The organism is Nocardia yamanashiensis, from assembly GCF_021183565.1.
Lineage (GTDB): Bacteria > Actinomycetota > Actinomycetes > Mycobacteriales > Mycobacteriaceae > Nocardia > Nocardia yamanashiensis.
In genome coordinates, this window is the sequence record NZ_CP089226.1 from 7313550 (window position 1) to 7371220 (window position 57671).

A 57671-nucleotide genomic window follows, 5' to 3' on the forward strand; every position below is an offset into this window, starting at 1 on the left:
GTCCGGAGTCCAGTCGCCGGGATCGTTCAGCAGGGTGCGGACCGCGCCCTCACCGGCCGATACCCATAGCTCCACCAGAGCCGGCAGTTTGCGTTCGGCGTCCTCAGTGCCCCACGCCTTCAAGGTCGGGCGCAGGCGGCGGGTGCAGCGTTCGACGGCCAGCTTGCGGCCCTTGCCGAACGAATCCTGCACGGCCGGATCGGGATTGCCGTAGAGCAGTCGCCAGGTGTCGGGTCGGGCCGTGGTGGCGTGCAGCAGGGCACGGAAACCCTCGACGAAGACCTCTTCGTCAGCTTCCACGCGGCGACGGGGAAGGGCATCCAGCACGCCGCTGACCAGGTAGTCCTCTTCGCGGCGGATCAGGGCCTCGAGCAGCTCCACGCGATCGGCGAAACAGGCGTACACGACCGGGCGGGTGACCTTCATGCGATCAGCGACCGCCGCGATGGTGACCGCCGCGATGCCGTCCTCGACGGCGATCTGCAAAGCCGTGTCCAAAACCTGCGGGCGACGCCGCTCCGGCCCCAGATGCCGCGCGCGCTGGCGGGGTCGTACTGCCGAATCGGTGCCCATGCGCACCGACGATAGCAGCGCCGGGAAAGAACGGACGGGCAGGTCGGAGGTTGTAACAAGATCATTTCCTGCGGGTGTGTAGGAAAATGCTACGCTGCCGTATGAATTGCCCGGATGGAGGAAGACGGACCCCATGAGCGAGACCTTGTTCAATCCGAAGACGTGTGAGTTCTCGGAGTTCGACGCGGAGACGCGGCGGCTGCTGCGCGCCACCGTCGACTACTTCGAAGCGTTCGGCAAGGTGCGGTTGCTCGCCGACAGCCGGGACCGGGTCTGGTACTCCGACTTCCTGGATTTCGTGAAGCGGGAGCGGGTTTTCGCGACGTTTCTGACCCCGACCGCCCAGGCCAACGGTGATCCGAACAAGCGCTGGGACACCGCGCGCATCGCCATGATGAGCAAGATCCTCGGCTTCTACGGCATGCAGTACTGGTATGTCTGGCAGGTCACCATCCTGGGCCTCGGGCCGATCTGGCAGTCCGCCAACCAGGAAGCCAAGGCGCGTGCCGCCGGGCATCTGGAATCCGGCGAGATCTTCGCCTTCGGCCTGTCCGAGAAGGACCACGGCGCGGACATCTACTCCACCGACATGGTGCTCGAGCCCAAGGCGCGCGGCGGCTTCACCGCCACCGGCGGCAAGCACTACATCGGCAATGGCAATGACGCCGCCATGGTCTCGGTCTTCGGCCGCCGTGCCGACAAGCCGATCATCGACTCCTCGGACTTCCTGCGGAAGATGACCGACGAGGAGTACTCCGGCTACCTGTTCTTCGCCGCCGATTCCCGGCACAAGAACTACAAGCTGCGCAAGAACGTCGTCGACTCCCAGATGTACGTCGCCGCTTTCGATCTCGACAAATACCCGGTCGCCGAATCCGACATCCTGCACACCGGGCGCGCCGCCTTCGACGCCGCCATGAACACGGTGAACGTCGGCAAGTTCAATCTCGGCTTCGGCGCGGTCGGCGCGTGCGAGCACGCCATGTTCGAGGCCGTCACGCACGCGGAGAACCGAATCCTCTTCGGGCACAATGTGACCGAGTTCCCGCAAGTGCGGCAGCTGCTCGCCGACAGCTTCGCGCGGCTGATCGGCATGAAGCTCTACAGTGAGCGGGCCATCGACTACATGCGGTCGGCGCACGATGACGACCGGCGCTACCTGCTGTTCAACGCCATCGAGAAGATGTCGGTCACCCGGCACGGGCAAAAGCTGTACGAGGACCTGGCCGACGTCATCGCGGCGCGCGGGTTCGAGAACGACATGTACTTCCCGATGGCCATGGTCGGCATGTTCGGCCTGCCGCGCCTCGAGGGCACCGTGCACGTGAACATGGCGCTGTCGCTGAAGTTCATGCCCAACTACATGTTCCATCCCGCCGACGCGGGCCTGGCGGCGCTGAGCTACCTGCCCGGCGCGGGCGTCGCACCCAGGTCCGCGGTCAATGCCGTGTCCAAGGCGCTGAGCTGGACCAGCCGCCGCGCCGCCGGACCGGTCGGCAAGGCCGTGCCCAAGCTGAAGGCCGAATTCGCCCGTGCCGCACACGCTCCCGTGCGCACCCGCCGCGATGCCGCCGACGACGAATTCCTGTTCCGGCAGGGGCCGAGCAGCGGGCTGGGCAAGATCCGGTTCGCCGATTGGCGGCCGGTGTTCGAGCGGTTCGCGCACATCCCGAACGTGGCGGTGTTCCTGGAACAGGCTCTCGCGCTGCAAACCCTGCTCGCCGCGGCCACCCCGACCGCCGAACAGCAGCAGGACGTGGACTTCCTGTTCGGCCTCGGGGAACTGTTCACCACGCTGCCCTACGCGCAGTTGATCCTGGAGCAGGCGGAGATCGCCGGCGCCGACGAAGCGGTGCTGGATCAGCTCTTCGACCTGTTCGTGCGCGAGTTCTCCAAGCACGCGCTGACCCTGCACGCCAAGCCCACCGCGACCAAGGCGCAGCAGACCCGCGCCCTCGATCTGGTGCGCCGGCCGGTCGCCGACCGCGCCCGCTTCGACAAGGTAACGGCGCAGGTCAGGGCCCTCGCGGGCCAGTACGTCATGAACTCCTGACCCCTCCGTATCGCGGCGCGTCGTCCGGCGCGCCGCAATGCTACAGTCGCGAATGAAACCGGCGAATCGTTCGGACTGGACAACTGATTTGGTGAGGCCCGGGGTAACTCCCCGGGTACGCCCGAAATCGTTTCGGCACCCAGCCGCCGGCACGGGTGTGTGACATCGACGGCTCCCAGCCGTCCGCTGAAGACGCGGGGAGGCGGGGGAGTTACTGCAAAGGAGCAGCACGATGACGACAGCGACCTCGCGTCCGCAATTCGACGCACCCGCACGCACCATCCGGGAAATCGATTACGGCTTCTTCGGGCCGGATTCACCCACCTGGAAGGTCTGGACCGCGCCCACCGCATTGATCGGTTTCCAGCGCGCGGTCACCCTCGAGCATTTCGATCCGGACCTGACCGCCGCGGTCGCCGACGTGGGCGGCATCTACAGCGATCCCAAGGGCCGGCTCGACCACACCTTCGCCTATTTCCTGATCGCCGCCGTCGCGGACAGCCGCATGGCCGTCGAGGCGTCCGAGCACCTCATGCAGGTGCACGCCAAGGCCACCGGCATCGAGCCGATCAGCGGAAAGCGTTACAGCGCAAACAATCCCGACTCGCAGCTGTGGATCCACGTCACCGGCTGGCATTCGGTGCTCAAGTGCTACGAGATGTACGGGCCCGGCAAGCTGAGCCCGGCCGAGGAGAAGCAGTACTGGGCCGACTGCGTGACCGCCGCCGAACTGCAGACCTGCAAGCCGGCCGATGTGCCGACCTCGCGGGAGGAAGTGCGGCAGTACTTCGCGGACGTGCGGCCGCGGCTGTGCACCTCAGAGCGGGCGCATCGGGGCATGCACTATCTGCTGTTCACGCCGCGCGACAAGGGATTCCGGCTGTGGGCCGGTAGCCGGCTGGTGGCTCCGGCCGCCATCGCGACGCTGCCGAAGTGGATGCGCGAGACCGGCGGGTTCGAGCAGCCGCGGGCGCTGTCGGCCGCCTATCGTCCGGCCATGCGGCTGGCCACCAAGGCGCTGCACAACGATCAGCTGCTGTTGCAGGTCGCGCGGAACGCCGTCGGACCCATGACGGGACGGTTGCTGGCCGAGCACCTGAAGGCGGGCGTGCCGGTGAATCCGGTGACGATCTCCCCTGCGGAGGCCAAGAAACTGTACGGTCGCGCAGCCCGTTCGGCGGGGTGACCGTTTCGCGACCTCCGGGATTACGCCTGGTCGTAGGGAGCTTTCGGTGCTAAGCGAGTTCCCTACGGTTGCGTAACTCGCCCACGTTACGGCAGCCTTCGCTTGATCATCAAGACTTTCGTCGAGGAGGCCCATTCCCGTGTCCCACTACAAAGCGAACCTGCGTGACATCGAGTTCAACTTGTTCGAAGTTTTGGGAATCGGCGAGCTGCTGGATACGGACGCCTACGGCGACCTGGACAGCGAGACCGCCCGCGACATGCTCACCGAGGCAAAGCGTCTGGCGGAGGGCCCGATCGCGGAGTCCTTCGTCGAGGCCGACCGCCACCCGGTCGAGTTCATTCCGGACCAGCACACCATCACGGTCCCCGAAGGCCTGAAGAAGACGGTCGCGGCCGTCAACGAGGCCGGTTACTCGGGGCTCGGCATGTCCGAGGACATGGGCGGCGTGCCCGCGCCGAACGCGCTCATCTGGGGCATCCAGGAAATGATCGTGGCGGCCAACAACTCGGCGAGCTTCTTCAATATGGGCCCGCTCATGCACAAGGTCATCTTCGACGAGGGCACCGAGCAGCAGAAGAAGTGGGCGGCCTACGCCTGGGAGAACCGCTGGGGCGGCACCATGGTGCTGACCGAGCCGGACGCCGGTTCCGATGTCGGCATGGGCCGCACCAAGGCCATCCAGCAGGCCGACGGCACCTGGCACATCGAGGGCGTCAAGCGCTTCATCTCCGGCGGCGACGTCGGTGACACCGCCGACAACATCTTCCACCTGGTGCTGGCCCGCCCCGAGGGCGCGGGACCGGGCACCAAGGGGCTGTCGCTGTTCATCGTGCCGCGCTTCCACTTCGATCCCGAGACCATGGCCATCGGCGACAAGAACGGCGCGCTGGTCACCGGCGTCGAGCACAAGATGGGCATCAAGTCCTCGCCCACCTGTGAGATCACCTTCGGCGGCGACATCCCCGCCGTCGGATACCTGGTCGGTGACAAGCACAATGGCATCGCGCAGATGTTCAAGGTCATCGAGAACGCGCGGATGATGGTGGGCACCAAGGCCACCGGCGCGCTGTCTACCGGGTACCTGAACGCCCTGGAGTACGCCAAGCAGCGTGTGCAGGGCGCGGACCTGACCCAGATGACCGACAAGGCCGCGCCGCGCGTGACCATCACCCACCATCCGGATGTGCGTCGCTCGCTCGCCACCCAGAAGGGTTACGCCGAGGGGCTGCGCGCGCTGTACATGTACTGCGCCTCCTACCAGAACGCCGATGTGGCCGCGGCCAACTACGGTGTCGACGCCGAGCTGGCGGAGAAGGTCAACGACCTGCTGCTGCCGATCGTCAAGGGCTGCGGTTCGGATCGCGCGTACGAGAGCCTGACCGAATCGCTGCAGACCCTGGGCGGCTCGGGCTACCTGCAGGACTACCCGATCGAGCAGTACATCCGCGACTGCAAGATCGACTCGCTGTACGAGGGCACCACCGCCATCCAGGCGCAGGACTTCTTCTTCCGCAAGATCATTCGCGACAAGGGCGTGGCGCTGGCGCACGTCGCGGGTCTGGTGCAGAAGTTCGTGGACTCCGGGCCGGACCAGTTCAAGGTCGAGCGCGGACTGCTCGGCGCGGCGCTGGCCGACGTGCAGGCCATGGCGGCGGCGCTGACCGGATACCTGATGGCGTCGCAGCAGAACGTCGACGAGCTCTACAAGGTCGGCCTGGGTTCGGTCCGATTCCTGTACGCCACCGGCGATCTCATCATCGCGTGGCGGTTGCTGGAGCACGCCGTCATCGCGCAGGCGGCGCTGGACGCCGGCGCCGACGCCAAGGACGTCAACTTCTACACCGGCAAGGTGGCGGTGGCTTCCTGGTTCGCCAAGAACAAGCTGCCGCTCATCGCGGGCGTCCGCACTGTGGTCGAGAGCCTCGACAACGACATCATGAAGCTCGACGAAGCGGCCTTCTGACGAACCTCGCTTCGATCTCCCGGCCCCGCACCTTCGGTGCGGGGCCGGTGTTTTGGGTTGGGCCCGCACGAGGTGCGGGCCCAACCGAATCCGTTATGGCGTGTCGCATTCGCGTGTCTTCCGACGCGCCGACGTGACACGCAAGTTTCATTTCTGACCTGCCGAGTTGTGTCCGCCGTAGCGGGTACAACTACGGCATGGTCTTCCCGATTTCCTTCGGCTGGATCCAGGTGCTGCTCGCGGTGCTCGGCATCGTCGCGTTGGCGCTCTTGGTGACAGCGGTGTTCAAAGCGCGCAAGGTCGGCTGGCGGGTGCTCGCCGGGCGCGGCGCGGGTGCGGTCGGGCTGGTGCTCGTCGCCGTCGTGATCCTGTGGATCACGACCCTGCTGCAAACCTTCCTGGGCCTCACCGGGGAGATCAAAGCCGCCCACATCGTGGCGACTCCCGTTGCGGGACAAGAACATCTGATGGACGTCGACCTGACCCTCTACGGCGACAAAGAGCATGACGAACAGCACCTGAAATACCAGGTCGAAGGCGACATGTGGGTGCTACAGGCCAATATCGTGGAACTCGAGCCGTGGGTGAACGCCATGGGCTTCCACTCCGGCTACAAGGTCACCCGCATCTACGGCCAGCGCCTGGACGGCGTCGCCACCAAGCAGAACCACATCTTCCTCAACGGCGGCGACGGCGACTTCTTCCAGGACATGAAGAACGAGACCTGGTACACCAAGCCGTTCGTCCGCTCCGCCTACGGCAATGCCGTCATCGCCACCCCGGGCACCTACGACGTCTACATATCCCGCGACGCCATCAAAACCCGCCCGGTCTAGTCGGCCAGGTCGGCGAACACCGGGGCATGGTCGCTGGCGCCCTTGCCCTTTCGCTCCTCGCGGTCCACGTTCGAGTCGGTGACGCGGGCGGCGAGGGCGGGGGAGCCCAGGATGAAGTCGATGCGCATGCCTTCCTTGCGCGGGAAGCGCAGCTGGGTGTAGTCCCAGTAGGTGTAGACGCCGGGGCCGGGGTGGAAGGGGCGCATGACGTCGGAGAAACCGGCCTCGGTCATGGCTTCGAAGGCGTCGCGTTCCTGGTCGGAGACATGGGTTTTGCCGGCGAAGAATTCGGGGGACCAGACGTCCATGTCGGTGGGGGCGATGTTCCAGTCGCCGACGAGGGCGATCTGGGCGTGCGGGTCGCGGTCCAGCCATTCCGCGCCGTTCTTACGCAGGGCGGCAAGCCATTCCAGCTTGTAGGTGTAGTGCGGGTCGTCGAGGGCGCGGCCGTTCGGGACGTAGAGGCTCCAGACACGGACGCCGCCGCAGGTCGCGCCCAGGGCGCGGGCCTCCACGACGGGGGTGCTGATCAGGGACTCACCGGCGTTCTTGTCGAAGCCGGGCTGGTGCGGGAAGGCCAGTTCGACGTCTTCCATGCCGACGCGGGAGGCGATGGCCACGCCGTTCCACTGGCTGTGGCCGACGTGGGCGACCTCGTAGCCGGCCGCTTCGAAGGCCTCGAAGGGGAACTGCTCGTCCTTGCACTTGGTCTCCTGCATGGCGAGCACGTCGACATCCGACCGGTCCAGCCAGGAGATCACCCGATCCACGCGGGTGCGAATCGAATTCACGTTCCAGGTCGCGAGCCGCACAGGAAAACCTTTCAGCGATAAGGGGTTCGAAATCTAGTTCTCGGGGGCGGCGTAGCGGTAGGTGTGGTGTTCCAGGAAACCCATCTCCCGGTACAGGTCCAGCGCCGCGTCGTTGTCCGCCAGCACCTGCACATAGGCGTGGGTCGCGCCGCGCGCCTGCCCCCAGCGGATCAATTCCGCGCACACCAGCGAACCCAGCCCGTGGCGGCGATGCTCGGCGGCCACCGTCACACACGTCAAGCCTACCCAGCGCCGCCCGTCCGGGGCCGTGGTCACCGCCCCCCGGCCGATGGCCAGCGGTGACGGCACGCCCAGCGCGGCGAAACCGAGTTCGCCGTCCCGGACCGCGGTCAGCACCTCCACCAGGGGCGCGCCGCCCGCCGCGGAATCACCGCCGCGATGCCGGTGCATGGACAGCCAGGCGCCGTCCGGGGCGGGCGACACCCGCACCATCGAAGGGCCTTGCGGCAGCACCAGATTGTCGATGTCCACCGCCAGCACCTGGGTCTCGTGCCAGGTCTGCCAGCCCGGCGGCACCGGCACCAGCCGATCCGGCAGCAGCAGCCGCACCGGCAGCCCGTGCGCGGTGTACCACTCGCCGATCCGGTGCAGGGTATCGAGGGTCATATCCGCCGGGCCGTCCGAACCACCCAGCGGCACCGCCGAATTGGCGCGTCCGGTGTAGCCGGCGCCGGCGCGCAGCAGCCAGCCGTCGATCCAGGCGCGTTGCAGCCCGGGCCAGCCGTCGGCCGCCGCCGCCTCCAGCGAGCGGATCTCGCTGGTGCGAATCGGCCTGGGGCCCAGCGTCTTCCACGCCACCACCCGATCCCGGGCGACGGAGACCACCTGCCCGTCACCGGTGCGCACGGTGAGCGGGTCCAAGGCGATGAGTTCGCCGATCACGTCCGTCAGCGGCTGCGGATAGCCCTCGGGCAGGCGGTAGCGCACCACCACCCGTTTCCCCAGCTGCGGCTCGCGAGGCTCAGTCGTCATGCCCGAACGGATCCGGGACGGTGCCCGGCACCCAGCTCAAACCCGGCTTGCCCCAGCCATTGCGCTTGATGGCCTTCTTGGCGCCGCGGGCATTGCGCCCGACCAGTACGTCCACGTAGAGGAAACCGTCCAGGTGCCCGGTCTCGTGCTGCAGCATGCGCGCGAAGAAGCCGTTGCCCTCGATATCGACCGGCTCACCCTTTTCGTCCGTACCGGTGACCCGCGCCCAATCGGCACGGCCGGTGGGGAATTGCTCGCCGGGGACCGATAGACAGCCCTCTTCGTCGTCGTCCGGATCGGGCATGCCCTCCGGGATCGCGGAGGTCTCCAGCTTCGGATTCACCACGCAGCCGCGGCGGCGCACCATGCTGCCGTCCGGCTGTTCGTCGGGACAGTCGTAGACGAAGATGCGCGGCGCGAGCTCGTCCACATCCTTGATGATCACCTGATTGCCCGCCAGCCCGACGCCGTTGGCGGCGTCCATGGTGTCGAACATGTCCGCGATCAGCGTCGCCAGTTCCTCGGGAGTCTGCGTGACCGGAGTGGTCGGACGGTGCAGAACCGGGTCGCCGACAATGCGAATCGGGAGGATAGCCATGGTCAAGAGCCTAACGGGTGATGGTCGGGGACGGCCCGCAGGATGCTGTCGGTGCCGTCGGGCAGACTAGCGGCGCACACCGGACGGACGGCCGCGGGCCTCGACACGCCGGGCGGATTCGCAGAAACACGCCGAGCGGTACGCATCGGCAAGTCCGCGCCGCGTGGTTGAATGAGCGGCGGACGCAAGCACCACAATCGTCTGGTTCCAACTCGGCGAGGGAGCACTATGGACAGCGCAGCGGCACGGAACATTTCCGCAAGCGGGGACGGCGGCGCTTCCGCGAGCCAGGAACTCTCCGCGTCGATCACCGACGATATCGCCGCCGCCGGTCACGATCAGGCCGCCGAGCTCGATGGCGCACACGGCCTTTCCCGTCGTGAAATCGACATTCTCGACTTCGAGCGCAAATGGTGGAAGTACGCCGGCGCCAAAGAAGAAGCCATCCGCGAGCTTTTCGACCTCTCGGCCACCCGCTACTACCAGGTGCTCAATGCCGTCGTCGACAAGCCCGAGGCCCTCGCCGCCGACCCCATGCTGGTGAAGCGGCTGCGCCGGTTGCGCGCCAGCCGCCAGAAGACCCGCGCCGCACGGCGTCTCGGATTCCAGGTGTGAGTACTAGGCTCGACGCCGTGAGCAACCCGACTTCGCCGTCCGGCGGTCCGCCGCTGCGGGCACTCGCGATGGTTCTCATCGCCCTCGCCATCGTGTTCGCGGGAATCGGCGCGATGTCCCTGTCGAGTTCGGACTCCTCCGGCAGCACCGAAGCCGAGGCGAGCAGCACCACGACCACCGTCGCCAGCCCGACGGCCAGTGTCATTGTCGCGCCGCCGGTTACGACGGCGCCCGTCGCGCCCACCAGCTCGGCCGCCGCGACCACCACCCCGCCCAGCACCACCCTCGCGCCGACCACCCCCGCCGCGGGCGCGGTCGACAAGTCGCTGCCCGTACGGGTTTTCAACAACAGCTATGTCGCGGGGCTGGCCGGCAAGACCAGGGATCAATTGGTCGCCAGTGGGTACAACGTGACCGAGACCGGTAATTACGGCTCCGGGAACATCCCGAAAACCACTGTGTACTACAGCAACAGCTCAGCCAAGGAGAAGGCGCTGGCCATCGCCATCGCCAATGAACTCGGTGCCGGTGCGGAACCGCGTTTCGACGGAATCGCCGACTCACCCGCCGGTGTCATCGTCATCGTCACCAGCAACTGACCAGCCGAACCAACGGCCAGCCCCTGCACGAGTCATGCTGACGCCTCTGGCATCATCTTGACCGACTAGCAATCTGTCCAGGCAGCTTTACCCGTTAAACTCGGTACTCGTAAAGGAGTTCCTCGATGGCTTCGTCCATGACTCGTCGCCCGTCCTGGTGGACAGTGACCCCGGTGCTCGCGGTCGCGGTGCTCGGCCTGACGGCCTGCTCCAACAGCCAGGAATCGAGTGACGTCAAAGGGACGAACCCGGCAGTGTTCACCAGCTCCCCGGCCCCCGCGGGCACCAGCGGCGGCCACGGCTCCGAACACGGCGGCAGCTCGGCCCCCGCGGAAAACTCCTCCAGCGTCACGCTGAAGGACCCCGCCGGAGCCAGCGTCGGCACCGCCACCATCGCCCAGGTGGGCAATCACCTCGAGCTCACCGTCGAAGCCCACGGCCTCAAGCCCGGCTTCCACGGTCTGCACTTCCACCAGGTCGGTAAGTGCGAAGCGAACTCCACCGCGCCCTCCGGTGGCCCGGCCGGCGACTTCCTGTCCGCCGGTGGCCACTTCCAGGTCGGCGACCAGAACGCCAAGCCCGCCAGCGGCGATCTCACCTCGCTCGAGGTGCGCTCCGACGGCACGGCCAAGCTGGTCACCACCACCGACGCCGTCAAGCTGGACGACATCAAGGGCAAGGCCCTGATCGTCCACGCCAGCGCGGACAACTTCGGCAATATCCCCAGCCGCTACACGCAGCCCGGCGGAGCCACCGGCCCGGACGCCGACACCCAGGCGACCGGTGACGCTGGCAGCCGGGTCGCCTGCGGCGTCGTCTCCTAACCACAAGGTGAGCCATGGCCGGGGCAGGCATCAAGAAGGTCCCCTTCAACTCATCGCCTCGGCCCACGCTCGGCGTGGAATGGGAAGTGGCGCTGGTCGACAAGCAGACCCGCGACCTTTCCAATACGGCCGCAGCGGTTTTCGACGCCTGTAGTGAGCTGCGGTCCGCCCAGGGCGCACCGCTGCTCACCAAAGAACTGCTGAAGAACACCGTCGAGATCGTCTCCGGCGTGCACGACACCGTCGGCGAGGTCGTCGACGAACTGCACAGCACCATGGACACGGTGCGGCGCGCGGCGGATCCGCTCGGCGTCGATCTGTTCTGCGCGGGCACCCATCCGTTCGCGCAGTGGTCGAGCCAACAGCTCACGCGCAGTCCGCATTACGACGAACTCATCGAACGCACCCAGTGGTGGGGGCGGCAGATGCTGATCTGGGGCGTGCACGTGCACGTCGGGGTCTCGCATCCGGAGAAGGTCTTCCCGATCCTCAACAGCCTGCTCACCACCTACCCGCATCTGCTGGCGCTGTCCGCCTCCTCGCCCATGTGGGCGGGCGTGGACACCGGCTATGCCAGCAACCGTGCCTTGATGTTCCAGCAGCTGCCCACCGCCGGATTGCCCTTCCAGTTCGAAAACTGGACGCAATTCGAGGGATTCGTGCACGACCAGACGAAAACCGGTGTGTTCGAACAACTCGGCGGCATGCACTGGGATATTCGCCCGGCGCCCAAGTGGGGCACCATCGAGGTGCGCATCTGCGACGGAACCCCCACGCGCACAGAACTATCCGCGCTGGTCGCGCTCATTCACAGCCTGATCGTCGATCTGGACCGGCGGGTGGAGGCGGGGGAGACGCTGCCGACTCCGTTGCCGCCCTGGCATGTTCAGGAGAACAAGTGGCGCGCGGCCCGGTACGGGCTGGACGCCATCATCATCACCGATGCCGACAGCAACGAGCGGCTGGTCACCGACGACCTCGACGATCTGCTGAACCGGCTGGAACCGGTCGCCAAGAGCCTGGGCTGCGAGAACGAACTCGCGCTGGTCGCCGAGATCCCCAAGCGCGGCGCCTCCTATCAGCGGCAACGGCGGGTCGCCGCCGCCACCCAGGGCGATCTGGTGGCCGTGGTGGACTCGCTCGTCAAGGAGCTCGACCAGTAGCCGCCCGGTCGCACGGCGTCCGATTCCCGATGTGAGATTGCCTACCCGTCCGGCGTACGTCGTACCCGCTGGCCAGCGCGGACCCCGCCGCGACCGGGGGCTGTTCATCTCGGTCCGGAGGCCGTGTTCAACTACCCGGGCGGGTCGCGTTCACGTGACGTTTACTATGGCTGGATGTTGCTCGACGGTCCGCGTTCCCAATCAGTCGGCGAGGAACGCCGGAGTCTGGTGCCGTCGAAGCGCGTCCTGATCGCCGGCCTCCTGACCGGCGTGCCCGCATTGTTCATCGCGCTGCAGATCGTGGCCTCCCGCAATGGATTCCTCGGTCCGCTGGAAAGTCTGGCGGCCGATTTCGCCGGGACTCCCAAGTCGGTGACCGTGCCATGGGCCGGGCTCGGGCTGGCGCTCATCGGGCTCACCTGGAAGCGGCGGTTCTACGCCGTCGGGATCGCGCTCGGCATCGACATCGCCTATCAGATCGTGCGGACGCTCAGCGGCGGGCCGCTCGCGCTCGGCAATGGACCGGTCATGGTGCTCACCGGCATCGTGGTGCTGGCGCTGGTGCGATGGCAAGGGGTGGAGCGCAGCAACGCGCTGCACGCCGCGGCGCTGGGCATTCTGCTGGTGTTCGCCAACAAGGTCGCCGACGTGTGGCTGTACATCACCGTGCTGGCCGGGCCGCAGGTGCTCGACGAGCATGTGGTGCTGGTCGATCACGCGCTCGCCGACCCGTCCTGGATGATGGGGCAGCTGCTCGAATTCCTCGGGCCCGTGGTCACTTTCGTCCTGCACTGGGTGTACATCGAACTGCCGCTGGACGCGATGATCGTGGCGGTGTGGCAGTTGCGGCGGGTCGCCGCCGGGGGCGGGTGGCCGAGCCACTACCTGGTGCGAACCTTCCTGACCATCGGGCTGATCGGGCCGATCGTGTACGTCATCTTCCCGGTGGTGGGGCCGATCTTCGCCTACGGCAGCGAAGGGCATTCGTTCGCGCTGGGCGACTACTGGCCGAATCTGGTGCCGCCGCTGGATCTGACGCCCGGGGCCATTCCGTTCGACAAGGTCGCGCCGCGCAATTGCATGCCCTCGCTGCACACCGCGTGGGCGCTGTCGCTGTTCCTGCATTCACGGCGGGACGTGGTGACGGGGCTGGCCGCGCCGCGCTGGCTGCGATGGGGCGGGACGTTCTGGCTGATCGCCACCATTTCCGCGACGCTCGGGTTCGGGTACCACTACGGGGCGGATCTGATCGCGGGCGCGGTGCTGTGCCTGGCCATCGAATCGGCGCTGCGGATGCCCGAGCGCGGGTGGGACGCGGTGCGCATCCAACTGGTGGCGGGCGGCGCGGCATTGTTCGCGGCCATGCTGCTGTCCTACCAGTACCTGTCGGTGCAATTCGCCGAATACCCTGGTCCGGCGGGCATTCTGCTGGTCGGCGCCTTCGTGGCCTACGCGTACGCCTTCTACCGGACCTGGTTCGGGCCGGTGCCCGCCGAAGCTCCGGCCGAGGTCAGCGCTCGCGCCTGACCCCTCACGCGTCCTTGCTTGCGCCCGAGGCGGATTCGGAGTCCACCGGCGCATCCGGCAATGAGGAAGCGGTCGCGACTGGCGTGGCCGGGCGGTTCCGGCGCAGCGCCCACAACCCGACGATGCAGCCGACGGTGATCAGCACCGCCGTCCACGCCGGCGCCGACTCGTCCTGCGGCGCCACCGTGCACACCACCGCCTGGCTGGAATCCTGCATGGCGTAATGCCCGCGCGCCACATAATCGCGCAGGCCCAGCACCGCCGACGGAATGAAGATCACCATGGTGCCCAGCACCCGGTTCGGCACGTAATGCGGCCGCGCCGAAGTCATTCCGTACCCGGCCAGCCACACCAGCACCGCCGTGCTGCCGATCACCACGAAGGCGGCCTCGGAACTCGAGGTGACGGCGGTGAAGAGGGCCAGCGCCAGCAGCAGCATCAGGCAGAGCATGGGTGCGCCGTGCCGCGAGCCGTACCAGAGGCCGAGCACCGTCACCGCGACCGCCACCGGAATCGACCAGGCCGGAAGTTCCGCGGCCAGCGCCGAGGAGCCCACCGCGCTCAGCGCCACCGCGATCAGCACCAGCTCGCCGTCCCGGCCCGGCAGCAGCATGGCCGCGATCACGCCCGTCGCCACCGACGAGCCCACCGCCAGTCCGATACCGGCCAGTGAGTCCCCGTGCCGCGCCAGCCATTCCGCGCTCGCCACGGTCACCAGGATCAGCACCACACCCGCCAGGATCGGGGTCAGCGGCAGTTCGATGGACGGGCGCTCGGCCGGTTTGCGCTTGCGGTTCATCAAGGTGCCGATGGCGACCAGCACCAGCGCCACCTCGATCATCCACAGCGGCGGCATGTCCAGCAGCACGTCGTCCACCGGGAAGTCCTGGTTCAGCAGCCCGCCCACGTGCGGCAGCGGGTTCACCGACCCCAGCAGGACGCTGATCAGCACGCCGAGTGTCCATCCGTACGCGGGCAGCTTGTGATGCAGCACCGCCGCGCCCAGTGCGCCCAGCACCACGCCGCCCGCCAGCGAATCGATGAAGTTCATGGTGGACAGCCCGGCCATCGGCTGCGCGGTGTGCCCGACCAGATGATTGATCGTCAAAGCCGCCAGCCCGGCCAGCGTCGTCCCCCAGGCCGCTACGGTGCTGCCCAGGGTGGTGATCAGCACCGCGACGATCATGGCCGTCAGCACCCCGGCCCCGATGGCCCGCGGCAGCGAGTACGCCAGCAGATCCAATTGCAGCGCGGACGTTTCCGACGTCCACCCGAAATCGATCGGCATAGCCAGCGACAGTCCGGCAACAGTAGTCGCCAGCAACGCCGTGATGGTCTCGAGCGCGACCTGATACGACCTCACCTGGGTGAAACTACCGCCGCCAACCGTACTGACCGGTCCGACTCGCTGAACTGCAATGTTTGCTGGCTAACCCCATTCCGCACCCCGCCATCCATCTGGCCGAAATTCGCATGCCACCGCGTGGACCCCGGGGCCGATGCGACCACATCGGGTCATATCGACCTGATGGAAATGCGAGCGGCGACGCCGACCGTCGGGCGCGCCGATCGCCGATCGGGGGCGGTGTCGAAGCCCGGCGAACTCCGGTCTGTCCGGGCGGTTGTGAAAAGCGAGGGCCGGATTCACTCGGGCATGGGTGTACGACGACAGCGTGGGTCGTTCACCTCGGCCGGCGTGTCGTCCGTACGGCCGCCGTGGTCGGTGGGTGCGGGGTCAGCCGGCGGCGGAGCGCTGGGCGGCGAATTTGCGGAGGGATTCGACCTGGTCGGGGTCGAGGGAGGGGCGGACGGCGGAGCGGGCGGCGGTCATGTCGGCGGCGGTCACCGTGGCGGCGTCCACATTGCGGCGCATGGCGGTCAGGGCGGCTTCGCGGAGGAGGGCGGCGCAGTCGGCGGCGGAGTAGCCGTCCAGTTCGGCGGCCAGCTTCTTGAGGTTGACGCCTCGGGCCAGGGGCACGGATTTGGCGGCGGTGCGGAGGATTTCGGCGCGGGCGGCGGCGTCCGGCGGGGGCACGAAGACCAGGCGTTCGAGACGGCCGGGACGGGTGAGGGCGGGGTCGATGAGATCGGGGCGATTGGTGGCGCCGACGACCACCACGTCGCGGAGGGGTTCCACGCCGTCGAGTTCGGTGAGGAGGGCGGCCACGACACGGTCGGTGACGCCGGAGTCGGTGCTCTGGCCGCGGCGGGGAGCCAGGGCGTCGATTTCGTCGAGGAAAACGAGGGAAGGGGCGGAATCGCGGGCGCGCTGGAACAATTCGCGGACCGCGCGCTCGGAGGAGCCGACCCATTTGTCCATGAGTTCGGCGCCCTTGACGGCGTGCACGCTGAGTTGACCGGTACCGGCCAGCGCGCGCACCAGGAAGGTTTTGCCGCAGCCGGGCGGGCCGTAGAGCAGGACGCCGCGCGGCGGCTCGATGCCCAATCGCGCGAACGAGTCCGGATGCCGCAGCGGCCACAGCACCGCCTCGGTCAGCGCCTGTTTGGTCTCGGCCATATCGCCGACATCGTCGAGAGTCAGTGAGCCGATGGCCAATTCCTCCGACCCGGACCGCGACAACGGGCGGATCACCTCCAGCGCGCCGACCAGATCCTCCTGCCGCAGCATCGGCTCGGCATGCTCGCGGCTGGCCCGCGACGCCGCCCGCAAGGCCGCCTCGCGCACCAGCGCCGCCAGATCCGACACCACGAAACCGGGTGTGCGCGCGGCGATCTCGTCCAGTTTCAGGGCCTCCGCCGGGGCGCGCCGCACCAGCTGCTCCAGCAGGGCGGCCCGCACCCCGGCATTCGGCAGCGGCAGCGACACCTCGCGATCGCACAGATCCGGTGCACGCAGGCGCGGGTCGACCGCCGCCGGATTCGAGGTGGTGGCCAGCACCGCGACCGCCGGAGCCGCCACGGCCGCGCGCAATTGATCCAGGATGAGCGTGGCCACCGGTTCGGCCTCGGCGGGCAGCAAGGCGTCGATGTCGTTGATCAGCAGGACGCCGCCCGCCCCGGAACAGATATCCGAGACGGCCATGTTCACCTCGCGCAGCCGGGTGCCGCCCTCGGTCGCGCCCACCGTCGGCCCGTCCAGCTCCACCACTCGCCGCGATCCCGCGACCGCCCGCGCCAGCGTGGCCTTGCCGACCCCGGCCGGGCCGGTGATCAGCACGCCCAGGTGCGACGGAGCGCCGAGCGCCTTCAGCAGCTCCGGCTCGTTCAGCGCCAGATTCAGCCATTCGGTCAGCTTGGCCGCCTGTGCCTGCACGCCCGCCAGATCGGCCACCGCGACCGCCGACATCGGCGTGGGGGACAGCACCCCGGTGTTCCAGGCCCCGCCGCCGGCCGCCGAACCGTCGGCTCCGGGAATGCGCTCGGACCCGGGAAATTCGCCCGCGCCCGTTCCACCGGATCCGGGTACGCCAGGTCCTGTTCCGCCGAAACCTCCCGCGCCCGTTCCGCCGGATCCTGGTCCGCCCGGTCCTGTTCGGACGGATCCCGCTTCGCCGGGTCCCGTTCCGCCAGATCCTGATCCGCCCGGTCCTGTTCCGTCGGGTCCCATTCCGCTAGGCCCCTTTTCACCAGATCCTGGTCCGCTGGAACCCAGGTCTGCGCCCGACGGGCGACGGCCGGGGGAGGTGCTGTCCGCTGGAAGCCCCTGCCTGCCGATCCCGCCCCCGAACGCCGGTCGATCTGCGCGCGCCGCACCGGTACTGGTTCCGATCCCGTCCCCGAACATCGATCGTGGCCGATCCGTGCCCACCACCCCCGGGCCCCATGCCACCGCCGTATTGGGCTGCACGCTGACCGGTCCCGGCGTCGGATCGGTCGACGTCACCGTCAGCAGCTCCGAGGTCCACGCGATCCCGAACGTCCGCGAAAGCGCCTGCGTGGCAGCCGAAGTGCTGGTTCCCGGCCCCAGGTCCCGGGGCAGCAGCGATACCGTGTCCCCGACCGTCACCACCTTGCCGAGCAGCGCCTGCCGCAATGTCGCCTCCGGAATCGTCCCGGTGGCCATCGCCGACCCCGTCACCGAAATCCGCCGCGCCCCATAGACAGTCGCCGGCGACACCACCACCGACCCGTCTTCCTTCACCCCCGCATTCGACAGGGTCACGTCATCCAGCAACGCCACCCCCGCCGGCGTCCCGGCCGGTGCTTTCGCCACCACCGCGGCCGTCCTCCGCCCCCCGATCAAGGTGATCCCGTCCCACTCCCGCAACCCCAGCGCCGTCAGCGCCTCCGGATGCAGCCGCACCAGCCCCCGACGGGCATCAGCGGCCGAGGTGTTCAGTCGAGCGGTCAGCGCGAGTTCCGGCACCAGCCCATTCTGCCGCGCCCACCCCACCCACCGTCCGACCTCGCCCCAACCAGCCCCGAATCCACCCCTCCAGCCCCGCCCCGGACAGGCCCGCCGCCGACCAACCGCTGCTGACGGACTGCTGCTGATCGACCGCTGCTGACGGACTGCTGCTGATCGACCGCTGCTGACGGACTGCTGCTGATCGACCGCTGCTGACGGACTGCTGCTGATCGACCGCTGCTGACGGACTGCTGCTGATCGACCGCTGCTGACGGACTGCTGCTGATCGACCGCTGCTGACGGACTGCTGCTGATCGACCGCTGCTGACGGACTGCTGCTGATCGACCGCTGCTGACGGACTGCTGCTGATCGACCGCTGCTGACGGACTGCTGCTGATCGACCGCTGCTGACGGACTGCTGCTGATCGACCGCTGCTGACGGACTGCTGCTGATCGACCGCTGCTGACGGACTGCTGCTGACCGATCGCTGCTGACGGACTGCTGCTGACCGATCGCCGCTGACCGATCGCGGCTGACCGATCGCCGCTGTCCGCCTGCTGGCTGGCCGGAGCGGACCCTCCCCACAGCACGGTTGTTGCACCGCCACCGTTTCCGTAATCAGCCCCCGCGTCGTGCTGTCACGCGACCGTGGCACTTGCGCGACGGCCCCGTCATCCCAGCCCGCTTTCGGCGGGATCTCACCCGCCCCGAACGCATCTCGCCCGCGTCGCACATAGCGACGCGGGCGAGTTTTGTTCTGTTCAGCGGCGATTCAGACCTTGCTGCCGGGGCGGCGCAGGCGCAGGCGGGCGGTGGAGACGCGGGCCACGCGACCGGAGATGGGGCGCTGGCGGCGCTGGGCGCGGCGCTGAGCGCGGCGCTCGGCGGGCTTGTGGTGCCGGTTTCCGGGCGGGCCGCCACCCCCAGCGGGCCGAGTGGACCGCGAAGGGGATGTGGCCGAGGTAGAGCGCCACCAGCGCCATCATGAGGATGAGGGGGTAGGTGACGAGGAGCGCGGCGGCCAGGGCGACCAGGACCAGCAGGACGGGGGCGGTGCGCGGGGCGACCGAGACCGACTTGATGGCCAGCGTGGGCAGGGTGCTCACGCACAGCAGGCCGGTGAAGACGGTCCAGACGGAGACCGCCGCGACGCTGGTCCACCAACCCTCGTGGAACTGCTCGGACAGGGCGAGCGGGAGCAGGACGATCAGCGCGCCGGCCGGAGCCGGTACGCCGGTGAAGTACTCACGCTGCCAGTCGGGGCGCGAGTCGTCGTCCATGAGCGTGTTGAACCGGGCCAGCCGCAGCACCATGCACACCGCGAACATGAGCGCGATGATCCAGCCGAAGCTGTCCTGGTGCAGGAAGGTCACGTACAGCACCAGCGCCGGCGACACCCCGAAGGCGATGGCATCGGACAGTGAATCCAGTTCCGCGCCCATCTTGCTGGTGGCATCCAGCATGCGGGCGATGCGACCGTCCAGCATGTCGAAGATGGCGGCCGCGCCGATCAAGGCCAGCGAGAACCCGAGCTGGTTCTCCATGGCGAACTTGACCGCGGACAGCCCCGAGCACAGCCCGAGGATGGTGATCATGCTCGGCAGCAATCGGACGGTGCGATTGCGCCGCCGCTGCACCGGTACCGGCGCGAGTTGTTCCATCATGAATCCAGTTCGGCCAGCACCGTTTCCGCGCCGATGGTCCGCTGCCCCGGGGCGACCAGCAACTTGGTCCCGGCCGGGAAGTAGGTGTCCACGCGCGAGCCGAAGCGGATCAGGCCGTAGGTGTCGCCGATGGTCAGCTTGTCGCCGACCTTCGCCTCGCACACGATGCGGCGCGCCAGCAGCCCGGCGATCTGCACGACCGCGAACCGCTGGCCGCTGTCGGACTGGATCACCATCGAATTGCGCTCGTTGGCGTCCGACGCCTCGGGCAGATCGGCGGAGAGGAATTCGCCCTTCTTGTAGACGATCTCCTCCACGCTGCCGCTGATCGGCACCCGCTGCACGTGCACGTCCAGCACCGACAGGAAGATGCTCACCCGCGGCAACGGCAGCGTGCCCAGGCCGAGCTCGGCGGGCGGCACGGCCTGATCGACCAGGGCGACCTCACCGTCGGCGGGCGCGACGACCACGCCGGGCCGGTTCGGCGGCACCCGGTGCGGATGCCGGAAGAAGGTGGCGGTGGCCGCGGCGCCGAGCAGGCCCGCGCGGCGAATCCACTTGCGCCGGTAGCCGAGCGCGGCGACGGCCAGCGGCGCCGCGACGAACGGCAGGCCGGCCGGATGCAGCGGCGGTACGGCCTTGCGCACCAGGTCGGCGACATGGCCGAGCGCGGTGGTTTCGGGAGTGCCGGGCGGGGTGGGTCGGCGGGCCACTAGCTCCTCTTTCATGCGTGGATCGAATTGGTCAAGGACCGCGTCACACATTACGTGACAGTGGCGCAACCCTCGCGGTCTCGGCCTTCGAAGCGGTGGTGACCGGCGAGGCAATGGCCCCGGATTGTGAGAATCCGCACACGCATGGCAGGCTGTTTCGATTAATATGAGGGAGCCTCATGTCTGTGTCGCCAACGGGCTCGACCGGTGCGAAGCAGTGGGTGGGGACCCGATGAAGGTCACGTTCGACGCTGTACAGAGGTCTATAGGAGAAGCACCATGGCTGCTCGAATTGCCTCGATCAACGGGGTAGAGCACACCGCAGTACTCGGGCTCGGCGTCTACCGGCCCGCCCGTGTGGTCACCAATGATGAGGTCGCGGGACCCATCGATTCCAGCGACGAATGGATTCGCACCCGTTCGGGTATTCGCACCCGCCGGTTCGCCTCCCCGGAGGAGACCATCATCTCGATGAGCACGGCCGCGGCGCGAGATGCCTTGGAAGCGGCCGAGATCGAGCCGGATCAGGTCGACTGCGTCATCGTCGCCACGTCCACCTGGCTCCTGCTCACCCCCGCCGCCGCCCCGCAGATCGCCACCGAACTCGGGCTGAACAATGTGGCGGCCTTCGACATCTCCGCGGGCTGCGCCGGCTTCTGCCACGCGCTCGCGGTGGCCTCGGACCTGGTCAAGGGCGGCACTGCCCGGAACGTGCTGGTCATCGGCGTGGAGCGGCTGACCGACACGATCAACCCGCGGGACCGCGGCACCGCCTTCCTGTTCGCGGACGGGGCGGGCGCGGTGGTGGTCGGCCCGTCCGACGAGCCGGGCATCGGCCCGACGGTGTGGGGTTCGGACGGCACCCAGCATCACGCCATCCGCCAGGACAAGGACTGGATGGAGTTCTTCCGCGAGATCGACGAGCAGGGTCTGGACGCCGTCCGTCCCTACCTCGCGATGGAGGGCACCGCCGTATTCCGGTGGGCCGCACACTCGCTGGAGAAGGTGTGCCGGGAGGCCATCGAGGTGGCGGGCCTGACCACCGGCGATCTCGACGCCATGGTCCCGCACCAGGCCAACGGCCGCATCATCGAGATCATGGCCCGCGTCCTGAAGCTCCCCGACGATTGCGCCCTGGCCAATGACATCGAGGAGACCGGAAACACTTCCGCCGCTTCGATTCCGCTGGCCATGGAGGCCATGATGCGCAAGGGCGATGCCAAACCCGGCGGCACCGCCCTGCTCATCGCCTTCGGCGCGGGCCTGTCCTACGCGGCCCAGGTCATCACGCTGCCGAACTGGAAGTAGCTAGCCGAGATCCCATGCGACGGTCACCGTGAAGGTGATCGTCGTCTGGCCCGGTTCGAGGCTGAAGCCGCTCGCCGGGGCCGCGTCCTTGTACATGGGTCCCGGTGAGCTGCTGCCGTTCTCGCTGATGGTCTTGACCGTCTTCAGCTTCAGCCCGGACAGGTCGGCGTACTGCTGCGCCTTCGATTTGGCGTCCTCGAACGCTTTGGCGCGCGCATCGGACAGCAGCTTCGCGTCGTCCTCGAGATCGAAGGCGACCGAACTGATGCGGGTGTCGTTGCCGCCCGCCTTGACCGCCGCGTCCAGAATCGCCGACGCCTTCGAAAGGTCGCGCACCGCAACGTGTACCGCATTGCTCGCCCGGTACCCGGTGATGGTCCGCCCCTCCGGCCCGTAACTGGGCTGCACCGACAGTTCGGTGGTCTTGATGTCTTCCTTCTTGGCCCCCGCCGTCACCATGGCATCGCTCATGGCCTTGGCCTTGGCGTTCACCTGGTCGACCGCGGTGGAGACGTCGGCGGCGTTCACTTCCGCCCCGAGGTCGGCCTCGAGCACATCCGGTGTGCCCTGGACCTTTCCGGTCCCGGAGACGGTGACGGTGCGGTCGCCCGAATCGGAACTCCCGCACCCCGTCAGTAGTAGCGCGACACCGGCGGCCGCGGCGCAGATCCCTGAAAGTCGTCGCATACCGCCGAAACTACGCTCAGGCCTCGACGGTTCGCTTGATCTTCCCGAGGGTTTCGTTCATGCCCGCCACGAGGTCGTTCTCGAAGGCCGCCTCGCCGCCGAGAATGCCGTCGATCATCTTGCGCACGATCCAGGTGACCCCGTTCGGGGTGTCGCGGCGCTGGATCAGCTTGGTGCCGGTGGCGGTGGGCTCGAGCGTGTAGCTCCAGATCGTCTGGTTCTCGTTCATCCGGAACGCGATCGCCTTGTTCGGCTCGAATCGCACCACGCGCGAGGTGGTCGGGTACACGTAGCCCTTGGCCTTGTTCAGATTGACCGTCCAGGTGCCGGTCTTGACCGCGCCCAGCGGCTGCATGCGCAGCGTCTGCGGACTGAATTCGCGAATCCGCTTGAGATCCGAGACAACGCTCCACACCTTTTCGGGTGCGGCCGCGATGTCGATGCTGGCTTCCAGATTGTTCGGCAACGCTGCCTCCGTGAGACGTGACTATCGGTACCAGGAATCCTAGGCTGAAAATCGGGTAGATCACATTCCGGTGAGGACGCGCTCGTCAATGTAATGACCGGCGCACAATATGGGATAGAGGTAGCAACAGAACCACAGCCACCAGCTTCCGAACGGGAAACGTGAGGTGATCGGCCGTGAACCTGCGCTCGCTCCTACATCGCAAGACCAAGGCGGTCCCGCTGCTGCCGGCCGATGAGACCGGCTCCACCGCAGCACCTCCCGGGCGAACCGCCAAAGCCAGAACCAATGGAGCGCTCGAAGAAAAGCTCGAACGCCTGCTCACCCCCAATGAGCTGGATCTGGTTCAGCATCATCGAATCTGATGCCGTGGCGAGCGCACTTTCCAGCCGATTTGCCAAGCCCAGCCATACTCGTTAGGTGACTTCAGCAGCTGCCGCCAAACCGGCCATCCTCAGCGTCGACGACGATCCCGGCGTGTCCCGCGCCGTGGTCCGCGACCTGCGCCGCCGGTACGGGGCGGACTACCGGATTCTCCGTGCGGAGTCGGCCGCCGACGCCCTGGAAGCCCTGCGCGAGATGAAATTGCGCGGACAGCCCGTGGCCGTCCTGATCGCCGATTACCGGATGCCGAATATGAACGGCGTCGAATTCCTGGAGCAGGCCATGGACCTGCACCCCTATGCCCGGCGCGTGCTGCTCACCGCCTACGCCGACACCGATGCCGCCATCGAGGCCATCAATGTGGTGGATCTGGACCACTACCTGCTCAAGCCGTGGGATCCGCCGGAGGAGAAGCTCTACCCGGTGATCGACGCGCTGCTGGACGCCTGGCGTTCGGACGCGCACAAGCCGGTGACCGAGACCAAGGTGGTCGGCCACCGCTGGTCGGCCCGGTGCTCGGAGGTGCGGGAGTTCCTGGCGCGCAATCAGTTGCCGTATCGCTTCTTCCAGGTCGACGAACCGGAGGGTTCGCGCCTGCTGACCGCGGCCGGGGCCACCGAGGACCAGTGCCCGGTGATCATCAATCAGGCCGGTGACGTGCTGCTCATGCCGACCGATCCGGAGCTGGCGGCCAGTGTCGGCCTGAACGTGGACGCGGCCAGCGACTTCTACGATCTGATCGTGGTCGGCGGCGGCCCGGCCGGTCTCGGCGCGGCGTTGTACGGCGCGTCGGAAGGCCTGCGGACCGTGCTGGTGGAGCGCACCGCGACCGGCGGCCAGGCCGGGCAGAGCTCCCGCATCGAGAACTACCTGGGCTTCCCCGATGGCGTGTCCGGCGCGCAGCTGGCCGATCGGGCGCGGCGGCAGGCGGTCAAGTTCGGGGCCGAATTGATCACGGCGCGTGAGGTTGTCGCGCTGGAGGCCTGCGGCGCGGCGCGAGTGGTGAAGTTCGCCGACGGCGGCAGCATCGCCGCGCATTCGGTGCTGATCGCGACCGGCGTCAACTACCGGCACCACCCCGCGCCGGGCGTGGACGAATTCACCGGGCGCGGCGTCTACTACGGCTCGGCCATGACCGAGGCCAGCGACTGCACCGACAAGGACGTCTACATCGTGGGCGGCGCCAATTCGGCGGGCCAGGCCGCGGTGTTCCTGTCCCGCAATGCGCGGACCGTGCACATCCTGGTGCGTGCCGAGGGGCTCGAGGCCTCCATGTCGCACTACCTGATCCAGCAGATCGAGAACATTCCCAATATCAAGCTGCACACCCGCACCGAGGTGGTCTCCGCCGACGGTGACGATCACCTGGAACGCCTGGTCCTGCGCAATAACGACACCGGTGCGGAAGAAAAGGTGGACGCCGAGCGTTTGTTCCTGTTCATCGGCGCCGCACCGGAAACCGACTGGCTGGACGGCATGGTCAAGCGGGATGCCGCGGGCTATGTGCTCACCGGGCCGGATCTCATGGTCGACGGCGAACGCCCGGCCGGTTGGGAACTGCCCCGGCCGCCGCATCATCTGGAATCCAGCGTGCCGGGCGTCTTCATCGCCGGTGACGTGCGTTCGGAGTCGGCCAAACGGGTCGCCTCCGCGGTCGGCGAGGGCGCCATGGCCGTCATGCTCGTGCACCGCTACCTGGCCAAACAGTAGGAGCCGCGGCGCATGAGTGGTCAGGCGCGGAGGCGGCAGCGAAGCGTAACCATGGAGCGCCCCGCTCATGCGCGAAAGGAGACACCGTGGGACACCAATTGATCTGCGACCCGAACGAACTGCGCGAGCTGTTCCTGTTCGAGAAGCTCGACGACGAACAGCTGGCCTGGCTGTGCCGTGACGGGCGCGTGGAAACCTATGAGCCCGGACTGGTCTTCCGCGAGGGCGATCCGGCGACCTGCTTCTACGTCCTCATGGAGGGCGAGGTGCTGCTCACCAAGATGTCGGGCGGCGAGGAGATCGAACTGGTCCGCACCGATCATCACGGCGCGTACTCGGGCGCATGGACCGCGTACATGGGCGACAAGGTCGAGCAGACCTACTCCAGCACGTTCTACGTCACCAAGCCGTCCAAGTTCTTCGTGCTCGACGCCGGGACCTTCTCGCGCATGATGCACGAATGGTTCCCGATGGCCCTGCACCTGCTGGAAGGCGTCTTCTTCGGCAATCGCAATGCCAATGAGCGCATCGGCCAGCGGGAACGCCTGCTGGCGCTGGGCTCGCTGTCGGCGGGCCTGACCCACGAGCTCAACAATCCGGCCGCCGCGGCCGTGCGCGCCACCTCCTCGCTGCGCGAACGCGTGGCCGGGATGCGGCACAAGCTGAAGATGATGTCGCAGGGCAAGTTCGATTCCAAGACCCTGGAAGCCATGGTGCAGTTCCAGGAGGAGGCGGCCGCGCAGGTCCTGAAGGCTCCGACGCTGACGCTCATGGAGGCCGCCGATCGCGAGGACGAACTCGGCGACTGGCTGGAGGCGCACGGCGTCGGCAATGCCTGGGATATCGCGCCGACCTTCGTGCAGGCCGGGCTGGACATCGACTGGCTGGAAACCGTGCACGGCACCCTGACCGCGTGCAGCGGAAACACTTTCGAGGGTGCGATCAAGTGGCTCAACTACACGGTCGAGACCGAGCTGCTGATGAACGAGATCGCCGATTCGACCACCCGCATCTCCACGCTGGTGAACGCGGCCAAGCAGTACTCGCAGATGGATCGCGCGCCGTTCCAGGTGGTCGATATCCACGAACTGCTGGACTCCACGCTGGTCATGCTGGGCCGCAAGATCGGCGATGAGGTCCAGGTGGTCAAGGAGTACGACCGCACGCTGCCGCAGGTGCCCTGTTACGCGGCGGAATTGAATCAGGTGTGGACCAACCTGATCGACAACGCCATCGGCGCGATGGGCGGGAGCGGTACGCTGACCGTGCGCACCTATCGCGAGAACGATTGTGTCGCAGTGGAAATCGGCGATACCGGGCCGGGCGTTCCGGACGAGATCCGGACCCGCATCTTCGAACCGTTCTTCACCACCAAACCGGTCGGTGAGGGCACGGGGCTGGGGCTCGATATCTCGTTCCGCATCGTGGTGAACAAGCATCACGGTGACATCCGCGTGGAATCCGTACCCGGCGACACCCGGTTCATCGTCCGGCTGCCGCTGGAATCCCCGGAAGCCGCGGCGGCTCAACCCACTACGGAAGGCAACTGATGACCGAGCAGATCGCGGGTATCGATCCGGACGTCGCGCCCAGCGGGGCCGGCTGCGTGGAATGCGATGCCAGCGGCGGCTGGTGGGTGCATCTGCGCCGCTGTGCCCAGTGCGGGCATATCGGCTGTTGCGATATGTCCCCGAACCAGCACGGCACCAAGCACTTCGAGGCCACCGGGCACCCGTTCATCCAGAGCTACGAGCCCGGCGAGGAATGGTTCTACAACTTCCCGAGCCAGGAGATGTTCGAGGGCGGGCCGAAGCTGGCGCCGCCGCACCATCACCCGCTGGACCAGTCGGTGCCGGGGCCGCGCGATCGGGTGCCGGCCGATTGGCAGCAGCATCTGAACTGAGGCCGTCCGGGGTCGCTCGCAGCGGTTTTGCGGCCCGCGAACTTTCACTACCGGGAGTCGCCGTGTCCGGGTAGTGTGCTGCGAGCGCCGGGCAGGTCGGTGCGCAGGCACTCCCCGGACAGCGGTGCGGCAGCACCTCCGGGCAGCTCGGAAAGCTGGGTATGAAGCGGACTTTTGTCATCGCCCTCGCGGCGGGCGCGATGGTGCTGGGTCTGGCCGGTTGCGGGTCGGACACCAAATCGGCGTCGACCGAATCCAATGGCGTCCGGCAGGAATCCAGCACCGCGGTGAAGACGTCCGCGGCCACATCGTCCGTGGTCACGCCGCCGGTCGAACCGCCGGCGCACGCCGCCACCACGACCGCGGCGGCCAAGAAGACCACCGCCCCCAACGGCGCCAAGACCACCTGCGGCGAATTCCGCGACCTGGACGAGGCCACCGAGAAGGCCGTCATCACCCAGATCCTCAATGCCAATCCGGGCTCCGCTCTCGACGGCAGCCCGAACGTGGCGCTCGGCACCGCCAAACTGGCCTGCCTATCCGCCGGCTACGCCAACACCCCCGTGGCCGTGGCCATCCGAGTTTCCAAGTAGCCGTGCCCTTTCCGGCGCCTGCCGGATTCGAATCGCCGCCATTCCTTTTCGGTCAGGTGTCCATTCTCACCGGGGCTGGTGCGGCGGGCAGGCGTATCGTCCCCTCACACGACTGCGCGAGGCGAGGACGGGTGGACGGATGGATGCCGCGGGGCTGACGGAATTCGAGCTGCATCGGCCGCGGTTGTTCGCGCTCGCCTACCGCATGCTGGGATCGGCCGGTGAGGCCGAGGACGCGGTGCAGGAGACCTATCTGCGCTGGGAAACCGGCCGCCGCGCCGAAATCCGTTCCGCCGAAGCCTGGTTGACCACCGTCCTGGTGAACATCTGCCGCACCTGGCTGGATTCGGCCCGCGCCCGCCGCGAAACCTATGTCGGCCCCTGGCTGCCGGAGCCGGTGCGCACCGCGCACGGCGAACTGGGCCCGCTCGAATCCGCCGAACAACGCGAAATGGTGTCCCTGGCCTTCCTCACCCTGATGGAACGCCTGACTCCTGCCGAACGCGCGGTCTTCGTCCTGCGCGAGGCGTTCGGTTACGCGCATCGCGAGATCGCCGACATGCTCGATCTCACCGAGGCCAACTCGCAGCAGCTCTACCGGCGCGCCGCGATCCGCGTCCGCGAGGATCGCCCCCGCTTCGACCCGACCCCCGCGCACGCCCGCGAACTCCTCGACAAATTCCTCGTCGCGGCGACCTCCGGCGATATCGCGGCGCTGGAACAGCTGTTCGCCGCGGATATCGTCTCGGTCGCCGACGGCGGCACCCGGATCAATGCCGCCCGCCGCGCCGTGGTCGGCGCCACCCGGGTGGCCCGCTACCTGGTGCATCTGTTCAACCACGATCTGGCGCAGGCTCCGGGGCTCGCCATCGATATCGAGAATGTCAACGGCGCACCCGCTTTCGTGGTGCGGGCGGCGGGGACCGTGATCAGCGTGGTCGGCGTCGACTTCGCCGCCGATCGCGTGGCCGCTCTCTACCTGGTCGTGAACCCGGACAAACTGGCGTACTTCGCGGGAGCCGAACGGGCCGCGCTCTGACCCGGCGACTCGGCGGCGTGACGCGGGTCACGTCCACGGGTTGTCAGGAATCGGGGCGCTATCCGGTCTAGAGGGTGTCGGCCAAGCGAAAGGACCACCCCATGACCACCGCAGCGCATCGAATCGTCATCCTCGGAGCGGGCTATGCCGGACTCGCGGCGGCCCGGCAGGCGCTGCGCGCCAAGGGGGCGCAGGTCACCGTGATCGACGCCCGGGCCGAATTCGTGGATCGGGTACGCCTGCACCAGGCGCTCGCCGGGCAGCCGGTGCGGCGGACCGATATCCGGAAGTCGCTGGAGCGCAAGGGGATCGAGTTCGTGCAGGCCCGCGTCGAACGGATCGACCCGGCCGCGCGGCGGGTCGAGCTGGCGGCGGACGGCGCGGCGCGGGGCGCGGGCTGGGCCCTCCACTACGACTCCCTGGTCTATGCCCTCGGCAGTCGCGGCGATCGGTCGGCGGTGCCCGGTGCGGGCGAATTCGCCTACAGCATCGCCACTCCCGAGGATCTCGCCCGGATTCCCGAACTGACCGGCAAGGTCGCGGTGGTGGGCGGCGGCGCGACCGGGATCGAGCTGGCGGCCGAATTGGCGGAATCGCGGCCGGACCTCGAGGTGGAGCTGGTCAGCGCCGAAGAGCCGGGCAGCTGGCTGTCGGCGAAGGCTCGTGACCACATTCGCGCGACCTTCGATCGGCTGGGTGTGCGGGTGCACGCCGGCGTCAAGGTGCGGGAGGTCACCGCGGCGGGGCTGGAGCTGGTCGGCGGCGAGCGCATCGAGGCCGGAATCGTGTTGTGGTGCACCGGATTCGCGGTGCCGGACGTCGCCATCCGGTCCGGGCTGGCGGTGGACGCGGACGGCCGGGTGCTGGTCGACGACAAGCTGCGGTCGCGTTCGCACCCGGCGGTCTACGCCGTCGGCGATTGCGCCCTCATGCCCGGATCGGACGGCCGGGCGCTGCGCATGGCCTGCGCGACGGCGCTGCCCGCGGGCAAATACGTCGGCGCCTCGATCGTGTCGCGGCTGCGCGGGCGCGAACCGGAAGCGCATTCGTTCGGCTATGTCCTGCAATGCATCAGCCTGGGCCGCCGGGACGCGGTCGTGCAGCGGGTGCGGCCCGACGACGCGCCCACCGATCGGGTGTTCACCGGTCGGCTCGGGGTCTTCGTCAAGGAGTCCATCGTGCGCGCGGTCGGCGGGGCGGCGCGCCTGTCGCCGCTCACTTGATCGGCGGCCGGATTCGGGAAGGATCGAGTCGATCGGTCTTTCCCGAACCCGGAGGAACTCGGTATGGCGAAGGTGTTTGTCGATGGTCGGAACCTGGTGGTGGAACCGCAGGGCTGGCACAAGGTGTGGGCGTTGAAGGGCCGCTTGACGATTCCGCTCACCTCGGTGCGCAAGGTCGCCGTCGATCCGGAGATCGCCGCGCGGCCGCACGGAATCCGGTTGCCGGGCACCTATATTCCGCGCGTGATCACCGCGGGCACCTATCTCCACGATGGTCAGCGCTGGTTCTGGGATGTGCGGGATCCGGCGAAGGCGGTGGTGATCGACCTGTCCGACGGCGGCAAGTACACGCACGTGGTGGTGGAGGTCGAGGATCCGGACGCGGTCGTCGCGGAGATCTCGGCGGCTACCGGTCGTTGACGATCGCCACGGCTCGCTCCCGGCTCCGCGGCCGGTACTCCCTGCTCGGTCACGGGGTCGAGGAACGGGCCCAGCATCGACCGGTTCCCGCTCTCGGGGTTTCAGGGGCTTGCCCCTGAGAGCTACGAGAGTTGCGAAGGCTTCCGTCAACTACGGGTTGACCATTGCCACCAAGTCAACCTAAGGTTGACGAATGACGAACCCATTCCGCCTCGACGACCTCATCGATGGCATCAAGAAGGCCCGCCCCGACGACGTGCTCGACCAGCTCTCCGACGCGGTCGTGGTCGCCGACCACATGGGTGAGGTCGCCGACCACCTGATCGGCCACTTCGTCGATCAAGCCCGCCGCTCCGGCGCGTCCTGGACCGACATCGGCCGCAGCATGGGCGTGAGCAAGCAGGCCGCCCAGAAGCGTTTCGTGCCCAAGGCGCCCGCCGGCGACGCCGCCGCGCTCGATCCGAACGCCGGTTTCGCCCGCTTCACCTCGCGGGCGCGCAAGGTGGTGGTCGCCGCGCAGGAGCTGGCCCGCGACGGCGGCAACCTCGAGATCGTGCCCGAGCACCTGATCCTCGGCATGGTCGCCGATCCGGAATCGCTCGCGGTCCAGGCCATTACGGCCAAGGGTGTGTCCGCCGACGCGGTCCGCCGGGTCGCGACGGCCGCGCTGCCGGTATCCGACGGCGAAGCCCTCCCCGCCCTCATTCCCTTCTCCGCCGAGTCCCGCAAGGTGCTCGAACTGACCTTCCGCGAGGCGCTGCGGCTCGGTCACAACTATGTCGGCACCGAGCACCTGCTGCTCGCGCTGCTCGATCTGGAGAACGGTTCGGGCGTCTTGTCCGGTCTGGGATTGCACAAAGACGAGATTTCCGCCGATCTTGTGGCGCTGCTGTCCTCGCTGACTTCGCAGGCCCCGACCTCGGCGTCTTCGGACTCGCAGTAGTTCTGCGGGCCCGCGTCCCCGGGTGCGCCGGTTCGGACCGATACGATATCGGCATGGCGGACGACGAAGGTTCCGACCTAGTTGCGGGCGAAAGACGCGCCGATCTGATGCGCGCCCTCTTCTATGTCTCCACCGAAGACGCCCCGGACGGCGGCTACATCGTCACCGGCGACCTCCCACCCGAGGTCGCCCCACCCTTCATCCGCGCGATCATGCGCATCGAAGCCGAACTCCTCCTCCAGGACGCCGAACTCGTCACCGTCGAAGACGGCGAACCCCGCACCCCCGAGGAACGCCGCACCGACGCCCTCATCGCCCTCCTCCTCCGAGTCGACGAACGCTCCGGCTTCCACCCCGCGTGAAACCATCGCGAGGTTCGGTCGAGACCTCTCGCCGACGGCGGCCTCCGGTGTGGTCGATCGTCGTCTCGTTTCCGCTGTCGCCGATCTCCGCTTCACCGCTGGTGTCGCCGGTTCGTCGCCCGGCGCCGGACTCGCCACTCGGGTTGGTGCGCACCGGGTTCGGTGACCTTCGAGGCCGGCGAAGCGGCTCCCGCCGTTCCCTTCGGGGTCCAGGGCCAGCTCTCGCCCCTTTTCGGGGGTTCGGGGGCAGCGCCCCCGAGTTCCCTTTTCCCGGGTTCGGGACGAAGCCCCATACCTTGCACTCACTCATGGCGAGTGCTAAAAAGGTCATTGGCACTCCAATCACGTGAGTGCTAGGTCGGGGCGGTGAGGCCAGAATCCTGGTCGTCCGTCGCGGGCACCAAGCCTGGCCAGAACACTGTCAATCCCCAGATCTGGAGGATCTCAACGCAATGGCCAAGACAATTGCGTACGACGAAGAGGCTCGCCGCGGTCTCGAGCGTGGTCTGAACTCCCTCGCTGACGCCGTCAAGGTGACCCTGGGCCCGAAGGGCCGCAACGTCGTGCTGGAGAAGAAGTGGGGCGCCCCCACCATCACCAACGACGGTGTGTCCATCGCCAAGGAAATCGAGCTCGAGGACCCGTACGAGAAGATCGGCGCGGAGCTCGTCAAGGAAGTTGCCAAGAAGACGGACGACGTCGCGGGCGACGGCACCACCACCGCCACCGTGCTCGCCCAGGCGCTCGTGCGTGAAGGTCTGCGCAATGTCGCCGCCGGTGCGAACCCGCTCGGTCTGAAGCGCGGCATCGAGAAGGCCGTCGAGGCCGTCACCACCTCCCTGCTCGCCACCGCCAAGGAGGTCGAGACCAAGGAGCAGATCGCCGCTACCGCCGGTATCTCCGCGGGCGACTCGTCCATCGGTGAGCTGATCGCCGAGGCCATGGACAAGGTCGGCAAGGAAGGCGTCATCACCGTCGAGGAGAGCAACACCTTCGGGCTCCAGCTGGAGCTGACCGAGGGCATGCGCTTCGACAAGGGCTACATCTCCGGTTACTTCGTGACCGACCCGGAGCGTCAGGAAGCGGTCCTCGAGGATCCGTACATCCTGCTCGTCGGTTCGAAGATCTCGACCGTCAAGGACCTGCTGCCGCTGCTGGAGAAGGTCATCCAGGCCGGCAAGCCGCTGCTGATCATCGCCGAGGACGTCGAGGGCGAAGCCCTTTCCACCCTGGTGGTCAACAAGATCCGCGGCACCTTCAAGTCCATCGCCGTCAAGGCCCCGGGCTTCGGTGACCGTCGCAAGGCCATGCTGGCCGACATCGCCATCCTGACCGGTGGCGAGGTCATCAGCGAAGAGGTCGGCCTCTCGCTGGAGACCGCCGGCATCGAGCTGCTGGGCCAGGCCCGCAAGGTCGTCATCACCAAGGACGAGACCACCATCGTCGAGGGCGCGGGCGACCCGGAGGCCATCAAGGGCCGTGTCGCGCAGATCCGCACCGAGATCGAGAACTCGGACTCGGACTACGACCGTGAGAAGCTGCAGGAGCGCCTGGCCAAGCTGGCCGGCGGCGTTGCGGTGATCAAGGCCGGCGCCGCGACCGAGGTCGAGCTCAAGGAGCGCAAGCACCGCATCGAAGATGCCGTGCGCAACGCCAAGGCCGCCGTCGAAGAGGGCATCGTCGCCGGTGGCGGCGTGGCCCTGCTGCAGTCGGCTCCCGCCCTGGACGCCCTGACCCTGTCGGGCGACGAGGCCACCGGTGCGAACATCGTTCGCGTCGCGCTGTCCGCGCCGCTGAAGCAGATCGCCTTCAACGCGGGCCTGGAGCCCGGCGTCGTCGCCGAGAAGGTCTCGAACCTCCCGGCGGGCCACGGCCTGAACGCCGACTCGGGCGAGTACGTCGACCTGCTGGCCGCCGGCGTTGCCGACCCGGTCAAGGTGACCCGCTCCGCGCTGCAGAACGCCGCCTCCATCGCGGCGCTGTTCCTGACCACCGAGGCCGTCGTGGCCGACAAGCCGGAGAAGGCCGCCCCCGCGGGCGACCCGACCGGCGGCATGGGCGGCATGGACTTCTGAGTCCTGCCCTCCGGCAACGGTTTTGAACAACCGAAGGCCGACCACCATCAGGTGGTCGGCCTTCGGGCTTTCCTGGGAGCAGGGCGGCCGGCGGGCGTCTCGCTTATCGGGCCGCCCGGATCCAGCGGCCGGTCGACGGCAGCGCCGCGAGGATGAGGGGCACGATCGCGGGGATGATGAACATCGCGCTGAACGCCAGACCGCCGAGATAGAGGTGCTGGCCGCGGACGGCGCGCTCCGCGATCATCGTGAACAGCTCGGCGAGCACCAGCGCGCTGCCGCCGATCACCATGACGCGGCCGACGGTCAGCCTGCACAGCAACAGGACTCCGCCGAGCAGCAGCAGGAACGCGGCGGGCAGTTGCAGGAGCAGCCAGTACGGCACGGTCGCGCGGACCGAACCGGAGAAGCGCGACAGCAGCGTCAGCGCCGAATAGCCGCCCCAGGCCGCAAACAGCCCGAACGTCAGCGCGAACACCGCCGCGCAGATGGCCGTCGCGGGATCGGGCCGCGTCGACGGCGCGTACTGGAACTGCCCGGGCGGATACATGACCGGCGCGACCGAGTATCCCGGGTAACCGTTCGGGTGATTCATCGCGTGCCTCCGCTGCTCGGTCCATGATCGTTTCGCCGATGACCATTCCCGGCAGCGCTTAACCGATTCTTGCGAACCGGCTAAAAGCCTTGCGGCGCTCTACATTCCACCCTGGAATCGAGCCGCCCGGCTCGCATCCGTGCGCCCGGGCAGCAGGGCGTCGATCACATCGGTGACGCGCCCGAGGAGCGGCCCGAGCCGCCGCGGCCGATCGATCACCGCGTCGGCGATGACCTGCGCCCCCTGCTCCGGGCTGAGCGCCGAAGCCTTCGCGTACAGCGGATTGGGCGCGATCATCGGCGTCCGCACCAGCGGCATGTAGATCGAGGTGAAGCGCACGTTCTCGGTGAGGGTCTCGACCTGAAGACTGTCGCTCAGTGAATCCAGCGCGGCCTTCGAAGCCACGTAAGCGCCGTAACCCGAGCCGCCGAACAGATTCGCGGCCGACAGGATATTGATGATCTGCCCGTCGCGCCGCTCCCGCATACCCGGCAGCACCGCGAGCATGAGCCGCACGGCCGCGAAGTAATTGAGCCGCATGGTGCGCTCGTAGTCGTGCGGCCGATCGTAGGACTCGTCCAGCCGCCGCCGGATGGATCGCCCGGCATTGTTGACCAGGATGTCCACCCCGCCGTGGTCGGCCAGCACCTGCGCGATCATGGCGTCCAGCGCGTCGAAATCATTGAGATCGCACGGATAGATCGCCGCCTTCCCGCCCTGCCCCTCGACTTCCGCCGCGGCCGCCCGCAATTCGTCCTCGCGCCGCGCGACCAGCAGCACCGTCGCCCCGGCCGCCCCGCACTGCACCGCCGCAGCCCGCCCGATCCCCGACGAAGCCCCGGTGATCAGCACCCGCTTGCCGCCCACCGCCTCGGCGAGCGTGCGGTCGCGCTTGATCCGCGACATCGAGACTTGGGTGTCGAGGGCATGCTTGACGCGGTAGAGCAATCCGGAGAGATCTCGCATGGGCTGGATGCTAAGTGCCCCTGCGATATTCGGGGCGAGGGTTCGGGAAAGGCACCGAACCGCCCCACGATCGTGACCGGTCGGTAGGCTCAGCCGCGAACCGGTCCGGGGAGGCCGGTTCTTCGGGGACGGGGAGAAGATCCATGAATTATCCGCCGCAGGGGCAACCAGGTTTTCCGCAACAACCACCCGGTGGTCAGGGCTTTCCACAGCAGCCGGGCCACCCGCGGCCGGGGTACGGCCAACCTGGTCCGAGGCAACAGCCGGGTCTGGGACAACAGCCCGGCTATGCACAACAACCCGGGCAAATGCAGTCGCCCGGATACGGTCCGCAGGGCCAAGGTCAGCCGCAGTCATTCGGGCAGCAGCCCTACGGAACCTCGCCGCAGCAGGGCGGATTCCCGCCGCAGCCGGGCGGCGTGCCGCCGCAGTGGGGCGGGCAGCCGCCGCGTCCGCCGGTATGGAAATCACCGCTGGTGCTGCTCGGCGCGGGCCTGGCCGTGATGCTGGTCGTGGTCGTCACCGTCGTGCTCGCGACCGGCGGCGGCGACGGCGGCACCACCGCGAAGTCCACGGCCACGAGCGCGCCCGCACCCTCGGCAGCGTCGTCCGCCGCCGCGGCCACGACCGCGCCGTCCAGCGGCAAGTCCACGCCGAAGTCGCCCACCACCAGCGCGAAGGCCGCCGCCCCGGTGCCCGCCGACGTGCAGCCGATTCTCGACGCGATGCCCGCGGCACTGCGCGAGGCGGTCGCGCCGAACTTCAACCGGACCACCAAACCGGGCTATACCGACGACGATTCGTTCGGCACCGGCGCGGACTTCAATATCGGGCAGCACGACGCGCTGATCGCCGGTCTCACCGAGGGCGGCAAGGACCGCGCGGTGCTCGCGCACTTGAGCACCGACCCGTCGCGGCTGCCGGCTCTGTGGCGCAAGCAGTTCACCGATCGCCTGACCGAACAGGGATCGAAACTGATCCGCTTCAACGACAAGGGCGTGAGCGGAACGATGGAGTACTTCAATACCGAGACCAACCTGTACCTCGCGGTCACCGGCTTCAAGGACAAGGCGTCGGCACTGACGTTCGTCCAGCGCGCGGGTCTGTGAGGCGCTGACAGATGACGTATCCACCGCAGCGACCGCACCCCGGCAATTCCGCGCCCTACGGCCCGGCCCACGGGCCGTCGCACACACCGCAACCCACAGGTCAGCCGGGCTTTCCCGCGCAAGGTCAGGCCCAATATCCACCGCAACCCGCAGCTCAGCCCGGCTTTTCCGGGCAAGGTCAGGCCCAATATCCACCGCAGGGACAGCCTGGTTGGGGCGGCCAGCCGCAACAGCCGGGCTGGTCCGGGCCGCCGGGGCAACCGCCCGGGCAATGGCAGCCTGCACCCACTCCGCCGGGTGGTCCGGGGTCGAAAACTCCGCTCATCCTGATCGGCGGCGCGGTGGTGCTGGTGATCGCGATCGTCGCCGTCATCGCGTTGGCCGCATCCGGCGACGACAAGGGCGGCATCACGGTCGCGGCCACGAATACGGCTGCCGCGCAATCGACTTCGGCCGAGAGCGAGCCGTCGGCCACCGAATCGTCGACGACGAAGCCGACGACCACGGCCAAGGCGACCACCCCCGCCAAGGCGCAGCAGCCCGTGCCCGCCTCCTTGCAGCCGGTTGTCGACGCGCTGCCCGCGGCGGTGCGGCAGGCGGTGCTGAAGAATTCGATCCGGGAGCGTCCCGCCGACACCATGTTCGGCTACGACGCCGCGGCCGGGTTCACCCTCAGTGCGCACGACGCCCTGCTCAGCGGGCTGATGCGGCATCCGGACAACGACTACTATCCGACCGCCTACATCACCACCAAGCCCGATTACCTGAAGCGGATCTGGACCAGTCAGCATCCGGACTGGTTGTCCGACGAGGGTTCGCGCCTGGTCCGCATCGATCCGGGTAGCCAGAACTCCAAGGGCACGGCGACCGTGGAGATCTTCCTGCCGGCGAGCAATCTCTACTTCTCGCTGTCCACCTTCGACAATGCGGACGCTGCCCGGCAGTTCGTGCAGCGCGCCGGATTCTGAATCCGGCCACCCGTCGGTCCGGCCACCGGACCGACGGGCCGCTTTCGAGTGGTCGGGCGGCTGAAATCAGGTAGTGCGTATCGCATGCCCGCACGTCCGGGCGAACCTACAGTGGAATTGCTTCGGCCGGTGCCGTCCGATTTCCGTCTCGTGTTCGCCTTGCGACGAGGTGCCGAAATGACCGTTCTCCCTTTCCCTTCCCCGCCGGAAGACGACCGGCCGCGTCCGGCGGCCGAATGGAACCCGCGCGGCCGGGGCGTGCTCGACGGCGCGTTCGCGGTATTGGAGGCACTGGGCGCGGCCGAGGACGGGCTCGGTCTGAGCGCACTCGCCCGCGCGACCGGACTGCCGAAGTCGTCGGTGCATCGCCTGGCGGAGCAGCTGGTGGAGCTCGACGCGGTGCAGCGGGTGGAGCGGCGTTACTACGTGGGCCGGGCCATGGCGCGGATCGGCAATCGCTGGCTGGCCGACCCGGTAGTGCATCGCCTCGCGCGGAATCGATTGCGGGCCTTGGCTTCCCGCTCTCGCGGCGCGGCGCAATTGGTGCGGCTGCAGGGCGGCGAGACGTTCCGCGTGGTGTCGGCGGCGGTGGGGGAGATGCGCTGGCTGGACGGTTTCGAGCGATTGGACAGCGGCATGACGGGCCGGACCGCCGCCGGCCGGGTCTTGCACGCCGTGCGCCCGAGCGGACCGGCCCTGCCGGATTGCTGGTCGCCGCGGGAGTGGCAGCGCATGCGATCGACGATCCGGGATCCGCGCGCCACGGTGGCGGATCATCAGGACGCCTTCCCCGGCCTGAGTTGTGTGGCCGCTCCGGTGTGGTCCCGCGACGGCGTCTGCCTGGGCGCGGTGACCGCCGTCGTCCCGGCCACCGCGCCGCCGCGTTTCCTCACCGATCTGGTGGTGACCACCGCGCGTCAGCTCGGGGATGCGGTCGCGCGGTGACCCGCCTCAGGGATCGGGGTGGCGCTGGGAGAGCGTGACCGCCGCGTCGATGGGCCGGATGCCGAGCACCTCCGCGATGATCACGACCTTCGACCGGAGGGAAGCGTCGTTCGGGTAGTCGGGGTCGTAGAGCAGTTCGACCAATTCCATGGCGGCCAGCGCTTGGTCCCGGGTGAGCAGGCGTCCCGGTAACCAAGAAACGCGCCAGTTGGTTTCCATTTCTCCGGGTATTCGTTCCGCGAACTCGCCGACTAGCGGGGTGGTGATCGACCAATCGCAGACGTACACGCCTCAATTAGACCTCTGACCAGGCGATTTGACATCGGTTCGTAGCAACACGTAACTTATTCCAGGTCAGAGCGACACGGACACCGACCCGGAGCCCCAAGGGCCTGGGAAACGAGGTTGGACGAGGAGCGCCTGATGATCAGATTAGTTTCGACCGACCAGCGGATTTGGTTCTGCCGGAGAGTCTGAGCTAAGCTTCACAAGCAACAAACAAGCAGCCTCACCGACAAGCGGGACTAGAGCCCGGGCGTTGGTGTGTGCGTGTGTTCTTTGAGAACTCAATAGTGTGTCGATGAATGTCAGTGCCAAATATTTAATTTGGTTCCGATTCCTCACCCCCCGTGTGAGGGTCGGACATTTAGTCAGCAAATACTTTTTGCTGGCGTTCATTGCTAGGTTTTCGGACTCTGGTTCGAGATACTTCTGATTCGCTGCTTCGGCGGTAAATCTAGAGTCTTCAACGGAGAGTTTGATCCTGGCTCAGGACGAACGCTAGCGGCGTGCTTAACACATGCAAGTCGAGCGGTAAGGCCCTTCGGGGTACACGAGCGGCGAACGGGTGAGTAACACGTGGGTGATCTGCCTCGCACTCTGGGATAAGCCTGGGAAACTGGGTCTAATACCGGATATGAGCAGCCTCTGCATGGGGGTTGTTGGAAAGGTTTACTGGTGCGAGATGGGCCCGCGGCCTATCAGCTTGTTGGTGAGGTAACGGCTCACCAAGGCGACGACGGGTAGCCGGCCTGAGAGGGCGACCGGCCACACTGGGACTGAGACACGGCCCAGACTCCTACGGGAGGCAGCAGTGGGGAATATTGCACAATGGGCGAAAGCCTGATGCAGCGACGCCGCGTGAGGGATGACGGCCTTCGGGTTGTAAACCTCTTTTGACAGGGACGAAGCGCAAGTGACGGTACCTGTAGAAGAAGCACCGGCCAACTACGTGCCAGCAGCCGCGGTAATACGTAGGGTGCGAGCGTTGTCCGGAATTACTGGGCGTAAAGAGCTTGTAGGCGGTTTGTCGCGTCGATTGTGAAAACTTGCAGCTCAACTGCAAGCTTGCAGTCGATACGGGCAGACTAGAGTACTGCAGGGGAGACTGGAATTCCTGGTGTAGCGGTGAAATGCGCAGATATCAGGAGGAACACCGGTGGCGAAGGCGGGTCTCTGGGCAGTAACTGACGCTGAGAAGCGAAAGCGTGGGTAGCGAACAGGATTAGATACCCTGGTAGTCCACGCCGTAAACGGTGGGCGCTAGGTGTGGGTTTCCTTCCACGGGATCCGTGCCGTAGCTAACGCATTAAGCGCCCCGCCTGGGGAGTACGGCCGCAAGGCTAAAACTCAAAGGAATTGACGGGGGCCCGCACAAGCGGCGGAGCATGTGGATTAATTCGATGCAACGCGAAGAACCTTACCTGGGTTTGACATACACCGGAAAGCCATAGAGATATGGCCCCCCTTGTGGTCGGTGTACAGGTGGTGCATGGCTGTCGTCAGCTCGTGTCGTGAGATGTTGGGTTAAGTCCCGCAACGAGCGCAACCCTTATCTTATGTTGCCAGCGCGTAATGGCGGGGACTCGTGAGAGACTGCCGGGGTCAACTCGGAGGAAGGTGGGGACGACGTCAAGTCATCATGCCCCTTATGTCCAGGGCTTCACACATGCTACAATGGCCGGTACAGAGGGCTGCGATACCGTGAGGTGGAGCGAATCCCTTAAAGCCGGTCTCAGTTCGGATCGGGGTCTGCAACTCGACCCCGTGAAGTTGGAGTCGCTAGTAATCGCAGATCAGCAACGCTGCGGTGAATACGTTCCCGGGCCTTGTACACACCGCCCGTCACGTCATGAAAGTCGGTAACACCCGAAGCCGGTGGCCTAACCCTTGTGGAGGGAGCCGTCGAAGGTGGGATTGGCGATTGGGACGAAGTCGTAACAAGGTAGCCGTACCGGAAGGTGCGGCTGGATCACCTCCTTTCTAAGGAGCACTTCTCCAGAAGCACTTCACACAGGTGAATGTCGCTCTGGCAGAGACCGTTTCGGAAACATACGTTTTCCGGCGGACGCTCATGGGTGGAACACTGACAAACTCATCGCATCAAGGCGCCGGCCATGTCCGGAGCCGCGATTGATATACCGACACACTATTGGGTCCTGAAAGAACACGCGGAAGCGATTTTTTCCAGGCAAAAAACGACGAGACTGGTTCTTCAGTCATACCGCCGAGCGTGCTCGGGCTGGTGCTGAGATACAGAATCAATCTTGTGTGTTGTTTGAGAACTGCACAGTGGACGCGAGCATCTTTGTTAGTAAGTGATAAAGAGCGTACGGTGGATGCCTTGGCACCAGGAGCCGATGAAGGACGTAGTAGGCTGCGATAAGCCTCGGGGAGCTGTCAAACGAGCTGAGATCCGAGGATTTCCGAATGGGGAAACCCGGCACGAGTGATGTCGTGTCACCCGCACCTGAATATATAGGGTGTGTGGAGGGAACGTGGGGAAGTGAAACATCTCAGTACCCACAGGAAGAGAAAACAACATGTGATTCCGTGAGTAGTGGCGAGCGAAAGCGGAAGAGGCTAAACCAGGAGCGTGTGATAGCCGGCAGGCGTTGCGTTTCTGGGGTTGTGGGACTCATTTTCTTCTCACTGCCGTGAGGAGCAAGAGTAAGAAACCCAGTTGTTAGCTGAAGTGGTCTGGGACGGCCTATCGTAGAGGGTGAGAATCCCGTAAGCGAAAACATCTTGGCTCTTGTAATGAGCACCCGAGTAGCAGCGGGCCCGTGAAATCTGCTGTGAATCTGTCGGGACCACCCGATAAGCCTGAATACTACCTGGTGACCGATAGCGGACTAGTACCGTGAGGGAAAGGTGAAAAGTACCCCGGGAGGGGAGTGAAATAGTACCTGAAACCGTGCGCTTACAAACCGTCAGAGCCCTCTTGTGGGGTGATGGCGTGCCTTTTGAAGAATGAGCCTGCGAGTCATCGGTGTGTGGCGAGGTTAACCCGTGTGGGGGAGCCGTAGCGAAAGCGAGTCCGAATAGGGCGAACGAGTCGCACACTATGGACCCGAAGCGGAGTGATCTACCCATGGCCAGGGTGAAGCGACGGTAAGACGTCGTGGAGGCCCGAACCCACTTAGGTTGAAAACTGAGGGGATGAGCTGTGGGTAGGGGTGAAAGGCCAATCAAACTCCGTGATAGCTGGTTCTCCCCGAAATGCATTTAGGTGCAGCGTCGCGTGTTTCTCACCGGAGGTAGAGCTACTGGATGGCCTAGGGGGCCCACAAGCTTACCGAAGTCAGCCAAACTCCGAATGCCGGTGAGTGAGAGCGCGGCAGTGAGACTGTGGGGGATAAGCTTCATAGTCGAGAGGGAAACAGCCCAGATCGCCGGCTAAGGCCCCTAAGCGTGTACTAAGTGGAAAAGGATGTGGGGTCGCGAAGACAACCAGGAGGTTGGCTTAGAAGCAGCCACCCTTGAAAGAGTGCGTAATAGCTCACTGGTCAAGTGATCCTGCGCCGACAATGTAGCGGGGCTCAAGTACACCGCCGAAGCCGCGGCATTCACGCATTATCCCGCCTTCGGGCCAGGAGCGTGGATGGGTAGGGGAGCGTCGTGTAGCCAGGGAAGCGGCGGAGTGATCCAGCCGTGGAGGCTGCGCGAGTGAGAATGCAGGCATGAGTAGCGAAAGACGAGTGAGAAACTCGTCCGCCGAATGACCAAGGGTTCCTGGGCCAGGTTAATCCGCCCAGGGTGAGTCGGGACCTAAGGCGAGGCCGACAGGCGTAGTCGATGGACAACGGGTTGATATTCCCGTACCCGTGTATCCGCGCCAAATATCGAATCATCTGTGCTAATCGTCCAAAAGCGGATGGACTCCCTTCGGGGAGCCGGAAGTGGCTGCACGAGACCCTGGGTGTAGTAGGTAAGCGATGGGGTGACGCAGGAAGGTAGCTGGGCCAGGTGATGGAATACCTGGTGTAAGCGTGTAGGGCGTGGTGTAGGCAAATCCGCACCGCATATAGCCTGAGACGTGATGCGTAGCCGATTGAGGCGAATTCAGTGATCCTATGCTGCCGAGAAAAGCCTCTAGTGAGTTGGTACACGGCCCGTACCCCAAACCGACACAGGTGGTCAGGTAGAGAATACTAAGGCGATCGAGATAACTGTGGTTAAGGAACTCGGCAAAATGCCCCCGTAACTTCGGGAGAAGGGGGACCCAGCCCGGTGAACACCTTTACGGTGGGAGCTAGGAGGGGTCGCAGAGACCAGTGAGAAGCGACTGTTTACTAAAAACACAGGTCCGTGCGAAGTCGTAAGACGATGTATACGGACTGACGCCTGCCCGGTGCCGGAAGGTTAAGAGGACCGGTTAGCACTTCGGTGCGAAGCTGAGAATTTAAGCCCCGGTAAACGGCGGTGGTAACTATAACCATCCTAAGGTAGCGAAATTCCTTGTCGGGTAAGTTCCGACCTGCACGAATGGCGTAACGACTTCTCAGCTGTCTCAACCACAGACTCGGCGAAATTGCAGTACGAGTAAAGATGCTCGTTACGCGCGGCAGGACGAAAAGACCCCGGGACCTTCACTATAGCTTGGTATTGGTGTTCGGTACGGTTTGTGTAGGATAGGTGGGAGACTGTGAAACATGCACGCCAGTATTCGTGGAGTCGTCGTTGAAATACCACTCTGATCGTATTGGACCTCTAACCTCGGACCCTGATCGGGTTCAGGGACAGTGCCTGGTGGGTAGTTTAACTGGGGCGGTTGCCTCCCAAAATGTAACGGAGGCGCCCAAAGGTTCCCTCAGCCTGGTTGGCAATCAGGTGTCGAGTGCAAGTGCACAAGGGAGCTTGACTGTGAGACCGACAGGTCGAGCAGGGACGAAAGTCGGGACTAGTGATCCGGCACCGGCAAGTGGAAGCGGTGTCGCTCAACGGATAAAAGGTACCCCGGGGATAACAGGCTGATCTTCCCCAAGAGTCCATATCGACGGGATGGTTTGGCACCTCGATGTCGGCTCGTCGCATCCTGGGGCTGGAGTAGGTCCCAAGGGTTGGGCTGTTCGCCCATTAAAGCGGCACGCGAGCTGGGTTTAGAACGTCGTGAGACAGTTCGGTCTCTATCCGCCGCGCGCGTCAGAAACTTGAGGAAGGCTGTCCCTAGTACGAGAGGACCGGGACGGACGAACCTCTGGTGTGCCAGTTGTCCTGCCAAGGGCACGGCTGGTTTGCTACGTTCGGAAGGGATAACCGCTGAAAGCATCTAAGCGGGAAGCCTGTTCCAAGATGAGGTTTCTCACCCACTTGATGGGTTAAGGCCCCCAACAGACCATTGGGTTGATAGGCCGGAACTGGAAGCCCGGTAACGGGTGTAGGTGACCGGTACTAATAGGCCGAGGACTTACCAACAAAGCTGCTACGCGTCCACTGTGCGGTATCTGAAACAACACACAGATACCTGAGAAGACAAGCCCGGTAACGGGATTGGCTCTCTGTGTCTAGTTTCATAGAGTTACGGCGGCTATAGCGGTGGGGAAACGCCCGGTCCCATTCCGAACCCGGAAGCTAAGGCCACCTGCGCCGATGGTACTGCACTCGACAGGGTGTGGGAGAGTAGGACACCGCCGGAACATCATTCGAAAAGGCCCCCAGCTAACGCTGGGGGCCTTTTTCGTTTCTCCTGCAATGATATTGACGTGCGAACGCTCCTCGTAATCCTCCTGGTCCTCACCGGCCTCGCAGTAGCAGCCGACTTCGGCGCCGCAGCCTACGCCGAAAAAGCCGCATCCGAATCCATGCGCAACACAGCCAACCTCGGCTCCGACCCCTCCGTCGACATCAAGGGCTTCCCGGTCCTCCTCCAAGCCGCCCAAGGCAAATACGACGAGGTAGTAGTCAGAGCGAATCACGTGGGCACCGAGAAGTTCGGCTTCATAGACGTCGAGGCCACCCTGCACGGCTTGGACCTTCCCCTCGCAGACCTGGCCGAGCGGCGCCTCCACAAAATTCCCGTAGACCGCCTCGAAGCAACAGCCCGCTTCAGCGCCCTCCGCCCCCTTGTCCTCCTCGACGTCGCCGGCACACTCCCATTCGGCGTGGTACCCACCGGAATCCGCATGGAGGGCACCACGGTAGTCGTAACCGGCACCGGCACCAACGTCCTCGTAGACATCGACTCCCTGAAGGGCAAGTCCTAACCAGCGCACGCTGATTTGCTCCATGTGCCCGCCGACTTCGAATACCTGGCATGTCCCTCCATCTGTCCTACATCTTCTGGATGCCATCGCCGGCACATGTGCTGAGATCCGGGAAGCGCACGGGTTCCTGCTGGCAGACGTCGACGTGGAGAAGGTAGAGGAATTGATGCGCCGGAGATCGTCCAGCCGGAGATTTGCCGAGCTCGCCGTAGGCGAGAGTGGAAGGATTGGCTGATGTCCCCAGCCCAGGGGTTGCCTGGCACCGCGAATCTATTGCTGAGCCTCGGTTACGAAGGTCGTCGAGCCGAAGAGCTGGTCGCCACGCTTGTTGCGGAGGGCATCCATACCGTCGTGGATGTTCGGCTCACGCCGATCTCCCGCAAGCCCGGTCTGTCCAAGACGAAGCTTGCGATGGCACTCGATGCGGAAGGCATCCGCTACGAACACCTGAAGGCATTGGGTAACCCACGCGACAATCGGACTCTCTTCAGGGCGCGAGACAAAGCAGGCCGTGCTCGTTTCGCCGCGGTCTTGAGCGGTGCGGAGGCAGAGCAGGCGCTCGATCGACTGCACACGCTGGTCGGTCTGGGCTCTGTCGCGCTGCTGTGTTTCGAACGAGATCACGCGACCTGTCATCGTGAAATGGTGGCGGATGCCCTCCGCGCGCAAGATGAGCGGATCGTGGTTCGCCATCTTTGACATCCCTGCTAGAAGAGCGTGAGCTGATCACGGTCCGCACCGGCCGGCATCCGTGGATACCAGGTTCCGAGGACTTCGAACGACCGCCGGCGCCGTGCCTGGTTTCCCACGAAGAAGTGCAGGTCCCGGGCCGGAGAGGTCATCATTCGCTCCCACTTCTCATAGAGCCGCGCCTTCGCTTCGATTGGGCCGTACTTTCGCACCAATTGCCGGGCGGCGGCCCCCAGTTCCCAATCGATGCATTGCTGCTGGTGGCCGCGGCAGGAGGAGTCGGCGCAGCGATATTGGTAAACGAGCCGGTAAAGCATCGGTTCGAGGGTCGTCATCCTCGTCCCGAAAAGCGGCGGCGCGCTCGCCACCATGGCCTTCGCTAGCTGGGACGGTGTCCAAGCCGGGCCCTGCGTGACCGTCACCGACCGCACCTGCGGTTTGATCAAACCCAGAGAGCGAGCAGGGAAGCCCATATGCCCCTGTGGGTTGGCTCGAATCAGCTCACAGGTCGTGGTCGATCCGATCAACGGCCCCAGCAGCTCACGCCGCTGGTTCCACTGTCCATTATCCGGATTCACGTGGTCGACGACCTGCAATGTGGTTTGGTCGGGCCGATATGACTCGATCCTGAGATCGCGCCGATCGCGCTTGCGGATGTCGATCTCGATGATGTCGTATTTCTTGAATCTGAGATCGGCATCGATGTTCCGAAACCGCATCGGGTAGAGCCGAATCCAAGACTTCGGTGTGGAATCCAGCCGAACTCCGGCAACGCACACGACCTCTCCGTACGTGTCCGACGGATTCGGATAGGTCTTGACGGTGATCAGCACACGAGCATGCTGGACCAAGGGCGATCTCATCACATTCGCCATGTCTTCCCACTTACTGCTTTTGACTGGGAAGATTTCTACGGTACCCGGATGGCCGTTGCTACTCCATGAAAGGTGCTGGGGTTCAACAAGAGTGGCACGCGATGTCGGTTGCCGACTGTGTGCCTTGCGTGTATTCCACCGTGTTGCCGGGGATCTGGTCAGGCGTGAGTGGTAGCCGGTATCCGATGCTCCGCGAGGTGAGCCAGCACAGATTGGTTCGCTTCCCAGCCGTCGGGGAACTTGACGGGTACACCGAGATGGACAGGCTCGGTGGAGGGATGGGCATCGAGGAGTTCGGGGATGCCCGCCCGGCCCACCACAATGCAGGCGTGGCGATGTCGCGAGGTGAGGACGCAGAGCCGGCCGGTTTCGAGATGGAATGCGGTGGCGTCGCGGCGGCCCGAAAGCGGGTGCAGGACAAGGGTCACATCGTATTCGCGCCCCTGGAGCCGGTTGGCGGTGTCCACGGTGACAGTCTCGGCCGCTGTGCCCTGAAGTGCGGTGCGGATGGCGGCGGCCTGGTCGCGGTGCGCCGTGCCGACGGCGACCCGATCGGCGGTCACCGGGTTGGAGCCGCGCTCCGAGTGCACGACGGCACCGCGTTCCAGCAGCCGGACGGTGAGTGCGGCAATGGCCGCCACCGCTTCGCTGTCCGTGCGGATGGTGTGCCGCGCAGGCAGCTCGTACCAGGCCCAGCCGCTGAGCGCGGCTTCGTCGAGTGCGCTGTCCAACGGTCCGCCCCACCCGCCCGCAGTGGTGAACTCCATTCGGCGCTGGTCGGGTTCGGTGCCGGCGCGGAACTCGGTGAACGGGTAGAAGGCTTTCGACACCACCGCGGCGGCGGACGCGGGGAGTCGCCACGAGACAGGCAGTCGATGGACGGGAATGTCCGGGTTGTGGGCGAGTAGAACGCTGACGGCGCTCATGGTCGGATCCCAGGACAGCCCGGCCCAGCGCGCGGTGTCGACCGTGGCGAACGGGTCCAGCTGGCCCGGGTCGCCCACGAACAGGGCGCGTTCGAAGCGGCTGGAGATGCGTAGGAGCATGTCCGAGCGCATCTGGTACGCCTCGTCGACGATGGCCCAGGACCAGTTGCCGTCTTGTACGGTGGCCCATTTGGCGGCGGTGCCGATGAGGATGACGCGGTCGGTGAGATCGGCCGGGCTCTTGGCGATCTTCACATTCGCGTGGGCGAGGATCCGTTCGGCGGGCTCATACGTTCCCGCGGATACCCGGCCGATCAGCATCTCGGGGTCTTCGCTCGCGAGCCGGTCGATAAGGTCGTCTACCTGTTCGTTGGTCTGCGCCACGATGATTCGCTGATCGCCGTTCTTGGTCAGATGCCGGGCGGCCCGCACCACCAGCGTGGACTTGCCTGCGCCGGGCGGCGAATCGACGACGACGGCCCGGTCGGCGTTCCGGTCGAGATCGGCCAGCACTTCGTTCACGACCTGGTCGGCGGTCTTCACGCCCATTCCTCCTGCGGCTCAGCGTTTTCCGGCGTCCATTCGGGCGGGGGACCGCCGTGTGTCCACGGAGTCTCCTCGCGCGCAGGCAGTTTGGGCGGCGCTTGATAGTCGTCACCGAAGGCGGCGAAGCAGACCCGGTCCCCGGCTTCAGGCACCGATCCCGCTTCGGGAGTCAGCTTGCGCCCCATTCCGCCGGACAATTCGAGGGTGATGATGCCATCATCTACCGACACCACAGCGCCCTTCTGATTGCGTCGCTCGACACTGCACAGCTTCACCCCGGGCTCCGCGGTGAACGTGTCCTCGGTCTGGATCGCGATGCGCGGCCGCAGCGTCGGCCGCTTCCCGCTGGTATCAACACGATTCGGGTCGCTCATCACCACGACCCCACGGAACGCCTCCCCGTTCAGCCGCCGCTCGGCCATCACCCGCGGATCGTCATACGCGCGTTGCGCTTCCAGCGCATCCAGTGCCTGCTCCCGATCGAGCAACCGCCGCACCGCACTCACCGCGTGGTCCCGCCGAGCCTGCGGCACCCCTTCCTCGATGCTGTCCATGTACCGCGAGAAACTGGCGCGGTCCCTGTCCCACCGTTTGCCCACGCTCGCACCTTTCGGCAGCCCGCGCAGCAAGTCCAATCCTCGCCACATGAGCTCCCAGGTCGGCTCCACCTGCTGCCGCACCGAATGCTCGAGCCGCTCGATCGCCAGGGTGAACGAGGCCTCGTCGGCGGCATCGTTGAACGCCGAAATCAGCGGCGCCAGTTCCTCGTTGTCGTATCCGGGATCGGTGGCGGGCCCGGCGGGAGGTGACCTGAGCGGATCCTCCGCGATGGCCGCCGCCTGCTGCCCGGTGAGCCCGTCGGGCGGATCGATCCATCCGAGCAGTGCCGCCAGATTCCCATCCTCCAGCGACGACTGCCCCGAAGCCCAATGCCCCGACAGCACACTCGTCATCGCCAAAAGTACTGAGGAACCCGGATGTTCGGCCCGATCCCCGAACCAGGTCAGCCAGCGCCCCAGCAACGGCACGCTCTCCGGCAACGGATTCGGCCCGTCCGGCTTCAGGAACCGCAGCCTGCGGCCAAGTTTCTGCATCAGCGCGATCCCACCCGCATTCGGCACCCACACCTGCGGCGCGTCCAGACACCGCCGATACGTCTCCCCGTCCTTGCCGACGATCTCCTCGGTATCGGCCAGAAACGACGAAAGATAAGGCAGGAGAACATCACTCAGCTCCGCCGCGAACTTCAACTGCAACACCCGGTCCCGAGGCTGCGGCACGAACAACAGCTTCGGCTCCGAAGCCTCGAACCCCAACATCACCGCCAACGGCGCCGCCGTCTCCCCGGCCATCCGCAATGGCACCATCACCAACGGCTGCAATGCCGAATGACAATGCCGCACATCGGCAATCCGCTGCGCCCGCCCCGCCCGCGCAGCCTCCAACCGCGCCAACGCAGTCAGCACGCTCACCCGGCAACCTCCTGCCGCAGCCGATGCGCATTCCGCAGCACCCGAGCGATATCCGCATGCTCCGGCCCGGCACTTATCGACCCATCGGCCAACCCGAGAACCGTTCCGATACTGTCGATTCCACCGAGCTGATCACAAACACTCCGCCCGAGCATGTCGACGGACCCGCAAGTCCGTGCCTCATCCCGGCAGAAGAACGCCAACTCGCAACTCTGCATGCACTCCGGCGCATACCGCCCCTGCACCGCCCGCATGGCCTCACCCAGCCCGGCTCCGACGGTGAACGTCATCCCCTCCGGCAGCACACTGACAAGATCCTTGATCGAAGTAAGCCTCGATAGCTGACGTGAGATGACCGCCAATTGCTTCCGCACATCCACCAATTCCGCCGTAGGCCGGTTGGTGAAGTCCTTCGTGCAAACCAGAATCACATTGTGCGACACCCGATCCGGCGATTCCCCCAACTCCTCCACCAGCTGCCGCAAAGCCAGCACATACACCGCGGACTGCCGAGCCGCAGCAGCCACTTGAGCAGGATCCGCCTGCCCATCGATCACCGCGAACGCCTTGATCTCGACAATATGAAACTGCCCCTCGATCTGCACCGCCACCAGATCCGGCTCCAAGAACGCCGGCGCCCCCGCGATCTCCACCCGCAGCATCGGATGATCGAACATGGTCCCCTCACCCGTCCGCAACGCCCGCCCCACCAGCTGCCGAGTCCGCTGAAACCGCACACTGTTCCCGGTGTTCTCACCCACCGAGTTGAGGTCGTCATAAGCGACTTCAGGAATCGTCAGCCCTAGTCGATCCCGCAACAACGCCACCAGCTCAGCACACCCGTTCGCCTTCACCATGGCCTCGAACGCATTGCCGCGCGTAATCGCGAACTGCGACTGCCCGAACTGCGCCGGAAACCCGAGCCCCTGCGCCATAGCAGCCTTATCCACCCCCGCCGCGTCCATCACAGCCCGCCGAGCACACCCCGGATTACTGGTCAACGCCGCGATAGTCCGCGCGTTGTGCCGACAAGCCGGTGCGCCACCACGCAATTCATCCAGCCGCGCCAGCAGATCGTTCATCCCGCCGAGCCTCCTGCCCGCTTCTTCGCCGTCATACCGAACCGTGTGCCGAACAATTGCGCAGCGGGGTCGCTCAACTGGTTCGCTGCTCGCTGTGCAGCATCCCACCGCTGTACGACATCCGCGTCCCGATGCACCGCCAACTCGTTACCGGCGGCCTCGATAACCGCCCGGGTATCGACTTCCAGACCCGTGTTCCGGACTCCGGGAATAGTGGATGACAACTGCCGAAGCACCCGATGCCCCGACGGCCCAACCTTCCCAACCGCCGAAATATGTTCCGCGAGCCGGATAACCCCCGTTAACAGATCGACCCGTGCACTCAGCGGTCCGACGACGCGCCGCTCCAGCTGCCAGGTGCTCAAAGCCATCAGCCCGCGTGCGGGGGCGAGCAGGTCGACTGTCAATGCCGAACAGACGTAATACGGCCGTGCGAACGGCGCGGCCCGAAAGGAACGCTCCTCGTCCCGCCGCAGACTCGTCAATCGCGCAGCGAGCAATTCTCCTGAAAAGAACCCCTCGTGCACGCTCAGGATCAGCCGGGGCGCGGCGGGAACAGACAGGAGCGCGAGTGCTCGATGGACGTGTTCCCGGACCGGCACGGCGGGGACGCTGATCTCCTCATCGGAGGCGTCTTCGCCGGTGCTCAGAACCGCTGCTTCCCAATCTCTTTCGGCTTGTCGCAGTTGCACTCGGAACTGCCGGGCAGAGGTCCGGTCCCCGGCTGATATTGCCCGACGGACGGCGGTCCGCAGCTCGGATATCCGCTCCTCCAACGTATCCGGCGAATCACTCACGGCGCTGACGATAGCCTGATGTTCCAGTAACTTCCAGTATGTTCCAGCTTTCCGTCCGGCCATGGGCTCGGTTCCCTACAGGATCGTCTCCCTGGCCTAATCTGATCTCGAGCGGCCCGCCGGGCACCGAGATCTTTCTCGTAGTTGCCTCCACCCGCACGTTGGTTTCGGACGTGTCGAAGGGGTGGCTGAATGGCGCTTGTGCGAGGAAGTGCGAGAGATCTGCTGGAACTGGCGACCGAAGGTAGCCTGCCGCGGCAATTATCCGATGAGGCGATGTCCCGGTGGCAACAGCAGATCGGTTCCGCCGAGTTCCGGTCGTGGCAGAAGAGCCTGCCGGCGTTCTTGCGAAACGTTGTCGACGCCGGCCTCGGTGATGTCGAGGTGCTGCTCGAACATCGACTACCGCACAGCCCGAAACGAGTTGACGCCATCCTGTGCGGCCTGCACCCACATACAGGTGTGCCCACCTACGTTCTCGTGGAACTGAAGCAGTGGTCGCGCGCCGAACTGGCGGCCCGTGAAATGGTCGGGCCGGAGGTGGTTTCGGTCCCCGGTTATGAGGATCTGGTACTGAACCCGATTGAGCAGGTGCGTTGGTACTGCACCTACCTGGTCGACTTCACGCCCGAACTGGCGGCGCTGCGCGACTCCGTGCATGGGATGGCGTACCTCCATAACGCGAGTTCGGGAGATATCCCGGCTTTGAAGCGGTCCGGACAGGACCAGTTCGGGCTGATGTTCACCGCGGACAATACCGACGAGATGATCGAGTATCTGGATTCCCTGCTGGATGTCGACAGTGGCCGTGAACCTGCGCGCAGTGTTGCCGACGAGTTCCTCGCGTTCGAGCAGGCGCCCAGCAAGCAGCTGCTCCAGTTGGCAGCCGACGAGATATTCGAGCGCGAACAATTCGTGATGCTCGATGAGCAGCGGGTGGCGTACCAGCTCGTGAGCAACGCGGTGGCCCGGGCCCGGAGATCTCATCGTGCGCGGCAGCAGGGCGAAGCCGACAGCCTCGCCAAGACGGTCATCATCGTTCTCGGCGGTCCTGGATCCGGGAAGAGTGTGCTTGCGCTCAGCATTTTGGGCGAGCTGACCAGGCAGAACGTTCGTGTCAACCATGCCACCGGCTCGCGTGCATTCACGAAGACCCTGAGGAGTCTGGTGAGTCGGCGCTCGGAGGAATTATTCAAGTACTTCAACAACTTTGAGCAGTCTCAGCCCGGCAGTCTGTCGGTGTTGATCTGTGATGAAGCACATCGGATCCGGCGAGCCAGCGCAGGAATTCGTATAGATGGGGTGGTCCGCTGGCGTCGCCAGATCGAGCAGCTGATCGACGTTGCTACGGTGCCGATATTCCTGCTCGACGAGAATCAGACTGTACGTCCTGAAGAATCAGGATCCCGCGCTGAGATCGAGCGGGCGGCACTGGACGCTGGTTGCCGGGTCGATGTTGTACACCTGGACGGGCAGTTCCGCTGCGGCGGGTCGGACCTTTTCGAACTGTGGGTGGAACGGCTACTCGGCATGACCGAAACACCCGTCAGCTGGTGTGATTTGAAAGGCGACAGTGATGACGGCTTCCAAGTCAGTAGTGCTCCAACGCCACAGGCACTGGAGGATTGGGTGAATGTGGACCGGGGCGGGACCGCTCGGATGTCGGCAGGCTACTGCTGGCACTGGAGCGACGATCCGGTCAAGGTCGACGGCGAGCTGCGCTTGGTCGACGATGTGCGTATCGGTGATTGGCGGAGACCCTGGAATGCTCGGCCCAACAAAGGCGTTCCGGATACACCTGATGCCGACTACTGGGCGACAGATGAGCGCGGCATCGGCCAGGTCGGTTGTATCTTCACCGCTCAAGGCTTCGAATATGCCTGGGCCGGTGTCATATTCGGCCCGGACTTCGTTCGCCGCGGCGAATGTTGGGTGGCCCGACGCGAGTTTTCGCATGACCCAGCTGTAGAGAAGGCCGACGACCGCGCCTTTGCCACTCTGATCCGAAATACGTACAAGGTTCTGCTGACTCGCGGTATGCGTGGCGTGAGTCTCTACTCGACGGACCCTGAGACGCAGGCATTTCTGGAAGCGATGGCTCGGTAGGAGATGTCTTCCGTGATCGGCTTGCCGATCGCTCCGGCCGCGTCACCGAAGGGTAATCTGATCTCTGCGGCCCGCCGGGCACCGAAGGGCACCTTCGTTGCTGCCCCCACCCGCATGGTGTAGTCCGCATGCGTCTGTGGGGTGGCGAGTGGTTCTGGTACGGGGAAGTGCCGAGTATCTGCTGGGTGAAGCGAACGCGGGTCGTCTACTGACACTCTTGGCTGATCAGGCGATCTTCAAGTGGGGCAAGAACGCCGGGAGCTCCGAGCGGAATGCGTGGTCCAACAGTTTGCCCGTGCTTTTGAATGACGTCATCGATGCCGGGCTGGGCGATGTCGAGGTGCTGATCGAGTACGGCTTGCCGCACAGCCCCAAGCGCGTCGACGCAGTGCTGTGCGGGGCCCATCCGGGAACTGGAGCGCCGAGTTACGTTCTGGTGGAACTGAAACAGTGGTCGCGCGTCGAAAGCGTCGCGGAGGATCTGGTCGGCATCTACGGATATTCGAAGCCATCTCTGCACCCGGTCGAGCAGGTGCGGCGATACTGTGAGTACCTGGTGGATTCCACACCCGCGCTTGCCGACCGACCTGAGGTGGTCCATGGCATCGCATACCTGCACAACGCTCGATCCCGTGTCGTGGCGGCTCTGGAACGGTACGAACCAACGGCTTTCGGGAGGTTGTTCACAATGGACGACCGCGCCCAGATGGCGAATCACCTGCGGGCATTATTGAATCCAGACGGAAGTCGGGACCACGCACTTCAGGCCGCTGACGAGTTTCTTCACGTCGAACATGCGCCGAGCAAACCACTGCTTGACCTGGCGGCGAAGGAGATCCAGGAGCGTGAGCAGTTCATCCTGCTGGACGAGCAATGGATCGCGTACAAGCTCGTAATGCAGGCTTTGGAGCGTTCGCGCGCCGAGCACACCCGAACGGTTGTGATCGTTTCGGGTGGACCAGGTTCAGGCAAGAGTGTCATCGCGCTCAGCTTGCTTGGAGAGCTTGCTCGGCAAGGTCGCCGGGTGCACCATGCCACGGGGTCGAGTGCGTTCACGAAGACCATGCGGAAGATCGCCGGAAGGCGGAACCCGAGGGTACAGACGCTGTTCAAGTACTTCAACAACTACATGAGCTCTGCGCCAAGGGAGCTGGATGTGCTCATCTGCGACGAGGCGCATCGGATTCGTGAAACCAGTGCCAACCGGTTCACCAGCGCACAGCTGCGGGCTGCCGGCCGTCGGCAAATCGACGAGCTGCTCGAAGTGGCGTCGGTACCGGTTTTCCTCCTGGACGAGAATCAGACCGTGCGCCCCGGCGAGATGGGATCGCTCGCCGAAATCACTGCGGCCGCGGCGGCCGTCGACTGCCGAGTCGATGTCGTTCCGTTGGACGGCCAGTTCCGCTGTGGCGGTTCGGATCTGTTCGACGCGTGGGTCGAGCATCTGCTGGGATTGAATCCGCTGAAACCGGTCAGCTGGTCGGAGCTGGCGGCTGAAGCGGATGACCGGTTCCAGGTAACCAGCGCGGCGTCACCGCAGGCGCTGGAGTCCTGGTTGATCACCCAGCGTGAACGGCACGGTGGGACCGCGCGGGTTGCGGCAGGGTACTGCTGGACGTGGAGCGATCCGGTGGTACAGGACGGAAACAAACGGTTGATCGACGACGTTCAGATCGGGGATTGGCGGCGGCCGTGGAATGCCAAGCCCGAACAGAAAGTTCCTGGCGCGCCTGAATCCTATTACTGGGCTTCCGATGACCGCGGTTTCGGGCAAGTCGGGTGCATATACACGGCCCAAGGCTTCGAATACGACTGGGCCGGAGTCATATTCGGTGATGACTTCGTTCGTCGTGGCGACAAATGGGTGGCACGACGAAGCCAATCGCATGATCCTGCCGTCCGACGGGCACCCGAGGCTGACTTCGAGCCGCTGATCCGCAATACCTACAAGGTCCTGCTCACTCGTGGAATGCAGGGAACCTGCGTGTATTCGACCGATCCGGAAACTCAGGAGTTTCTGGAGAAGATGACCAGATAGCCGTCCCGGCGCAGGTGGTGAGGATGGCTACCTGAGCTCGGAATGCTTCACCGCTCGGCCGCGCGCCAGATCCACCGGGTATCGCTGCTCGTTGAACTTCAGCTTGGCTTGTACGGCAGCGGCGAGATCGATGTCCAGAACGGTCGCGAGCCGCATCAGGTAGATCAGCACGTCGGCGACTTCGTGTTCGACCCTGGTGCGGTCTTGCTCGCTCTCGCAGAGCGCAGCGCTTTCCTCGGGGGTCAGCCATTGGAAGAGCTCCGCGAGTTCGCCGACCTCACCAGTCAAAGCGAGCACCAAGTTCTTTGGAGTGTGGAAGCGTTCCCAGTCGCGACGCCGGGAGAAGTCTGTCACCAAGTCCTGAAGTTCGTCCATGGTCATGTGCACTGTCTACCAAACGGGATCGGGTGTGGGCAGGCCGACCGGAACAGACGATCGCCCTTGCTCGCGCGGCGCGGGTTCGGCTCCTGCGAGTCTTGCGCTCGAGCCGGTTCCGAATCTCGTCACTGTTCTACCTGATGGAAGATCAGGTTGTCGCTCATGGGTTCAGCTCCCGACGTGTGGGGCGTCTGCGGGGATCAGCCTTCCTGTCTCGAAGAGCTTCCGCTTGGCTTGGGCCTTCGCCGCGCAGATCGAGACCGGGCAGTGCCCGTGGGTCTGCATGATTCGATGTGCCTGCAGCACTGTCAGTGCGTCTGCGGGGACGGCGTAATGATTGATCGACACGGTGTTCTCGGTGAAGATTCCGGCCGGAACCGAAGTGTATGTTGGGCCGGTTGGATACCAGTCCGGCGTACACCTGGGCGGTGCGGCGGATCAGATATTCGTTCGCGAACCGTGGAAGCTCTCAGGTGTCGAAGTCACAGGATCGAGGCCGCTGAAGTGAACGGTGACGGACATCGTGAAAGCCGCACGGACGCCGCCGCAGCGGTCGCCGCGGTCCTTGCGGTGTTCGACAACGAAGCGTCGAGCGCCCGACTCTTCCAGTGGCGGCTCCGGTTCGCTTCGATCGCAGATGTGCTCGAGAGCTCTGAGCTGAGCGACGGAGAGGCGTTGCAAACTGCTGCGGAGATGGTGGTCGACTTGTACTCCGGTGGTCGGAACATCACCGACTTCTATCTGATCCGTGAGGATTTCGAGGAACAGCGACTCCTGAACCTCGACTTCGAGACGAAGCTGAAGACGCTGGAGCATGCTGTAGGAGTAGAAGACTGAGATGAGTTTTCCGGACAACTCGTTGGAGCGGCGGCTCGAAGACGTCCAGACCTGCCGGGTGCCGAGCTCTGAAATGCGTCGGTTCGTTCGGTTCATTTCGGACTAATGCAATCCGGTGAGGCAATGCCCGTATTTGTGGTCGGCGTATAAATGACCGAGTACGACATGGATGCCAAAGAAATGGTGACGGGCCTGGTGAGCCAGGCCGCCATCGGTGTGCCGCTCGAGTACAGCGTCGAGGTCTTCTTCCCCGAACCACAGTCGGATGCTCGCTTCCGTCGGGAGATCATGTCGCTGCCCGCTATTGGTCTGAATCGGTAGCAGCATGGTCCTGCCGCTGACCTAGGACAATGCCCAAAACCGCTGCCTTCCGATCTCTTTCGGCTTGTCGGAGTAGCACTCGGGAACTGTCCGGCCGAGGCCCGGTCCCCGGTTGCTATTGCTCGACAGCGGCCTACTTGGTCGGTTGGATGTCCACGGGAGCAGGCGGCTGGCGAACGAATGGTTCGGGCATGAGCGGTTGACAGATCGCGTCAGCGTTCAGTGGTTCGCGCGACTTTGGGAAGTCGTCGCGGGCCTGACCGACTACGAGGAGTCGGGGTGTCGTTGCTGCCTTGCCCGCGCCCGACTTCTCGGTCGTCAGAGCGACATTCGACTGAAATGCGGTGTAGCGCCAGTCTGGATTGCTCAGCCGTAGCGAGCCGTCGGTGCTACGGGTGTAAGCGCCTGGAGTGTCGTAGTCACAGTAGGTGACGATCCATCGATCCTTCGCGTACTCGTCGACGGCCACCGCTCGGGTGAGTGTTCCGCCGGTCTCCGGCAGTGGCGGGGTGGACGGGGGAATCGGGCGGTTGTCGTATGCGACGCGCTCATTCACCTGAGCCAGCAGCGCGTCGTATTCGCCGATCTGCATCCGGCTCTCGAGCGTCGCGGTTTCGAGCGCGAATTGCGCTGCTGCGGTGGCCTGTTCATTCAAGGGGACCGCAATATCCCATCTGAACTGCAAAGGTGGGTAGGGAAAGGCTGAACTGGTGGACGGCGCAGGCGTTTTCGAGCTCTCCTCGGTCTCGGAGGAGCATGATGTGAGCATCGATGAGATCACCGTGACGCAGGCTGCGGCGGTGAGTGCTGTGGCTGGACCGCGATACTTCATGACTTGATCCGCCCCTTGTCGTCGATCATTCCTTCCTTTCCGGTCAGGATTACCGAGAGACTCGTACCGTGCTGCCCTACGCCCTGCAGGACTTCGATCCCGTAGGTCTGGTTGTAGTCGGTGATGTACTCGCTGAACCCTTGGCGTTCGAAGAATC

The 57671-nt window shown here is 65.6% G+C and carries 50 protein-coding genes, 3 rRNA genes and 1 pseudogene (2 of these 54 cut by a window edge); 33 read left to right on the top strand and 21 right to left on the bottom strand.

Features of this window, described 5'->3' with window-relative positions; all coding sequences use genetic code 11:
- On the bottom strand, window positions 1–573 hold the 5' portion of the coding sequence (locus LTV02_RS33630; RefSeq protein ID WP_233035646.1) for a TetR/AcrR family transcriptional regulator. It extends 54 nt beyond the left edge of the window; the window shows 573 of its 627 coding nt (coding positions 1–573); it begins with the start codon at window positions 571–573; its stop codon lies beyond the left edge, outside the window.
- A gap of 133 nt (window positions 574–706) precedes the next feature.
- On the opposite strand from LTV02_RS33630, the gene LTV02_RS33635 reads away from it, so the two are divergent.
- The 4 genes from LTV02_RS33635 (at window position 707) to LTV02_RS33650 (ending at window position 6614) form a co-directional block, all read left to right on the top strand.
- Window positions 707–2626, top strand: a complete 1920-nt coding sequence (locus tag LTV02_RS33635; RefSeq protein ID WP_233035647.1) for an acyl-CoA dehydrogenase family protein — start codon at window positions 707–709, stop codon at window positions 2624–2626.
- Window positions 2627–2858: 232 nt separating this feature from the next.
- Window positions 2859–3812 (top strand): oxygenase MpaB family protein, encoded by a 954-nt coding sequence (locus LTV02_RS33640; RefSeq protein WP_233035648.1) that lies wholly within the window; start codon window positions 2859–2861, stop codon window positions 3810–3812.
- Between the two features lie 139 nt (window positions 3813–3951).
- Complete coding sequence (locus LTV02_RS33645) at window positions 3952–5778, top strand: acyl-CoA dehydrogenase (RefSeq protein WP_233035649.1); 1827 nt, start codon at window positions 3952–3954, stop codon at window positions 5776–5778.
- A 197-nt stretch (window positions 5779–5975) separates the two neighbouring features.
- The gene (locus LTV02_RS33650; RefSeq protein ID WP_067721267.1) at window positions 5976–6614 is read left to right on the top strand and encodes a hypothetical protein; all 639 of its coding nucleotides are present in this window, start codon (window positions 5976–5978) and stop codon (window positions 6612–6614) included.
- Here the strand turns inward: LTV02_RS33650 and LTV02_RS33655 are convergent.
- From LTV02_RS33655 to LTV02_RS33665, 3 genes are read right to left on the bottom strand one after another with little or no spacing between them, the layout of a single operon-like run.
- Window positions 6611–7426: an exodeoxyribonuclease III gene (locus tag LTV02_RS33655; protein ID WP_233035650.1), complete on the bottom strand. Its 816-nt coding sequence runs from the start codon at window positions 7424–7426 to the stop codon at window positions 6611–6613. The genes LTV02_RS33650 and LTV02_RS33655 overlap by 4 nt on opposite strands.
- Before the next feature lie 33 nt (window positions 7427–7459).
- Window positions 7460–8419 (bottom strand): N-acetylglutamate synthase, CG3035 family, encoded by a 960-nt coding sequence (locus LTV02_RS33660; protein ID WP_233035651.1) that lies wholly within the window; start codon window positions 8417–8419, stop codon window positions 7460–7462.
- Complete coding sequence (locus tag LTV02_RS33665) at window positions 8409–9017, bottom strand: peptide deformylase (protein WP_233035652.1); 609 nt, start codon at window positions 9015–9017, stop codon at window positions 8409–8411. The genes LTV02_RS33660 and LTV02_RS33665 overlap by 11 nt, the downstream gene beginning before the upstream one ends.
- Window positions 9018–9245: 228 nt before the next feature.
- Here LTV02_RS33665 and LTV02_RS33670 point away from each other — a divergent pair, with 228 nt between their 5' ends.
- The 5 genes from LTV02_RS33670 (at window position 9246) to LTV02_RS33690 (ending at window position 13745) form a co-directional block, all read left to right on the top strand.
- Complete coding sequence (locus LTV02_RS33670; RefSeq protein WP_233035653.1) at window positions 9246–9632, top strand: DUF3263 domain-containing protein; 387 nt, start codon at window positions 9246–9248, stop codon at window positions 9630–9632.
- Window positions 9633–9649: 17 nt separating this feature from the next.
- Window positions 9650–10231 carry a LytR C-terminal domain-containing protein gene (locus LTV02_RS33675; RefSeq protein WP_408639296.1) on the top strand — a complete coding sequence of 194 codons (582 nt, stop codon included), beginning with the start codon at window positions 9650–9652 and terminating at the stop codon, window positions 10229–10231.
- Window positions 10232–10356: 125 nt separating this feature from the next.
- Complete coding sequence (sodC, locus tag LTV02_RS33680; protein ID WP_233035654.1) at window positions 10357–11055, top strand: superoxide dismutase[Cu-Zn]; 699 nt, start codon at window positions 10357–10359, stop codon at window positions 11053–11055.
- Between the two features lie 14 nt (window positions 11056–11069).
- A complete protein-coding gene (locus tag LTV02_RS33685; protein ID WP_067721275.1) occupies window positions 11070–12218 on the top strand; it encodes a glutamate--cysteine ligase in 1149 nt (382 codons plus the stop codon).
- 174 nt (window positions 12219–12392) lie between these two features.
- Window positions 12393–13745: a phosphatase PAP2 family protein gene (locus LTV02_RS33690; protein ID WP_233035655.1), complete on the top strand. Its 1353-nt coding sequence runs from the start codon at window positions 12393–12395 to the stop codon at window positions 13743–13745.
- Between the two features lie 4 nt (window positions 13746–13749).
- On the opposite strand, the gene LTV02_RS33695 is transcribed toward LTV02_RS33690, so the two are convergent.
- The 4 genes and pseudogenes from LTV02_RS33695 to LTV02_RS33710 all read right to left on the bottom strand — a co-directional run bounded on the left by LTV02_RS33695 (window position 13750) and on the right by LTV02_RS33710 (window position 20433).
- Complete coding sequence (locus tag LTV02_RS33695) at window positions 13750–15108, bottom strand: hypothetical protein (RefSeq protein ID WP_233035656.1); 1359 nt, start codon at window positions 15106–15108, stop codon at window positions 13750–13752.
- A gap of 372 nt (window positions 15109–15480) precedes the next feature.
- Window positions 15481–18075, bottom strand: a complete 2595-nt coding sequence (locus tag LTV02_RS33700; RefSeq protein WP_233041810.1) for an AAA family ATPase — start codon at window positions 18073–18075, stop codon at window positions 15481–15483.
- Between the two features lie 753 nt (window positions 18076–18828).
- Window positions 18829–19720, bottom strand: a pseudogene (gene pssA / locus LTV02_RS33705) (CDP-diacylglycerol--serine O-phosphatidyltransferase).
- Window positions 19717–20433, bottom strand: coding sequence for a phosphatidylserine decarboxylase (locus LTV02_RS33710; protein ID WP_233041811.1), 717 nt, complete (start codon window positions 20431–20433; stop codon window positions 19717–19719). Before LTV02_RS33710 ends, pssA begins: the two are co-directional and overlap by 4 nt.
- A gap of 279 nt (window positions 20434–20712) precedes the next feature.
- Here LTV02_RS33710 and LTV02_RS33715 point away from each other — a divergent pair, with 279 nt between their 5' ends.
- A complete protein-coding gene (locus tag LTV02_RS33715) occupies window positions 20713–21741 on the top strand; it encodes a beta-ketoacyl-ACP synthase III (RefSeq protein WP_233035657.1) in 1029 nt (342 codons plus the stop codon).
- On the opposite strand, the gene LTV02_RS33720 is transcribed toward LTV02_RS33715, so the two are convergent.
- The gene (locus LTV02_RS33720; protein WP_067721281.1) at window positions 21742–22428 is read right to left on the bottom strand and encodes an SIMPL domain-containing protein; all 687 of its coding nucleotides are present in this window, start codon (window positions 22426–22428) and stop codon (window positions 21742–21744) included.
- A gap of 16 nt (window positions 22429–22444) precedes the next feature.
- Window positions 22445–22894, bottom strand: coding sequence for an SRPBCC family protein (locus tag LTV02_RS33725; protein WP_067721282.1), 450 nt, complete (start codon window positions 22892–22894; stop codon window positions 22445–22447).
- Between the two features lie 176 nt (window positions 22895–23070).
- On the opposite strand from LTV02_RS33725, the gene LTV02_RS33730 reads away from it, so the two are divergent.
- The 11 genes from LTV02_RS33730 (at window position 23071) to groL (ending at window position 33546) form a co-directional block, all read left to right on the top strand.
- Window positions 23071–23259 (top strand): hypothetical protein, encoded by a 189-nt coding sequence (locus tag LTV02_RS33730; RefSeq protein ID WP_067721283.1) that lies wholly within the window; start codon window positions 23071–23073, stop codon window positions 23257–23259.
- A 55-nt stretch (window positions 23260–23314) separates the two neighbouring features.
- Window positions 23315–24988, top strand: a complete 1674-nt coding sequence (locus LTV02_RS33735) for an FAD-dependent oxidoreductase (RefSeq protein ID WP_233035658.1) — start codon at window positions 23315–23317, stop codon at window positions 24986–24988.
- A gap of 86 nt (window positions 24989–25074) precedes the next feature.
- Window positions 25075–26538 (top strand): ATP-binding protein, encoded by a 1464-nt coding sequence (locus LTV02_RS33740; protein ID WP_233035659.1) that lies wholly within the window; start codon window positions 25075–25077, stop codon window positions 26536–26538.
- Entirely contained in the window at window positions 26538–26891 is a 354-nt protein-coding gene (locus tag LTV02_RS33745) for a UBP-type zinc finger domain-containing protein (RefSeq protein WP_067721286.1), read from the top strand. Before LTV02_RS33740 ends, LTV02_RS33745 begins: the two co-directional genes overlap by 1 nt.
- A gap of 161 nt (window positions 26892–27052) precedes the next feature.
- The gene (locus LTV02_RS33750) at window positions 27053–27484 is read left to right on the top strand and encodes a hypothetical protein (RefSeq protein ID WP_067721287.1); all 432 of its coding nucleotides are present in this window, start codon (window positions 27053–27055) and stop codon (window positions 27482–27484) included.
- 139 nt (window positions 27485–27623) lie between these two features.
- Window positions 27624–28523, top strand: coding sequence for an RNA polymerase sigma-70 factor (locus LTV02_RS33755; RefSeq protein WP_233035660.1), 900 nt, complete (start codon window positions 27624–27626; stop codon window positions 28521–28523).
- 101 nt (window positions 28524–28624) lie between these two features.
- Window positions 28625–29746, top strand: a complete 1122-nt coding sequence (locus tag LTV02_RS33760; RefSeq protein ID WP_233035661.1) for an NAD(P)/FAD-dependent oxidoreductase — start codon at window positions 28625–28627, stop codon at window positions 29744–29746.
- 63 nt (window positions 29747–29809) lie between these two features.
- Complete coding sequence (locus LTV02_RS33765; RefSeq protein ID WP_233035662.1) at window positions 29810–30166, top strand: hypothetical protein; 357 nt, start codon at window positions 29810–29812, stop codon at window positions 30164–30166.
- A 193-nt stretch (window positions 30167–30359) separates the two neighbouring features.
- Window positions 30360–31109 (top strand): Clp protease N-terminal domain-containing protein, encoded by a 750-nt coding sequence (locus tag LTV02_RS33770; RefSeq protein WP_233035663.1) that lies wholly within the window; start codon window positions 30360–30362, stop codon window positions 31107–31109.
- Window positions 31110–31162: 53 nt separating this feature from the next.
- On the top strand, window positions 31163–31471 hold the full coding sequence (locus tag LTV02_RS33775) for a DUF222 domain-containing protein (protein WP_067721292.1): 309 nt from the start codon (window positions 31163–31165) through the stop codon (window positions 31469–31471).
- Window positions 31472–31923: 452 nt separating this feature from the next.
- A complete protein-coding gene (groL, locus tag LTV02_RS33780) occupies window positions 31924–33546 on the top strand; it encodes a chaperonin GroEL (RefSeq protein ID WP_067721293.1) in 1623 nt (540 codons plus the stop codon).
- Between the two features lie 103 nt (window positions 33547–33649).
- Here groL and LTV02_RS33785 read toward each other — a convergent pair whose 3' ends face one another.
- Window positions 33650–34141: a hypothetical protein gene (locus tag LTV02_RS33785; RefSeq protein ID WP_233035664.1), complete on the bottom strand. Its 492-nt coding sequence runs from the start codon at window positions 34139–34141 to the stop codon at window positions 33650–33652.
- Between the two features lie 99 nt (window positions 34142–34240).
- Window positions 34241–35107, bottom strand: coding sequence for an SDR family NAD(P)-dependent oxidoreductase (locus LTV02_RS33790; RefSeq protein ID WP_233035665.1), 867 nt, complete (start codon window positions 35105–35107; stop codon window positions 34241–34243).
- Between the two features lie 308 nt (window positions 35108–35415).
- Between LTV02_RS33790 and LTV02_RS33795 the strand changes: the two genes are divergently transcribed.
- The 3 genes from LTV02_RS33795 to LTV02_RS33805 all read left to right on the top strand — a co-directional run bounded on the left by LTV02_RS33795 (window position 35416) and on the right by LTV02_RS33805 (window position 38129).
- The gene (locus LTV02_RS33795; RefSeq protein WP_233035666.1) at window positions 35416–36216 is read left to right on the top strand and encodes a hypothetical protein; all 801 of its coding nucleotides are present in this window, start codon (window positions 35416–35418) and stop codon (window positions 36214–36216) included.
- A 350-nt stretch (window positions 36217–36566) separates the two neighbouring features.
- Window positions 36567–37184 (top strand): hypothetical protein, encoded by a 618-nt coding sequence (locus tag LTV02_RS33800; protein ID WP_233035667.1) that lies wholly within the window; start codon window positions 36567–36569, stop codon window positions 37182–37184.
- 177 nt (window positions 37185–37361) lie between these two features.
- On the top strand, window positions 37362–38129 hold the full coding sequence (locus tag LTV02_RS33805; RefSeq protein ID WP_233035668.1) for an IclR family transcriptional regulator: 768 nt from the start codon (window positions 37362–37364) through the stop codon (window positions 38127–38129).
- Between the two features lie 6 nt (window positions 38130–38135).
- On the opposite strand, the gene LTV02_RS33810 is transcribed toward LTV02_RS33805, so the two are convergent.
- Entirely contained in the window at window positions 38136–38348 is a 213-nt protein-coding gene (locus LTV02_RS33810) for a hypothetical protein (RefSeq protein ID WP_233035669.1), read from the bottom strand.
- Between the two features lie 526 nt (window positions 38349–38874).
- Here LTV02_RS33810 and LTV02_RS33815 point away from each other — a divergent pair.
- From LTV02_RS33815 to LTV02_RS33835, 5 genes are all read left to right on the top strand, one after another.
- Window positions 38875–40391 (top strand): 16S ribosomal RNA (locus tag LTV02_RS33815).
- A 329-nt stretch (window positions 40392–40720) separates the two neighbouring features.
- Window positions 40721–43826: ribosomal RNA gene (locus tag LTV02_RS33820) — 23S ribosomal RNA — on the top strand.
- A gap of 104 nt (window positions 43827–43930) precedes the next feature.
- Window positions 43931–44047, top strand: a 5S ribosomal RNA gene (gene rrf, locus LTV02_RS33825).
- The 16S, 23S and 5S rRNA genes sit together here, the layout of an rRNA operon.
- 66 nt (window positions 44048–44113) lie before the next feature.
- The gene (locus LTV02_RS33830) at window positions 44114–44614 is read left to right on the top strand and encodes an LmeA family phospholipid-binding protein (protein ID WP_233035670.1); all 501 of its coding nucleotides are present in this window, start codon (window positions 44114–44116) and stop codon (window positions 44612–44614) included.
- A 234-nt stretch (window positions 44615–44848) separates the two neighbouring features.
- Window positions 44849–45313, top strand: coding sequence for a DUF488 domain-containing protein (locus LTV02_RS33835; protein ID WP_233035671.1), 465 nt, complete (start codon window positions 44849–44851; stop codon window positions 45311–45313).
- Between the two features lie 8 nt (window positions 45314–45321).
- On the opposite strand, the gene LTV02_RS33840 is transcribed toward LTV02_RS33835, so the two are convergent.
- From LTV02_RS33840 to LTV02_RS33860, 5 genes are all read right to left on the bottom strand, one after another.
- Window positions 45322–46137 (bottom strand): hypothetical protein, encoded by an 816-nt coding sequence (locus LTV02_RS33840; protein ID WP_233035672.1) that lies wholly within the window; start codon window positions 46135–46137, stop codon window positions 45322–45324.
- Between the two features lie 200 nt (window positions 46138–46337).
- Window positions 46338–47648, bottom strand: a complete 1311-nt coding sequence (locus tag LTV02_RS33845; RefSeq protein WP_233035673.1) for an AAA domain-containing protein — start codon at window positions 47646–47648, stop codon at window positions 46338–46340.
- A complete protein-coding gene (locus LTV02_RS33850; protein WP_233035674.1) occupies window positions 47645–49123 on the bottom strand; it encodes a hypothetical protein in 1479 nt (492 codons plus the stop codon). The genes LTV02_RS33845 and LTV02_RS33850 overlap by 4 nt, the downstream gene beginning before the upstream one ends.
- Window positions 49120–50205: a hypothetical protein gene (locus LTV02_RS33855; RefSeq protein WP_233035675.1), complete on the bottom strand. Its 1086-nt coding sequence runs from the start codon at window positions 50203–50205 to the stop codon at window positions 49120–49122. Before LTV02_RS33855 ends, LTV02_RS33850 begins: the two co-directional genes overlap by 4 nt.
- Window positions 50202–51002 (bottom strand): hypothetical protein, encoded by an 801-nt coding sequence (locus LTV02_RS33860; protein WP_233035676.1) that lies wholly within the window; start codon window positions 51000–51002, stop codon window positions 50202–50204. The genes LTV02_RS33855 and LTV02_RS33860 overlap by 4 nt, the downstream gene beginning before the upstream one ends.
- Before the next feature lie 192 nt (window positions 51003–51194).
- Between LTV02_RS33860 and LTV02_RS33865 the strand changes: the two genes are divergently transcribed.
- On the top strand, window positions 51195–53108 hold the full coding sequence (locus tag LTV02_RS33865) for a DNA/RNA helicase domain-containing protein (protein ID WP_233035677.1): 1914 nt from the start codon (window positions 51195–51197) through the stop codon (window positions 53106–53108).
- Window positions 53109–53256: 148 nt separating this feature from the next.
- Complete coding sequence (locus tag LTV02_RS33870) at window positions 53257–55146, top strand: DNA/RNA helicase domain-containing protein (protein ID WP_233035678.1); 1890 nt, start codon at window positions 53257–53259, stop codon at window positions 55144–55146.
- Between the two features lie 27 nt (window positions 55147–55173).
- On the opposite strand, the gene LTV02_RS33875 is transcribed toward LTV02_RS33870, so the two are convergent.
- A complete protein-coding gene (locus tag LTV02_RS33875) occupies window positions 55174–55527 on the bottom strand; it encodes a nucleotide pyrophosphohydrolase (RefSeq protein WP_233035679.1) in 354 nt (117 codons plus the stop codon).
- A gap of 501 nt (window positions 55528–56028) precedes the next feature.
- On the opposite strand from LTV02_RS33875, the gene LTV02_RS33880 reads away from it, so the two are divergent.
- Both LTV02_RS33880 and LTV02_RS33885 read left to right on the top strand, forming a co-directional pair.
- Window positions 56029–56361, top strand: a complete 333-nt coding sequence (locus LTV02_RS33880; protein WP_233035680.1) for a hypothetical protein — start codon at window positions 56029–56031, stop codon at window positions 56359–56361.
- Window positions 56362–56511: 150 nt separating this feature from the next.
- Entirely contained in the window at window positions 56512–56682 is a 171-nt protein-coding gene (locus LTV02_RS33885) for a hypothetical protein (RefSeq protein WP_233035681.1), read from the top strand.
- 133 nt (window positions 56683–56815) lie between these two features.
- Here LTV02_RS33885 and LTV02_RS33890 read toward each other — a convergent pair whose 3' ends face one another.
- Window positions 56816–57514: a hypothetical protein gene (locus tag LTV02_RS33890; RefSeq protein ID WP_233035682.1), complete on the bottom strand. Its 699-nt coding sequence runs from the start codon at window positions 57512–57514 to the stop codon at window positions 56816–56818.
- On the bottom strand, window positions 57511–57671 hold the 3' end of the coding sequence (locus LTV02_RS33895) for a TPR repeat region-containing protein (protein WP_233035683.1). The gene runs 2407 nt beyond the window's last position; 161 of the gene's 2568 nt are visible here — the last part of the coding sequence; the start codon falls outside the window, past its right edge; it ends in the stop codon at window positions 57511–57513. Before LTV02_RS33895 ends, LTV02_RS33890 begins: the two co-directional genes overlap by 4 nt.

Excerpts from the sequence above, each read along its gene's own strand:
- LTV02_RS33885 (WP_233035681.1), top strand. The coding sequence starts at position 56,512 with ATGACCGAGTACGACATGGATGCCAAAGAAATGGTGACGGGCCTGGTG.
- LTV02_RS33760 (WP_233035661.1), top strand. The coding sequence starts at position 28,625 with ATGACCACCGCAGCGCATCGAATCGTCATCCTCGGAGCGGGCTATGCC.
- LTV02_RS33635 (WP_233035647.1), top strand. The coding sequence starts at position 707 with ATGAGCGAGACCTTGTTCAATCCGAAGACGTGTGAGTTCTCGGAGTTC.
- LTV02_RS33855 (WP_233035675.1), bottom strand. The coding sequence starts at position 50,205 with ATGAACGATCTGCTGGCGCGGCTGGATGAATTGCGTGGTGGCGCACCG.
- LTV02_RS33660 (WP_233035651.1), bottom strand. The coding sequence starts at position 8,419 with ATGACGACTGAGCCTCGCGAGCCGCAGCTGGGGAAACGGGTGGTGGTG.
- LTV02_RS33795 (WP_233035666.1), top strand. The coding sequence starts at position 35,416 with ATGCAGTCGCCCGGATACGGTCCGCAGGGCCAAGGTCAGCCGCAGTCA.
- LTV02_RS33650 (WP_067721267.1), top strand. The coding sequence starts at position 5,976 with ATGGTCTTCCCGATTTCCTTCGGCTGGATCCAGGTGCTGCTCGCGGTG.
- LTV02_RS33890 (WP_233035682.1), bottom strand. The coding sequence starts at position 57,514 with ATGAAGTATCGCGGTCCAGCCACAGCACTCACCGCCGCAGCCTGCGTC.
- LTV02_RS33805 (WP_233035668.1), top strand. The coding sequence starts at position 37,362 with ATGACCGTTCTCCCTTTCCCTTCCCCGCCGGAAGACGACCGGCCGCGT.
- LTV02_RS33810 (WP_233035669.1), bottom strand. The coding sequence starts at position 38,348 with ATGGAAACCAACTGGCGCGTTTCTTGGTTACCGGGACGCCTGCTCACC.
- LTV02_RS33790 (WP_233035665.1), bottom strand. The coding sequence starts at position 35,107 with ATGCGAGATCTCTCCGGATTGCTCTACCGCGTCAAGCATGCCCTCGAC.
- LTV02_RS33865 (WP_233035677.1), top strand. The coding sequence starts at position 51,195 with ATGGCGCTTGTGCGAGGAAGTGCGAGAGATCTGCTGGAACTGGCGACC.
- LTV02_RS33875 (WP_233035679.1), bottom strand. The coding sequence starts at position 55,527 with ATGACCATGGACGAACTTCAGGACTTGGTGACAGACTTCTCCCGGCGT.
- LTV02_RS33750 (WP_067721287.1), top strand. The coding sequence starts at position 27,053 with ATGAAGCGGACTTTTGTCATCGCCCTCGCGGCGGGCGCGATGGTGCTG.
- LTV02_RS33690 (WP_233035655.1), top strand. The coding sequence starts at position 12,393 with ATGTTGCTCGACGGTCCGCGTTCCCAATCAGTCGGCGAGGAACGCCGG.
- LTV02_RS33685 (WP_067721275.1), top strand. The coding sequence starts at position 11,070 with ATGGCCGGGGCAGGCATCAAGAAGGTCCCCTTCAACTCATCGCCTCGG.
- LTV02_RS33665 (WP_233035652.1), bottom strand. The coding sequence starts at position 9,017 with ATGGCTATCCTCCCGATTCGCATTGTCGGCGACCCGGTTCTGCACCGT.
- LTV02_RS33720 (WP_067721281.1), bottom strand. The coding sequence starts at position 22,428 with ATGCGACGACTTTCAGGGATCTGCGCCGCGGCCGCCGGTGTCGCGCTA.
- LTV02_RS33640 (WP_233035648.1), top strand. The coding sequence starts at position 2,859 with ATGACGACAGCGACCTCGCGTCCGCAATTCGACGCACCCGCACGCACC.
- LTV02_RS33835 (WP_233035671.1), top strand. The coding sequence starts at position 44,849 with ATGTCCCCAGCCCAGGGGTTGCCTGGCACCGCGAATCTATTGCTGAGC.
- LTV02_RS33765 (WP_233035662.1), top strand. The coding sequence starts at position 29,810 with ATGGCGAAGGTGTTTGTCGATGGTCGGAACCTGGTGGTGGAACCGCAG.
- LTV02_RS33670 (WP_233035653.1), top strand. The coding sequence starts at position 9,246 with ATGGACAGCGCAGCGGCACGGAACATTTCCGCAAGCGGGGACGGCGGC.
- groL (WP_067721293.1), top strand. The coding sequence starts at position 31,924 with ATGGCCAAGACAATTGCGTACGACGAAGAGGCTCGCCGCGGTCTCGAG.
- LTV02_RS33775 (WP_067721292.1), top strand. The coding sequence starts at position 31,163 with ATGGCGGACGACGAAGGTTCCGACCTAGTTGCGGGCGAAAGACGCGCC.
- LTV02_RS33770 (WP_233035663.1), top strand. The coding sequence starts at position 30,360 with ATGACGAACCCATTCCGCCTCGACGACCTCATCGATGGCATCAAGAAG.
- LTV02_RS33715 (WP_233035657.1), top strand. The coding sequence starts at position 20,713 with ATGGCTGCTCGAATTGCCTCGATCAACGGGGTAGAGCACACCGCAGTA.
- sodC (WP_233035654.1), top strand. The coding sequence starts at position 10,357 with ATGGCTTCGTCCATGACTCGTCGCCCGTCCTGGTGGACAGTGACCCCG.
- LTV02_RS33785 (WP_233035664.1), bottom strand. The coding sequence starts at position 34,141 with ATGAATCACCCGAACGGTTACCCGGGATACTCGGTCGCGCCGGTCATG.
- LTV02_RS33745 (WP_067721286.1), top strand. The coding sequence starts at position 26,538 with ATGACCGAGCAGATCGCGGGTATCGATCCGGACGTCGCGCCCAGCGGG.
- LTV02_RS33755 (WP_233035660.1), top strand. The coding sequence starts at position 27,624 with ATGGATGCCGCGGGGCTGACGGAATTCGAGCTGCATCGGCCGCGGTTG.